The sequence below is a fragment of the Promicromonospora sp. NPDC023987 genome (assembly GCF_040639055.1).
GTDB lineage: Bacteria > Actinomycetota > Actinomycetes > Actinomycetales > Cellulomonadaceae > Promicromonospora.
The window spans coordinates 1-55530 of sequence record NZ_JBEZZF010000015.1 but is presented as its reverse complement, the minus strand read 5'-3'; the positions used below and the strand labels follow the sequence as shown (position 1 = coordinate 55530).

Here is a 55530-nt window from a genome sequence, read left to right as displayed (position 1 = left end):
CCGGGGGCGTGGTCGTGGCCGCGAGACTTCCACTCGACGCTCGTGATCCCGCCGTCGGCCCGGAAGTGCGCGACGGCCTCGTCGACCAGGGCACGCACCCGCGCGTCGTCGGCGCCGTCGAGGTCCCGGTACGTGACGAAACCACGGCCGCCCAGAAAGGTCACCAGCCGCAGCGGTCCGAGCCGGGCGACGGAGATGGCGCTCGGGGTCTCGGCGTCGGTGCGGAGCTGGTCGTCGTACGCCTGCAGCAGGCGGGAGGTGTCGGTCATAGGCACACCGTCCGTTGCCGGGCCGTGGCCCGGCAACGGAATATCGGTCAGCTCTTGGCCGGCGCGCCGCCCTCGGTCACGGCCGGCACGCCGTTCCCCGGTGTGGCGGGGGTGTCGTCCGTGTCCTCCTCGGTGGCCGAGGCCGACGTGGAGAGCTCGAACGGCTCGCCGTCGTGCTTCTCGACACCGGTGTCCACCGTCTCGCGGAGCACCTGGACGGCCAGCTCGCCCTTGAGGACGAGCGGGTCGCGCGAGAGGTCCTTCCAGAGCGCGACGCAGAGCACGAGCATCACCACGACGAACGGCAGCGCCGAGACGATGGTGATGTTCTTGAGCCCGTTCAAGGCGCTGGCCGGGTCACTACCACCGGCCAGCAGCATCGCGGCGGCGACGGCTCCGGTGCTCACACCCCAGAACACCACGGCCTTCCTGCTGGGGTGCTCGGCGCCGTTCTCGGACAGCCCGCCCATGATGATGGAGGCGGAGTCGGCGCCGGTGACGAAGAAGATCGCCACGAGCACGACCGCGAGGCCCATCAGGACGAGCCCGACCCAGCTCGGCACCGACAGCGCGCCGAGCGTCTGGAACAGGATGAGGTCGAAGTTGATGTCCGCACCGGCCTCGCCGATGGCGGCGAGCGCCGTATCGGCGTCCCCCGCCTGCTCGGCGCGTTCCTGCAGGCCGATGGCGCCGCCGCCGAAGATGGCGAACCACACCGTCGAGACGATGGAGGGCACCAGCAGCACGCCGACGACGAACTGTCGCACGGTGCGCCCGCGCGAGATGCGCGCGATGAACGGACCGACGAACGGGGTCCAGGACACCCACCAGGCCCAGTAGAAGATCGTCCAGGTACCCATCCAGTCGGACAGGGACTGGTCGCCGGAGGCCGCGGTCCGCGAGGCCATCTCGGGCAGGTCGCCGACGAAGGCGCCCAGCGAGGCGGGCAGCACGTTCAGGATGAACAGGGTGGGTCCGCCGATGAACACGATGATCGCGAGCACCAGGGCGAGCCACATGTTGGCGTTGGACAGCCACTGGATGCCGCGCTCGATGCCGGAGACCGCCGAGATGACGAACAGGGCGGTCAGGATCGCGATGACGACCACGAGGCCTGCGGTGCCGATGTCACCGAGGAAACCGGAGTGCTGGAGACCGCCACCGATCTGCAGCGCGCCGAGGCCCAGCGAGCAGGCGGAGCCGAAAAGCGTCGCGAGGATCGCCAGGATGTTGATGACCCGCCCGCCGACGCCGTTGACGGCCTTGCGCCCGAACAGCGACGTGAACATCGAGCTGAAGAGCTGGGCGCGGCCCAGGCGGTAGGTGCCGTAGGCCATGCCGAGGCCCACGATCGCGTACATGGCCCAGGGGTACAGCGTCCAGTGGAACAGGGTGGTACCCATGGCGGTGGCGGCGGCCTCGGGGGTAGAGCCCTCGACCGTCCCTGGCGGCGGAGCCATGTAGAAGTACAGCGGCTCGCCCACGCCGTAGAACATGAGGCCGATGCCCATGCCGGTCGCGAACATCATCGCGATCCAGGAGGAGGTCTTGTACTGCGGCTTCTCGCCGTCCTGACCGAGCGTGATCTTGCCGAACTTGCCCATCGCGACGACGAGCACGAACACGGTGAACACCGTGGCGGCGATCACGAAGAGCCAGCCGAAGTTCTGCAGCACGCCGGCGAGGGCGGCGTCGGACACCGAGCCGAGCGTCTCGGGGCTCGCGAAGCCCCACGCGATGAACGCGACGGCGATCAGGCCGGCGACGCCGAAGACGATCCTGTCGGTGCCGACTCGTTGCCCGGCGGGGCCCAGTGCGGCACGCTCGACACGGTGTGCGGCGCGCTGGACCTGGCCCAGCAGGGACTTTGTGGATTCTGAAGTACTCATCACAACGGCACCCCGTCCGCCCGGCTCACCGAGCTGTCCCACCGGGGTGCCAGAACTCCTTTACATATGATGCGGCGAATACAGAGCGCTTCACGTTAGCATCACGTCTCATTTTCACCCCGGTGAGGTCCTGACATCACCCCGGAGGTCTTGACCCCAACGCGGGCAGAGGCGCCGTCCGCACCGCGACGGCGCCTCCTTCCACCGAAGTGCTCAGCCCTTGAGCCCGCTGTGCGCGAGTCCCTGGACGAACTGCTTCTGCGCCACGAGGAACACGGCGAGGACGGGCAGCACCGTCAGCGTGGTAGCGGCGAGCTGCACGTTCCACATCGGGCCGCCGTAGGCATCGACGTACTGCGTCAGCGCCTGCGGCAGCGTGAAGTTCTCCTTGCTGGACAGGTAGACGATGGGCTCGAGGTAGAGGTTCCAGGACTTGAGGAACGTGAAGATGGCGACGGCACCGAGCGCCGACCGCGAGAGCGGGAGGGCGATGCGCCAGAAGGTTCCCCAGCGCCCGAGCCCGTCGATCCGGCCCGCCTCCTCGAGCTCCACGGGGAGCGCCAGGAAGAACTGCCGCATGATGAACACGGCCAGCACGGCGGGCGACCCGAGCATCGGGATGACGATCAGCGGCCAGTGCGTGTCGATGAGCCCGAGGCTGTTGACGATCCGGAACAGCGGGACGATCGTCACCTCCGACGGCACGAGCAGCCCCACCAGCACCAGGACGAACAGCGCGTTGGCGCCCGGGAACCGGATCCGCGCGAACGCGTAGCCCGCCATGGCGGCCACGAGCATAGTGCCGATCGTGACCAGGGCCGCGATGTACAGGGAGTTCCAGTACTGCTGCGCGAACGGCTGCAGCGCGAACACCTGGCCGTACGCGTCGAGCGACGGGTCCTGCGGCCAGATCGTCGGCACCCGGCGCAGGATCTCGCTCATCGGCTTGAGGCTGGACGTCGCCATCCACCAGGTCGGGAAGACGAACGGCACGCTCAGCAGGACGAGGAGCAGGACGAGGAGCCACTGCTTCCAGCGTCGGCGGGCTCGGGCGCCGGCCCGGCGGGACTGGGGCGGCGTCACGGCGGTCCGCCGCGGGTCGCCGGGTGGCCCCGCCGGAGCGTTCGGCTCCGGCGGGCCCGACGTCGTCACGGGTATCACGTCAGACTTCATGGAAGACCCACCTCTTGCGCGACTGCCACTGCAGGAGCGTCAGTGCGAGGACGATGACGAACAGGAGCACCGCGAGCGCGCTGGCGTACCCGAAGTCGTTGAACTGGAACGCCTGCTGGTACAGGTAGTAGACGAGCACGGTCGTCGAGCTGCCGGGCCCGCCGCCCGTGAGGACGTCGATCTGTGCGAAGACCTCGAGCGAGCCGACGATCGTGATGATCGAGACGAGCAGGACGGTCGGGCTGATCATCGGCAGGGTGATCGACCGGAAGCGCCGCCACGCGCCGGCCCCGTCCAGCCGGGCCGCCTCCTGCAGTTCCTCGGGCACGCCCTGGAGCGCCGCGAGGAACAGGATCATGTTGAGCCCGACGTTCTTGAAGACCTGGACGACGATCACCGACACCATGGCCGTGGTCGGGTGCCGCAGCCAGTTCGGCCCGTCGATGCCGAGCACCGCGAGGAACCCGTTGATGCCGCCGTCGGCCTGCAGCAGGAAGCTCCACACGATCGTCCACGCGACCAGTGACACGACGACGGGCGAGAAGAAGAACGTCCGGAACGTGGTGGTGCCGGGCAGCCGCTGGTTGAGCAGTACGGCGAGCAGCAGCGCCAGCGCGATGTTCAGGACGACGAGCCCGATCGAGAACCACAGGCTCGCCAGGAGCGCGTCCGTGAGCCCGGGGTCCGCCGCCAGGCGCTGGTAGTTGTCCGCCCCGGCGAACGTGAAGGTGCCCGCGAGGACGTTCCAGTCGTGCAGGGAGTACCAGACCACCATGCCGAGCGGCAGGATGACGAAGGCGAGGGCACCCAGCACCACGGGCGCCACCATGGCGTACCCGACGAGCCAGTCACGGCGCACTGCCGCTGACACGGTTGCCACGGTCACTCCTCCAGCAGCGGACCGATCGCCGAGCAGGTGTCCGTGAGGACCGCCTCGACGTCGGCGTCCGCCGTCCACAGCGCGTCGAGCTCCGCGCGCACGGTCTGCGACAGCTTGGCGAAGTTCTTGTGCGCCGGCTTCGTCACGGCGTCCTCGACGCCCTCGACGACCACTGCCTGCAGCTGCTCCTCGCTCAGGCTCGGGTTGGCCGCCGCGAGGGTCTCCGCGTTCAGGAGGGACTCGCGGGGCGGCGGGAAGTAGGCGGCGAGCTGCTCGGCGTTCTCCGGGCTGGTGAAGTGCGCGAGGAAGTCGGCGGCGACGTCGGGGTGCTCGCCGGCGGCGAAGACGCCGATCCCGGCCTGGCCGATGACGTTCTGCTGACCGGCGGGGCCGGCAGGCAGCGGCACGACGTCCCAGTCGAACGACCCGTCGAGCGACGACGCCCGGCTGATCTGGGTGATAGTCATCGCGGCGTCACCGGCGAAGAAGTCGGCGGTCGTGCCAGGACCGGGCATCGCCCCGTCCTGGAAAGCGGCGTCGTGGATCCATGTCATGGCCTCGACCATCTCGGGCTCGGCCAGCGTGCACTGCGTGCCGTCCTCGCTCCAGGGTGCCGCGCCCCAGCCGGACCACACCGTGGCCAGGTTCTCCCATGCCTGGTAGTCGAAGTCCCGCACCACCAGCCCCTGCTTCCCGGTGTCCTCGGCGGTGGCCGCCGAGATGTCCCGGGCCGCGTCGTAGGTCCAGTCGCCGGACTCGACCAGGTCGGCCGGGTCGGGCTGGCCGGCGGCGGAGAGCTGCTCGGTGTTGACGAACATCGCGAACGGGCTGTTGGAGAACGGATAGGCGTACAGGCCCTCGCCCTCCTCCCAGAGCTCGAGCGAGCTGGGCACGATGTCGTCCAGCTCGTAGCCCTCGGTGCTCTCCAGCAGTGGACGCAGGTCGACGAGCGCCCCGCTCGAGACGAACTCCGGGGCGTTGCTCTCGAAGATCCAGGCCAGGTCCGGGGCGTTGCCGCCGGCGAGCTGGGTGGTCAGCGCAGTCGTGTAGTCCTCGAACGGGATGGTCTCGAACGTCACGCTGGAGACCAGCTCGGGGTTCTCTGCCACATAGTCGTCGGCGATGTCCTGGAACAGGCCGAGCTGTGTCTCGTCTGCGGTCCAGACGGTCATCCGCAGGTCGACGGGCTCGGACGGCGCGTCGGGCTCCCCGACGGGAGCGTCGGTTCCTCCGCCGCACGAGGTGAGGGCGAGTGCCGCCCCGAGGGCGGCCGCGACTCCCGCGGCCCGCCGGGGGTTGTGCTGTGCAGACATCAGTTCTCCTTTGGACTGATCGGCGACGGAGTGTCGCCGGGGATGTCAGTACGGGTAGACGCCGTCCGGCCAGCGCAGCTCGACGCCCGCGGCGACCAGCTCGGCCTGGTAGTCGGCGAGCAGGTCGGGCTTGGCCTGGACCGCGTGGGGGGTACGGCCGGTGGCGAGGCAGTGCGCAGCGAGATGGCCGGCGGCCTCTCCGACGTTCCACTCGACCGGGTGCAGGCGATAGCACCCGTTGGTGATGTGGGTGGTGCCGATGTTCTTGTTGCCCGCGAGCAGGTTGGTCGTCCGCTGCGGCAGCAGGGCACCGAGCGGGATCTCGAACGGCGTCGACGGCACGTCGATGTACGTGTCCCCGCCCGTGGACGGGTGCAGGTCGATCCGGTACATGCCCACGCCGACGGAGTCCTCGTACCGGGTGGCGCCCCGGTCGCCGCGCACGGCGTAGGAGACGTCGTTCTCCGTGACCGTCGTCACCGCCCGGATCCGCCGGGACTCGCGGTGGTAGGCGGCCTGGGCCAGCCCGTCCGCGCTGCCCATGACGTCGGGCCGGAGCCGCAGTCCGGGGAAGCCCGTGCCGCCGTCGGCCCGCGGTGCCTCGGTCTGCATCCAGTAGAGCATCGACAGGCTGAGCTGCCTGGCGTCGGCGATCCGGGCCTCCTCCACCTCGCGCGGCACGTCGAGGACGTGGTCGAGGAAGTAGTCGATGCTCGGCCAGTTCACCAGGCACAGGTCACCGGCGTAGAACCCCGGCGCGTGGAGCTCGCGCGCGGCGATGCGCCGGAACAGCCACAGGTTGCCGTCACCGGCGTTCTTCGACTGGTCGGCGTCGACGGCCAGCGGGTCGTCGCCCGGGTTGGGCGTGAACGACCGCTCGTCGAGCGCGAGGGTGCGCGGGTTGGGCGCGGTCCACGAGAGCATCCGCTCGCCGCCCCACGCGGCGGGCGCGTACGAGCGCCAGAAGTCGTAGCGGTCCGGCCTGTCGATCGTGTACTCCCCGTCGACGTGCTCGACGGCGAAGCACACGCTCAGGGCCTGGACGTTGTCCGGCTGTGCCTCGTCCGGGGCGCTGGGCTCGCCGGTCAGGAGCGCCGACTCGAACCCCGTGACGTACTCCGTGCCGGTCAGCGGCAGCAGCTCGCCCGTCTCGGTGGCGTCGATCGTGTACGCGGCGCTCACCGTCGTGTCGGGCCGCCCGACGACGGAGGTGAGCGTCACCGACGTCACCCGGTCGCCGTCCGTGGTCGCAGCGGTCGGGCGGACCCGCTCCAGGAGCTGGATGCGGCCGGCCGAGCGGTACGGGGCAAGCATCTCCTCCAGCACCCCGACGGCGACCCTTGGCTCGTGGCACAGCTTCGAGACCCACCCGGCGCCCGGGTTGAGCTCCGGCCACGCCCGCGCCGCGGCGGTCAGCGGGTAGCGACGGCGGTAGACGTCCCGGATCCCGTCGCGCAGCGCGCGGTAGCGGGCGGTCACGCCGAACTGCTCCACCCAGGGGTGCTCGTCGGGCGGCACCGCCTGCGAGGTCAGCTGCCCCCCGATCCAGGGGTGCTCCTCGGTGAGGACGACGCGGGCGCCCCGGTCGGCGGCCGCGAGCGCCGCGGCGATGCCGCCGAGCCCAGCGCCCACCACGAGGACGTCGGTCTGCAGGTCTTGATGGGTCACGCGGGGTCCGTCCTGTTGTCGGTCTCTGGTCGGGAGTCGCGGGGTGGTGCGGCGGTGCCGCCCTCCACGTCCGGGCACACGAGGATCTGGTGGAGCTCGACGTCGGCCGCCGCGGCGGTGCGGCCGGTCTCGCGGTCCCGCTTGGGGCTGTCGTCGGCGACGAGGCGGGAGAGCAGGTACAGCGCTCGGGCGCCCATCTCCTCGCGGGGCACGGAGAACCCCGACCAGGGTCGGCCGCCGCGGCGTGGGTGGTGCGGCTGTCCGAGCAGCAGCACCGAGACGTCGTCGGGCACCCGCCTGCCGCGGCGCTCGAGCTCGTCGGCGAGCTCCTCCGGGTGGTTCTCGGGGGCCACGACCACCGCGGTGAAGCGCTGGTCGACGATCTCGGCCGCCGTGGCGGCGACGTCGTCGAGCTCGACGAACCGGGTGGTGAGCCCCTGCGCCTTCATCGCGCTGCGGTACCCGTCGACGCGGTCGAGCGTGGGCTGGTCGGTGCCGCGCATCCCGACGTAGCCGATGCGGCGGTGTCCGAGGGCGACGAGGCGGTCGATCTGGCGCACGGTTCCACCGACGTAGTCGGCGCCCACGTACGGCAGCCGGCCGCCGTCGCTGCCCCGCTTGCCGATGAAGACGAACGGGTAGTTGGTGTCGAGCAGGTGCTGCAGCTCGCCCCGGTGCTCGTGCTGCCCGAGCAGGAGGCAGCCGTCGGCCACGCCGAGCCGCTGCCAGCCCTCGCGGGTGAGCCTGCGGCGCCCGTCCTGCACGGGGGCGCTGGTGAAGAGCAGCAGGTCGACGCCGAGCCGTTCGGCGGCGTGCTCGATGCCGACCAGGAACGGGCCGTAGAAGTCGCGGCTGGCGCGCGGGAACGTCGCCTCGTAGGTGAACACGCCGAGGATCTGGGCGAGGCCTCCGCCCGCGAGCCGTTGCGCCGCCGGGTTCGCCGTGTAACCGGTGATCCGGATCGCGTCGAGCACGCGCTGGCGGGTCTCCTCGCTGATGCGGACGCCAGCGGGCGTGCTGCCGTTGAGCACGAACGAGACGGTGGCCTGGCTGACGCCGGCCATCGCGGCGACGTCCGTCTGGGTAATGCGGCGACGTGGCACGGCTCCTCCTTGAACCCTGGTCCGACCCGGCGGCTGATGTCAGGAGTGTCACGGGTCGCCGACGAACCGGTCAATCGGATGATGCGCATTATTAGCAGGTGCTCCGCCCGGACCCGGTGGTCCGGAACGACCCGTCTGCGCCGTCGCCCGGGGCGCGGTGGGACGCATTATCAACCGCGTCGTTGGTGGATCTGATTACCTCCCTTGACCCCCGGTGGGACCCGCCCGAAGGCTGGCGCCGTCATGACACCGCGACAAAGGAGTACGCATCATGGCTTTCCTCACGGCGCGCCGCGCCCTGGCCGGCGCGGCCCTTGCCGTCATCACCGGGCTGGTGCCCGGCGTGACCCACGCGGCGCCCGCACCGCACCCCGCTGACGGAGCTCCGGCTGCCGAGCTGCCGGTCTTCACGCAGACGGGCGAGATCGTCGACCCGTTCGACCAGTCACTCCCGCACAACCCCAACCAGGAGTTCATCTTCCCGTCGGTGTTCCACGCCGGTGCGCACCTGGAGGACCCGCTCGGTGAGTGGTACGTCTACTACGCGCCGCACGACGACCCGGGCGGCATCAACCTGATGTACGCCGACTCGCTCGACGGCCCGTGGACCCAGCACGAGGCCAGCCCGGTGGTCGCCAACCAGTGGGAGGACATCTACGACGTCCCCCACGTCTCGTCGCCCGACGCCGTGTGGAACGCCGCGGAGGACCGGATGTACCTGTACTTCCACGGCGACAACACGGTGACCAGGTACGCGACCTCGACCGACGGGGTGACGTTCGCCTACGGCGGCGAGGCGGTCACGACGGAGATGGTCGACGCGGCGCAGCCCGGCCGGCACGCCACCGAGACGTCGTACGCGCGGGTCTTCCGCAACCCGGACCGCTCGTCGGCCCAGCGGTGGGGAATGCTGTTCATGACCAACTACGACACCAACGTGCGGCACATCAACCTGGCCTGGTCGCGGGACGGACAGGACTGGCAGGTCGAGCCGGAGCCGATCGTGACGCCCGGTCCGGTGGAGGGCACGAACGTGTCGGCCGCGGACCTGTGGAAGTGGAAGGGGCAGCACTACATCGTGTACGGCGCGACCGTCGGCACGATCCTCGCCCGGCCGGTCGACCGGACGTTCACCGAGGTGGGCGAGCCGGAGCCGCTCTTCATCCCCCAGCCCGCCCCGCCGGAGGCGGGGCGCGCGACCTCGCCGCAGATCGTCAGGGCGGACGGGACGCTGCACCTGATCTACGAGCACGGGGAGCGTTCGCACACCACCATCGCGCACGCCGTCCTAGACCCGGACGGGGTGCGGGACCCGCTGAACACCCGGCCCGAGGACCCGATGTACGCGCAGTGCACGGGCGCCGGTTCGGACGAGCTCGACGGCGCCGCGCTGGACCGGTCCCTCTGGTCGACGGCGGTCCGCGGCGACCTGGACCGCTCGGTGGTGGCGGACGGCGCCTGGCGCATCCCCACCTACCCGGGCAACTCGACGTCGGCGCCGCTCCTCCTGCAGCCGGTACCTGACGCACCGTGGGAGGTGACCACGCAGGTCACGCTCGACCCGCAGGTCAACTTCCAGCAGGCGGGTCTGATCGTCCGGCGCGACGACGCCAACTCGGTCCGGATCGACATCTCGCACGTGGACGCCGGCAAGCGGTTCGACTTCGTGTGGCGCAACAACGGCGTGGACCGGAACAACGCGTGGACGGCGGAGGACTCGGCACTGGCCCCACCCGGGACCGGTGACACCGTATGGTTGCGGATCACCCACCACGGCGCGTGGCTGACCGCCTCGTACAGCATCGACGGCGCGACGTTCGTCAACCTGGGCCGCGCCACGCCCGCCGACCAGCTCGCCGCGACCGACGTCGGGCCGTTCGCCTACCGGGGCCCGTCGGCCACGCCGGAGCTGACCGCCGCGTTCGACTGGGTCCGGTTCACCCCGGACGAGGAGGAGCTGGCCGCCTGCTCGTGACGGGATCCGGTGGCGGCGTCGGACCTGCTCCTGTCCGACGCCGCTACCGGCCGTGCTCAGTGGGCGCAGAGGCAGAACGGGTGGCCCGCCGGGTCCGCGTAGACCCGCCAGTTGGCGCCCGGGTGCAGCTGGTCGGTGCGCTCCAGCACTGTCGCGCCGAGCTCCAGCACCCGCTTCTCGTCCGCCTCGATGTCGTCGACGTCGAAGTCGAGGTGCAGCTGCTGCGGCGACTCCTGTCCGGGCCATTGCGGCGCGCGGTAGCCCTCCACTCGCTGGAAGGCCAGCGGTGTGCCCTCGAATCCGCGCACCTCTACCCAGTCCGGGTCTTCGGCGTCCAGCTCGACCTGCCCGCCCAGCAGCTCCGCGTAGAACTCCGCGAGCCGAACCGGGTCCGGGCAGTCCACCGCGAGCGCCTGCAGCTTGCGAATCATCGTCGGTCCTCCTCGCTGTCGGTCCGACGAGTCTCCCCGGAGGCCGGCTCACGCGCGAGGCAAATTTCCCGGCGGGGCTTGCTGCTGTGAGCGGATCCGTACCCCTCGGCCGTCAGCGGAGGGCTACGGTCCGAGGCATGGAACTGATCTTCGTCCACGGTGCCCTGGTCCGCGACGGGCAGTGGTGGTGGCGGCCCACCGCGGACCTGCTCCACGAGCGCACCGGCATCCCGAGCCGCTCCGTCGCGCTGCCGTCCTGCGGCGAGACCACCCCGGACCAGGTCACCGGCGGGCTGGCCGCCGACGCGGCGGCGCTGCGCGCGGAGCTCGACGGCGTGGGCTCGGCGATCGTCGTCGGGCACTCCTACGGCGGCACCGTCATCGCAGAGGCCGGTGCGCATCCCGCGGTCGAGCACCTGCTCTACGTCTCGTCGTACCTGCCCGACGTCGGCCAGTCGCAGGGCGCGATCATGAGCGGCGAGAGCGACCCGGTCTCGATCGGTGACAACGGTGACGGCACGCTGAGCGTGTCCGGCTACGACGCGACGTCGTTCGGCGAGCGATTCCTGCAGGACGCCGACGCGACGACGCGGCAGCAGGCGTGGGAGCGCGTGACCGCGCAGTCGGCCGCGGCGTTCATGACGCCGACCAGCGCCGACGGCTGGGTGGGGATCGACTCGACGTACCTCGTGTGCGGGCAGGACCGCAGCACGTCGGTCGAGCTGCAGCGCTTCCACGCGGGCCGGGCGACGCGGTCGGTCGAGCTGCCGACGGGGCACCACCCGTTCATCACTCGTCCTGACCTGGTCGTCGAGCAGGTGGAGGCTCTGCTGGGGCGCTGACCTCAGCGTCCCTCGTCGTTCTCCGGGTCGAGGCTGGCCCAGACGTCGGCGAGGTTGCGCAGCTGGTCGTCGTCGAGCCGGTCGAAGAAGAGGGAGCGCAGGTCTCCGTACTGCTGACGCCACGCCTTGCGCATGATCTTTCGACCCTCGGGCGTGAGGACCGCCTCGAAGCCCCGACCGTCGCTGGACGACCGCCGCCGCTCGATCAGCCCACGAGCCTCAAGCCGGTCCGCGAGCCGGGTGAACCCGCCACTGGTCATCACGCGGCGCTGCGCCAGCTCCGACATCCGCATGCCCTCGGGCCCCGCCTCCGCCAGCAGGGCCAGCACGCTGTACTCGGTCATGCTCACGTGCAGCGGCGCCAGCCCTGCCTCGACCTCGCGCCAGATCCGGTCGTGGGTGAGCAGGAACCCCCGCCACGCCTGATCTTCTAGCTCGCTCAGCCTCTCGGTCGCCATGTGCGGCACGGTAGCCGCATCCCGCCGGTCCGACCAACAGATGCCTGCCTGCACAAGCATCTGGATCGGAATACCTGCGTGCGCAGATAAGTTGTTGCGGTCACGAACCACGAGACGTCCGGTCACCGGAGGCAGACCGCCCCCGCCGGCCGAGAGGGAGCTGAGATGGCATTCGAGATCGGGATCATGACGTTCGGCGAGATCACGGAGGACCCGGCCACGGGTGCCCTGCCGTCACCGGCCCAGCGGGTCCGGGAGACGATCGAGCAGGCGAAGGTCGCCGACGAGGTAGGGCTGGACCTCTTCGGCGTCGGCGAGCACCACCGCACCGACTTCGTCGGGTCGGCGCCCACCATCCTGCTGGCAGCCGCGGCCGAGCACACCAAGAACATCAAGCTGACCAGCTCCGTCACCGTGCTCAGCTCAGAGGACCCGGTGCGCGTGTGGGAGCAGTTCGCCACGATCGACCTGCTCTCCGAGGGCCGGGCCGAGATCATCGCTGGACGCGGCTCGTACACCGAGTCGTTCCCCCTGTTCGGGTACGACCTGCGGAACTACGCCGAGCTGTTCCGCGAGAAGCTCGACCTGCTGCTCAAGATCCGCGACCAGAACCCGCTCACCTGGCAGGGGCGCCTCCGCGCACCCTTGGTCGACGCGGACATCGCGCCCCGCGCCTACGGCGACACCATCCCGATCTGGGTCGGCGTCGGCGGGTCGCCGGCGTCGGCCGTCAGCACCGGCCGCCTCGGTCTGCCGATGGCGATGGCCCTGCTGCTGGGGCCGGTCAACTTCCACCTGGAAACCATCGAGCTCTACCGGGAGGCCGCCGAACAGGCCGGGCACGACGCCGCGGCGCTGCCCGTCAGCATCGTCGCCGGCGGGCTGGTCGGCCGGACCAGCCAGGAGGCGCGAGACGGCATGTACCCCTACTTCGCGAAGGGCATGCTGGACAACAACCACCAGCGCGGCGCCGGCTTTCTCATCCCCCGCACCGCGTTCGACGCGCAGGCGTCACCACAGGGTGGGCTGCTCGTCGGCAGCCCCCAGGAGGTGATCGACAAGCTGCTCGCCTACAACGAGGTGTACGGCCTTGGCCGCGCGATCATCCAGATGGGCTTCGGCGGGATGCCGCAGACCGAGCACCTCAAGGCCATCGAACGGCTCGGCACCGAGGTAGCACCGGTGGTGCGACGCGAGGTGGCGGCTCGCGAGAAGAGCGCGGCATGAGCGCCTCCAGCCTGGTCGACGTCGGCGTCGGGCCCGCCGGGGCGTCCTCCGGCGGCCGGGCGCTGCGCGTCGTCGTCGTCAACGGGAGCCCGAGCGTGCAGTCCAAGACGGTAGGGCTCGTCGACGTCGTCCTCGACACGCTGCGCACGATGCTGCCGATCGAGGCGTCCCGGATCGACGTCTACCGCCTCGGCCCCGGGTTCACCCAGGCGACCGAGCGCGAGGAGGTCACGCCCGACGTCGAGGCCACGATCCGGCGCGTCGAGGGAGCCGACCTCCTCGTGGCGGCGGCGCCGGTGTTCCGCGGCTCCTACCCGGGGATGTTCAAGCACTTCTTCGACCTCGTGGACCAGTACGCGCTCACCAACAAGCCCGTCCTGCTGGCCGCCACGGGCGGGACGGACCGTCACGCCCTCGTCCTGGAGCACGCTCTGCGGCCTCTGTTCGCGTTCTTCCAGGCGCTCACCGTTCCCGTGGCGTTCTACGCGTCCGCCGGCGACTTCGACGGCACCACGCTGCTCAATCCCCGCGTCTACGGCCGCATCGAGGTAGGGCTGACCGACGTGGTGGACCTGCTCCGGGCCCGCGCGACGGGGGCCCAGGAACCCCGACCCTGACGCACCCGGGCCGGGGTGACGGGCAGCAGCGCCTCTACGCTGACCGCATGGATGCGCTCGCACGCCTGCTCGACGCCCCACGCGGCCGCGACGCCTACCTCCTGCGCGCGAGCCTGACGCCGCCCTGGTCGGTTCGACTGGCCGACGAGTCGCCGCTCGGACTGATCGCGGTCGTGCGCGGCTCAGCCTGGGTCGAGGGCGACGAAGGCGCCCCGCTCGAGCTCACCGCGGGTGATGTCGCGGTCGCGCGAGGGCCGGCCCCGGTCGTGGTGTCGCACGAGCTGGGCGCCAGGCCCGACGTCGTGATCCTGCCCGGCATGCGCGTCGAGAGCCCGGACGGCCGCGACGTCGACGACGAGTGGTCGCTCGGCCTGCGGGCGTGGGGCAATGATCTCGACGGCCCCACCGTCATGCTCATGGGCTGCTACCAGGTGCGCGGTGAGGTCACGCAGCGCCTCGTCGGCGCGCTCCCGCCCGTCATCCACGTGCGTGGCGTCGACGTCGACACCCCGTTCATCAGCATCCTGGCCGACGAGATCGTGCGGGATGCGCCCGCCCAGTCAGCCGTGCTCGATCGCCTCTTCGACGTGCTGCTGGTCGCAGTTCTGCGCGCCTGGGTCACCCACGAGGCACCGGAACGCGCCGGGCTCTACGGCGCGCAGAGCGACCCGATCGTCGGGCACGCCCTGCGGCTGCTGCACGACGATCCCGCGTACCCGTGGACGATCGCCGAGCTCGCCGCCCGCGTGCGCGTGTCGCGGGCGGCGCTCGCCAAGCGTTTCTCGAAGCTCGTGGGCGAGCCGCCCATGACCTACCTGAGCGGGTGGCGCCTCGCGCTCGCGGCCGACCGTCTCCTGCAACCAGGCGTGACGATCGAGGCGGTCGCCCACGAGGTCGGCTACAGCAGCGGCTTCGCGCTCAGCACCGCGTTCAAGCGCGAGCGGGGCGTGAACCCGAAGGAGCACCGGGCGCGATCACCCGCGCCATAGGGCGTCGACCGGCGCGCGCAGCCCGGTGAGCCGCTCGGTGCCCCATGCTGATCTCCCATTTCGGCGGCGGCCCGCTTCGCCACGACGGTCACCTCGCCTCGTAGGCCAACGCCGGGGTCTGCCCGAGCCAGGCGTTGTCGGTGAGCTGCGAGACAACGAAGTCGGCGACGTCCGCGCGCGCGATCTTGAGCGATGTCTTTGCGTCACGGGGCCCGAAGCCGAGCAGGTACTCCCCGGTGCGCGGGCCGTCGACGAAGGCGGCGGGTCGCGCGATCGTCCAGTCCAGGCCGCTGTCGCGGGTCACCCGCTCCTGCTCGACGTGGTCGACATAGGCCTTGCGCAGCAGGAACCCGAACATCACCCGCTTCCACAAGAAGTCGAGGTTCTCCCAGCTGTCCCCCACGCCGAGCGTCGACTGCACGATGAGCCGGCGCACGCCGACCTGTCGCATCGCCGCGACGATGGTCGCGGTGCCCCTCGATCGCACGGCGCCCTTCGACCCGTTGCCGAGCGTGACGACGACCGCGTCGTGCCCCTCGATCGCGGGCGCGACGTCCCCGATCTCGAAGACGCTGCCCTCGACGGCGGTGAGTCGTGCCTGCTCCTCGGCGACCGATGCCGTGTTTCGAGTGAACACCGTCACCTCGTGACCGCGCTCGAGTGCCTGCTCGACCACGAGCCTTCCGATGCTGCCGGTTCCTCCGAAGACGATGATCTTCATGACGACCTCCCTGGGTGTGTGTCGCGTCTTGTCCCAGTTCAGTCGCTCGATCACGAGCGTGCCATAGCGTCTCGTCTCGAATCCATGTGCGAGCATCTATCCCGGTCCGACGTCGTATCGTCGGTACCTGACCAGAGCACAACGAAGGGTCCCGGCAACGATCGCGGTCATCGAGCGCTCCCGCGGCGGCCGTTCGAGGACAGCCACTTTTCGCACCTGCGCACCATTTCGGCCTGGCCGACCTCGAACCTGAGATCGGGGTCTTGGCACCGAGGGTGCCAGACGCGGCCCAACTCATCGCGCACAAGGTCCAGACCGTGCAAGGTCTGCGCACCAGACTCAGCCTGCCGCGTGGACGGCAACGTGCCCTCGACCCACGGACTGACGAACTGACACGCCACTGTCCGGTCGATCTCGCCCGCAAGCAGGAGCCGCATCACGAGCTCCACCATGTCCTCAGTGAGCAGCAGCTGGTCTGGCAGCAGGCTCATCTCCCCTCGGCCCCTCGTCGATCGTACCGATTCAGCCCTCCGTGAGCCCCGACGCGGATTGAGCGGTGAACGGCACGGCCCGGACGGCGATCAGCGCCACCCAGAGCACGAGTGACTCAGCGCCCGAGCGATGAGACAGTCAGCTCACTAAGTAGGCATCAAGCCGCTCCCAGTACGCGCGAGCCGCAGGGTTGCGCTTAGCTGCCGGGTATCGGTCACCGATCCACGTCGTGCTCTCGCGAATGAATGCCTCGACGTGCTCGATGAATGTAACCGTCCCAATGCGGCCGACAGTCTCAACGTAGGCGAATGAGAACAGCAGATCGTCGCCATCCCGCCGAATCTGGATGGTCTCACTGATGTCTGGAACACTCAGTTCAAACTCGGACGCCCCTTCAGCAACCCGCCGGACTACAGCATCGAGGCGCAAACACCACTCGACCAGCCCACGCCATCCCAGATCACTCGGAGACGTGCTGAAGTCTTCCCCAGGAAGCCGCAGGATCGCGTCCCCCATGAAAGCCCCCTGGAGGATGTCCGTACTATGGGCATGCTCGAGGTCGATCCGGTCCTCTTTGCGGTATCCAAAGTGGGGATGGTCTCTGATGACGAAGCCAATCTCAATCTCGGCTAGTTGATCGGCCACATTCCCCCCAATCGCCCATCGGGAGTCATCCAGACCTCGACCCCGCCCTCACCAGCCGAGCCTGCTCCCCGCCAGTTCAGGATGTGCTGGTGGTTTCCGGACTCGTCAAACTTCCCGGTCATGTTCGACGAGTCAAGCCTTTCTACCAAACCACCGAAGATCTCGTCCTCACCGAGGTCGTCGGCGAACTTGGTACCGGTCGCGGGCGTGCCAGCACCATGCCGGGAGGATTCCGTAAACGACCCGCCGTCGTGTTCACAACGTCCCAGCCCAATACACCTCGTGGTTTCAACGTCAGCCCGCCTCGCCCCTACCGGCCCATTCCTCCCAAGCTCGAAGTTCGGTGACCATGGCCAACACAAGTTCGCTGGGAGGAAGCGCTTCGAGCCCACGTCGAATCGACAACATCGTCGAAGCGTCGCCCCAGATCATAAACCATTCGGTCGGATCAACAACTCTCGGACGCAAATTATATGGCGCCGCCTCAGCGATCGAAGCCAGGCATTGCGCGCCGGCCAAACTGTCGTCCCCTTGAACTGTCACCGACCAGTACCGCAAGCCGATCCGAAACTCCGACCGATCAAGATTCTTTGCCGACGCGGCCACTCTGTCGATCCACAACTCAATGTCGGCTACAAGGTTCTCACTGTGGCGATCTCCGGCGCACCTCAACCCTTCGGCTACGCGGGCCACCGCATCACGGCGTAGATAGGTATGGCAGGAGAAATGAGGACCGCTGACGTCGGGCATCCACCCATCAGTAACTTCAGGAAATCGCCGGTCAACTTCGAGAGCTAGTCGCTCGGCAACTCCGCGACCGAGACCCGGCAGATCAACCGTCCAGCCAAACGTCGAACTCAAGTACGAGTCTTCATTCCACGACATAGTCACGGACCCACAATTGTAAGGAGCGCATCAGTTGTGGCGGTCCGAGTGTCCTTGTGAGCAAGGTCCGCGACCGGTCGCCGGTCGAGGCGACCGGCAAGATCGACGTGTCGGTGAACGACGTCGTGCCGGGATCGACCGGGGCGACCATCGTGGACGGACCGGGCTCGAAGCCCGGGGTCATCGACCGGTGAACCTGGAACTCGGAGACCTCACCGTCCCCGCCCGGCTCCCAGACCAGGTCCGCACCGGTGGCGTGCACCGCCGTCGGGGCGTCGACCGCGGGCGCGGCGTCCGCGGTCGCAGGCTCGACGTCCCAGGACTCGGCCTGGAGCTCGGGCAGGTCGCCACGGCTAGGAGCGGGCTCCAGATCCGGGGCGTCGTCGGTGAACCAGCCGGCGACCGTGTCCCACACGCCCTCGTTCTCCGAGACCGGCGCCCCCGTCGTGGGATCCACCTTCTCGACAGCGGTGGCTCCGTCATCGACGTCCGCGGTCGCGGGCGGCGCGGACACCAGCATGGTGGCGACCAGCGCCACCGTCGCAGAAGCAGCTACGGGCAAACGCAGCCAGGTATGACGCGCGGACGAAACTACGAGCACGGTGAGCTCCAGGATCGGACCAGACGGACTCGCAGAGCACAGCGCATGTCCAGGTTGTCCCACAAGAGCGATTCCGAATCTCGCAATCGCTCGGGTGAAATCGCGCCGAAATCATGGACAAACGAGCCAACGGGACCGGTTCAGCCGTTACGTTTTCATCCGCCCGAGGCGTCGCGGCCTCGACCAACGCAGGGGGAACTGTCGTGCTGCAGATCGAACCCGTCGTGACCGTGATCATCATCGCCAAACAGGAGTCGTTCAAGGGTGCCGCCGCTGCCCTCAAACGGTCCCAGGCCACCGTCTCCCGGCACGTCGAGCACGTTGAGACCGAGCTGGGCCAGAGACTCTTCAAACGCAACCATGGCGCCCCAGGCGTGCACCTGACCCCCTGGGGAACCCGGTTCGTGTTCTGGGCACGCGCGTTCCTCACCGTTCTGACGATGATCTACCGGCTCGCAGGGAAGGCCGAACCCACGCTCGAGCTCCTGCGCGACCAGGCGCGCATCGACGTCTGGGAAATCCGACCGCTCATCCTCGGCGCCAAGAACATGGACCAGGAGAGCGCCGCCTGACCCCTCGCGGGCACCCCAACGCTGGTCCGCTTCGAGAACGCGATCTGGCATGCTCCGGGACGCCAAACCATGCCAGATCGCGTTCTCAAAGCGGACTGAACAGGGCTCTGAGCACTCGGTCATTACTCGCCAGATATCGGCGTATAGTCGCAGCAGGAGCTGACCTTGGTTCCCCAATGAACGGGAATCCCGATGGCCGACGTCACTCACCCGCCCCTTGCTGTCCCGACAGTGCCGTCGAGCAGTTCCTCACCGAGCACCGACCTGCTCACTCTCGGGCTGCTCGCAGACTCCTCGATGGAGAACGAGCGGCGCCTGCCGATCCACCCCCATCATCTGGACCGGGTCGACGCGGACGTGCGCGCACGGATGATCGTCGAGCGTGGCTACGGCTCCGACTTCCAGCTGGAACCCGGGTACCTCGAGTCGCGCGTGGGCCGGGTCGCGGAGCGCTCCGAGGTGCTCGAGTCAGCTGACGTGCTGCTGCTGCCCAAGCCGCAAGCGGCGGACGTGGCGGCGATACCCGAGGGCCGCGTCCTGTGGGGCTGGCCGCATTGCGTGCAGGATTCCGGCATGACGCAGACGGCCATCGACAGGCGGCTCACGCTGATCGCCTTCGAGGCGATGAACCACTGGACCGGGCGGGGTGACTTCAACCTGCACGTGTTCCACAAGAACAACGAGCTCGCCGGCTACTGCTCCGTACTGCATGCGCTGGGCCTGGTCGGCTCGACCGGTGACTACGGCCCCCGGCTCAGCGCGGTCGTCATCGGCTTCGGCGCGACGGCGCGCGGTGCCGTGACCGCGCTCAAGGCCCACGGGATCCACGACATCCAGGTCCTCACGCAGCGTGGTGCCGCGGCGGTCGGCTCGCCGATCCACACCGCACACATCACCCAGCTCAACACCGACGGCGGCGCGACCCACCTCAGCGAGGTCCACACAGAGGCCGGCGACGTCCTGCTCCCTGACTTCCTGGCCTCGCACGACATCGTCGTCAACTGCACGCTCCAGGACGTCGCCGAACCGTTGACCTACCTGCGGACCGAGGACCTGGAGCGGTTCGCCTCGGGAAGCCTGATCATCGACGTCTCGTGCGACCAGGGGATGGGTTTCGAGTGGGCGCGGCCCACCACGTTCGACGAGCCGATGTTCACCGTCGGCCAAGGGGTCCACTACTACGCCGTCGACCACAGCCCGTCGTACCTGTGGAACTCGGCGACCTGGGAGATCAGCGAGGCGCTCCTGCCGTTCCTACGGCCGGTCATGGAGGGTCCTGCCGCATGGGCGAAGGACCTGACCGTCTCCCGCGCGATCGAGATCCACGACGGCGTGATCCAGAACCCGAGCATCCTGAGCTTTCAGGATCGCGGGCAGGTCTATCCGCACACCCGGACTGCTTAGGGCGCACCTGCTGGGTCGGGCGCGGCGGGCGCGGCGGGCGAGTCCTGGCTGAACGTGTTCAGCCAGCGGCCGTCGCGCCGGCACCAGAGCGAGCTGATGAACATCGTCTCTTCCTCATGACTGCCCGGCCGCTGGTACTCAGCGCGATAGCAGAGCAGCACCACGTCCGCGGCGACGTCGATCAGTCGCGCGTCCGTGATGGAGTACGACGCGACGGTCGGCCCCTCGGACAGTTCCTCGGCATGCTCTGCCCTGGTCGCGAAGCCGGTCGGATACACCCCGACGAAGTCCGCGGACAGCAGCGCGCGGTCGGCACCCGCATCGCCACTGACGAGTGCGTCCCAGACCCCGGACTCGAGGTCGATGAAGAACTGCGTGTCGTGATCGCACATCCGGTCACTATCGCATCAGCGGCGAGGGCCTGAACCGGCCTCGAGCGGTTCAGGCGCCGAGCACCCGCACGCAGCAGTGCCCCGGGCGCGGCGCCAGGACCGCTCGGGCCGGCGACTGCCCGCTCCCTTCGAGCAGACCTTGCACCAGGTGCAGGTTGAGGCCGCACACCACTTCGGTGTGCCGGCGAGCGACCTGGTGGAACGGACAGTTGCGGAGCTCGACGTCGCCGTCCGCGGTCGTCGCGGGCTCGTAACCGCACGCTCGCAGCGCCACCGACAGATCCGGATCGCTCGCCGCTCGCCCGGCCGCGTGAGCCGCCGCCGTCATCGCCTGGCGCACCGCACCTGAGTCGTCGGCGCTCATCGCCTCGGCGAGCACGCCGGCCAGCAGCCCGTAGTCGCGTGGCGGCACGCTGACGGAGAGCTCTTGCTGCGCGCGGACGTACCGCTTGGCCGGCCTGCCAGCGCCCGGACCGCCGCGCCCGGCGGGGCGCGCGTAGCTGGTGACCAGCAGGCCCGCATCCGCCAGCTTGTCCAGGTGGTAGGCCGCCAGGGTGCGGCTGATTCCCACGACGGTCGCGGCGTCCTCCCGGGCCACGGGCTCGTCCCGGGTCTCCACGTACTCGTACAGCCGACGCCGCACGGGGTCGTTCAGGCTGCTCAGCCTGCCGATCGGGTCCTGGTCGCGCTCCTCGTCGTCGTCCACCTCAACAATCTAACACCAGCACATCTTGACAAAAGAGGCTTACGTCGGCAGTCTCTAAAAACAAACTTCACTAGCGATACAAGGAGACCGACGATGAATGCTCCAGCCCTGCGCTCCGCGCACACGAGCAGCTCGGGCAACGTCTGGCAGCGAGTCCGCACCGACCCCGCCTACAGCGCGTTCCTGCTGATGCGCATCGGGTTCACCGTGCTGCCGATCTGGATGGGCGTCGACAAGTTCGTGGGCGGCCTCACCGACTGGCCGCAATACCTCGCACCGTGGACGGTCGAGCTGCTGCCGTTCTCCGCACAGACCGCGATGTATGTCGTCGGCGTGATCGAGATCGTCGCTGGCCTCGCGGTCGCGATCAAGCCCCGGTACGCGGCCTATGTCGTCGCGATCTGGCTGGCCGGCATCATCCTCAACCTGCTGACCTGGTCCGGGTTCTACGACGTCGCGCTGCGCGACTTCGGGCTGCTCCTCGCCGCACTCACCCTGGCGCGGCTGGCTGCCGTCTACGACCCGGCGTGGTTCGGCACCTCGTCCGGCGGGGGTGCCCGTTGAGCGAGCTCTCCCTGAACACCGAGGCGGGCCTGCCCGCGGAAACCCCCGTGAGCAGGCCAGGCGCCTTGCACGTGGTCACCGACAGCACCGGAGTCGACCTGGACGCCGCCGAGCGGGCCGCGCGGCAGTTCATGCTGGCGCTCGGCATCGAGCTCGACGACGAAGCGATGCGGGAGACACCGGCCCGGATGGCCCGCGGTTACGCCGAGCTGCTCACGGCCCGCCCCTTCCGGCTGACCACGTTCGCCAACGACGAGGGCTACGACGAGCTGGTCCTGGCGCGTGACATCCCGGTCCAGTCGGTGTGCGAGCACCACCTGCTGCCCTTCGTGGGCGTGGCCCACATCGGCTACCTGCCGGGCCGGCGCATCCTCGGCCTGTCGAAGCTTGCCCGGGTCGCCGAGCACTTCGCCCGTCGTCCCCAGGTGCAGGAACGGCTCACCAAGCAGATCGCGGACTGGCTCGGCGAGCAGCTCGACCCGAAGGGTGTCGGCGTGGTCATCGAGGCAGAGCACAGCTGCATGACCCTGCGAGGTGTGCAGGCAACCGGGTCGAGGACTGTCACGTCCACCCTGCTCGGGACGTTGCGCTCAGATCCGGCGTCCCGCCAGGAGTTCCTCGCTCTCACGGGGGTGCACCGGTAGCGCGGACGGGCCTCGCCGCGAAGGGTCGTCTCGGCGCGCGTGCCGCAGTCCTAAGCCCCCGTCCGGGAGCTCGCGGACCGGAGCAAGCCCTCCAGGTCCCGTTCGCCGTCACGGGTCTGAGCACCGGCAGCCAGCCCGGCACGGATCAGCCGCTCGGCTTCGGGGCGTCCGATCTGACTCATCCAGGCATCGTTCTCCCGCAGCAGGCCATTACCGAGATCCTCCGGCGGGATCGCACGCTTGGCTGCCGCGATGACACCGGGCGGCAGGGCCGCGATGTGACGCGCAAGGCGGTCGACGAAGGCATCGAGCTCGTCGGCAGGCAGCGCCCGGTTGACCCAGCCGTACCGCTCGGCAGTCTCGGCATCGAAGAGCTCGACGCCGAGAACCGCTTCCAGGGCACGATGCCGCCCGACCCTCCCGGTCACGTACTGCGTTCCACCTCCGCCCGGGACGATTCCCATCAGCGCCTCGATCTGACCGATCCCGGCCCGTCCTATCGCAGCGAACGTCATATCGGCCGCTGACACGAACTCGGCGCCGCCGCCCCGCGCGATCCCGGCGAGCTTGACGATGGTCACCTGGGGCTGGTGCCGTAGCAGCTCCCCCAGCCCCTGGAACACGTTCACACCGTCCGACAGGCCGTCGGCGAGCCCGTCGAACGCATCCGGCGCGTCGACGAGCGACATGTCGACGTGAGCGATGAAGAACTCGGGGTCGGCGCTCTCGAACAGGATCACCCGCACCGAGTCGTCGTCACGCAGCGCAGCCAGCAGGTGACGCAGGTCTGTCATCAAGGCGGCGTCGAGGACGTTGACGGGCGGGTTGTCCACGGCGACACGAACGATGCCGGCCTCGCGGGCGATGCGGAGCGTGGCATAGGCGTCATGGTGCATGGCGAACTCCCAATCGGTATTCGGTATACATCTAGGTTCCTGATGCATACTTAATCTCGCGGTGGCGCGCGCCGACGTCAATAACGCACTTCGGGGATCGCAGGGATCATGGAGGATACCGATATGGCTACTGACGAGACCGAGTTGAACGCCAGGACGAGGATCGTCTTCAGCTCCGACTGCCCCAGCCGCCCGATCCTCGACCAGATCGCTGACAAGTGGTCGATGATGGTGATGGCGGTGCTCGAGGAGCCCACCCGCTTCAACGAGCTCAAGCGCCGCCTCGAGGGTGTGACCCAGCGGGTCCTGACCCAGACCCTGCGCCGGCTGGAGCGCAACGGGATGATCGTGCGTCGCGTGCTACCCACTGCGCCGGTCGGGGTCGAGTACTCCCTGACGCCGCTCGGCGAATCCCTGCGGGAGCCGTTCGGGTACCTGTACGACTGGACGGTCGACAACGCCGACGAGATCCTGGAGCGGCAGTCGGACTACGACCGAGGGGCCGGTCGCTCCGGGACATGAACCGCACAACTCGCTCGACGGTGCCGGAGCAGGCCTGCAAGAGTTCCACCATGGAGAGCGAAAACACGGAACTGTCCCCGGCGAACGGCGCCGACGCCGCCCTCGCCGGGATCGCTGACGATCGGCGTGCGCTCGTCCGCGAGGTCGCACGGACCAGCCCGTGGTACTACCCGGCCGTCTCCCTCCTCGCCGCAATCGTGGTCTGGGCCCCGGCGATCGGCTCTCCGGTGCCGTTCACGGTCGTGGTGGCTCTGTGCGCGCTGGGGCTCATGATGCTCGACTCCCTCCGCGAGCGGACGAGCGGCGTCACCATGCCACGTCCGGCCGGTCGCCGAGGGTGGGCCATCCTGATCGCAGTGGGGGCGGTCTTCATCGCGCTCATCGCCGCATCCTTCGCCCTCGTGGTCGCGGGCCGGAGCGAGCTCTCCCTCGTGTGCGCCGCGGTGGCCTTCGTGGCGATGTTCGTGCTCGCGTGGTTGTACGACGCGAGCTTCATCGCGCAGCAGCAGGCCTCGTGACGTCCTTCGAGCACCTCCCGAAAGTCCGCGCCGACTACGACGCGATGGCACAGGCCTACGCCGCGTTCATCGGAGACGCGTTCACCGGCAGCCCTCTGAACCATGTGCTGGTCCAGACCTTCGCCGACCTGGTCCTGCGGGCCGGCGGCGGGCCCGTGGCCGACGTCGGCTGCGGGCCCGGACACGTGACCGCCTACCTGCGAGACCGCGGCGTCGACGCCTTCGGCATCGACCTCTCACCCCAGCTGCTAGCAGCAGCCCGCGCAGCCAACCCGGGCCTCCGGTTCGACGTCGGTGACATGGGCGCGCTCGACGTCGCGACCGGCAGCCTCGCCGGGGTGCTGGCGAACTACTCAACCATCCACACCCCGCCCGACGTGCTGCCCGCAGTACTCGGCGAGCTCAGCCGCGTCCTTGCGCCCCGCGGTTATCTACTGGTGTCGTTCCAGGCGCTGGCCGATGCCGAGGGAGCGGCCGAGGCCTTCGCCCACAAGGTCTCCCCCGCCTGGCGGTACTCGGCCGACCACGTGGTCAGCCTGCTGGGGCAGACCGGTATCGACGAGGTCGCCCGCCTGACGATCTCGCCGCGCGAGGACTCCGTGCGCGGCTTCCCACAGGCGCACGTCCTGACGCGCAAGGCGGCTGACTGAGGCTCATCCGGTCAACGATCCGCGACTTCTCCACCTGCTGAGAAGGTCATCGAATTCGTTGCGGAGGAGGTCCGCTTCGGCCTGGTCAAGGTAGCCGGCAAATTCGGGGTACTGCCGGACCAGGGTCAGGATCTGGTGGGCGGTGATCCGCTGATCCGTCCGTGCGACGTCCACACCTGCCTCATCGCAATAGGCGGCAATCGCGTAGTCGCGGGGTATGGCAGCTCCCGTCGGGACGGCGCGGGTGAACGTGAAGGCGAGATCCGCTGCCGACGGTCCGACCCGCGCGGACTGCCAGTCCACGAGCATGAGCTGCCTGTCCGCAGTCAGGACGTTTCCGATATGGCAGTCGCCATGGACGAACGACACCGGCCCGGAGCGTGCTACTTCCTCCAACGGTTCAAGGTCGTTGAGGACGGTGCGGATTCGTTCAGGATCCCCGGGGCCGTGCCACAGCCGCTCCGCGAAAGACTTAAGACCTCCCTGCGGCTCGGCGGGCATCGAGTGCTCTCGGGGAAAGATGGCCGGCACCGGGTGCACGTCCCGGTGCAGGCCTCCCAGGACCTTCGCGAACGCGCTCCACTCAGCTGCGCTCCACTCCGGGGCGGGAGGCGCAGGATCGTGCCGTGCGAGGGCGATGGCTATCCACGTCGTAGTGCGGTGGTGAGCGATCAGACATGGTGTCGGGATCGCATGTTCGGGAGCGATCTCCGTATAGACCGCCAGCTCACGGTAGGCCTGATCGCGCGCCGCGTCGGAGTCGAGGACGCTCATCTTCACGATCGCCGGTGCGCCGTCGTCGGCGACTGCCCGGGTGAGCGTCGATCCCGACATTCCTTCGGTAGGGGCGTCAGCGCTGTCGGCGGCATGAAGCCCCAGCATCCGGAGCACATGGTCTGGGTGAATGGGGCTCATGTCAGCGAGGCTATGGGCGTCCGGCACCGAGGTCTATGACGCGACTATGAACTGGGTCCACTGGTGGAACCATCAGCGCCCTGCAACAGGCCCTGGACGAATCAGCTACATCCGCGTCGTGCGCCACTCACGCAGCGCGAGTGCGAACGCCGCACAGACGACTACGAACGACACCAGGCACAGCACGACTGCAAACCCGGCGAACGCGTCGATCTGCGTGGCCGTGATCAAAGCAACGGCGAGCATCATCAGCCCGACGACGGGCCTGCCACGCATCCTCCGAACGCGTACCGCGCCGTCTTGCCGATCAGTCATCAGGACAGCCCTCTGCTCGGGTTGGTACTCGTGCGATGTCGACCATAGATGCAATCACCGACACCCGTCGATGTTGCGATGGGCCGACCATGCAGACAGATGCTGCGACGGACGCTCCGGGTAACGGTCAGATTCAGCGCTGGAACGGCCCGCAGGGTCGAGATCACCTGTGATGTGCCCTTCTGCTCAGACGTTGAAGCGGAACTCCACCAAGTTCCGGCACAGCGCAACCTCTGAGGCGTGGTTCGAGCGCAGGCTGTCATCCACGGCACTCGACGTACGTCGCGGGTCGCGTGGAGTTCCTCGACCCCACTCTTGAGAAGCTTGAGCCGGCTCCCCCGCACAGCGACTGCAGTACGGTCCTCCCATGCCAGCCTCCAGGAACGCCCTCCTCACCACCGCAGCTGATGGTGTTGGGTTCGTTTCCGTAGCTCTTGGCGGCTGCCTGACCTTCGCGCCGCTCGCCGGCGGCCGATGGCTGGCTTGACAGGCAGCGACGTCCAACGTCGACGCCCCACCATGGCGATGTGCGCCCTGTCCGTCGCCGACGCAGGGATTGCCATGGAGCTCCGTGCAGAACGTCGCTCCGCTTGAGCAGGTTCCTGACGTTGAAGCGAAATGCGAGTCGATGGGTCGCCCCACCGTGCCTCGTTGTGATGGTCGGGTCGATGCTGGTGGGGCACGCGTTCCGATCGCGGGCTGCGACCGGACCGCCCCTGGTCACTCCACGGTGATCGAGACGGTCTGCCAGCCCGAGGCGCCGTTGGGAGCCGGCGGCGCCTTGGTCTCGGTCTGGACCTGTCCGTCCGAGTCCGTGGCGCGCACCGCGAGGCTGTGGTAGCCGGCCTCCAGATCGATCGACGTGTGCCACTGGCGCCAGGTGTCCGGCCCCACTGTCTCGGCGAGCTCGGCGGTGACCCAGTCCCCGCCGTCGGCCCGGACCTCGACCTTGCTGATGCCGGTGTGCTGCGCCCAGGCGACGCCCGCGACGGTGACGGCGCCTGCGGACGGGGGCGCGGACAAGCGCGGCACGTCGATGCGCGACGCGATCTTGATCGGCCCCAGTGCGGACCAGCCGCGCGGCGTCCAGTAGCCCTCGTCGGCGTCGAAGGTAGTCACTTCCAGCGAGGTGACCCACTTGGTGGCCGAGACGTACCCGTACAGGCCGGGCACCACCAGCCGCGCGGGGAAGCCGTGCTCCTCGGGCAGCGGCTCGCCGTTCATACCGATCGCCAGCAGGCACTCGCGGTCCGGGTCCTGGAGCACATCCAGCGGCGTGCCCGCGGTGAAGCCGTCGTCGCTCGTGGAGAGCACCATGTCGGCACCCGCGCGGGGCTTCGCGCGCTCCAGCAGCGCGCGGATCGGGTAGCCGAGCCAGAGAGCGTTGCCGACCAGGTCGCCGCCCACCGCGTTGCTCACGCACGAGAGAGTGACGTAGTGCTCCTCCATCGGCAGCTCCATGAGCTCGTCCCAGGTGAGCGTGAAGGGCTCGTCCACCAGACCACGGACCTCCAGCGACCAGTCCTGCGGGTTCACCTGCGGCACGATCAGCGCGGTGTCGATGCGGTAGAAGTCCGAGTTCGGGGTGACGTACGGCGCCAGGTCGTCAAGCTTCAGGTCTGCCCCGGCGGGTACCGGCGGCGCCGGCGTGCGCGCGGTGGGCAGGCGGAGCTTCTCCCGCACGGCGCTGACCGCGGTCGAGCCCATCGACAGCACGCGCGAGCCTGCCAGCGCGAGCACCGCGACACCCACGGTGATGCCCGATACGGCCAGGAAGCCACGCCGGTTCACGGCGCCGCCCGGCGTATCGCTCGCCGAGACCTCGCTCCGCCCCGGCGCAGGCAGTAGCCGCGCCACGGCGGCACGCAGCAGGAGCACCGCGGCGCCCAGCCCGATGGCGCTGGGCAGCGCCCACAGCGGCGTCGCGCTCGGGCGCAGCAGCGCCACCACGACCCCGACGACGCCGACGACTCCCATCAGCACCGCGCCCGCCGGCGGGCGGCGCAGCTCCAGCCAGCCCGCGAGTGCCGCCCCCAGGGCCAGCACCACACCCATCGTGGCGAGCAGCACGGCCTTGTCGTTGGTGCCGAACCACTCCACGGCAACATCCTTGAGCCATGGCGGAACGGCGTCGACCACGGCGGCGCCGCCTGCGAACAGCGTGCTGGCACCGGGTGCGACGACCGCGGCGACGAGCTCCGCGACGGCCAGCCCGGCACCTCCGGCGAGCACGCCCGCGAGGGCGGCCCAGCCCGCGCCGCCCGGAGAGCGCTCGCCCGACGGTGCCGCGGGGCCCTCAGTTGCCTGTGTCATGCGCTGAGCGTGAGCTCGTTGCTCTTTGCCGTGCCGGCCGGCCGGCGCAGCTACCAATGGCAGGCTCGCCGGGGGCGCTGCGGCAGCGAAGAGAGCGATTCTTGACGTACGCATAACCGATCCTCCTTTGTACTGGCGGCAAGCCGCCGCCTGAGTAGCACCTAGAAGGTTCGGAGCGGTAGACAATCAGGATGGGTCAGTGCGAATTGCCCAGCTTCGCGCGCTGACCCTACGGCCTGTCTTGTGAATGGCCTGGCCACAGGGCCGGTGGGCTGGTCGGCTCGGAATAGAAGGACCACGCGGCCCATCGGCTGCGTCACTGAGCGCTGCTCGACCGACTGGGGCACTCCTCCGCTATGGCAGTCACCTCGGGGGTACTACTTCTTACCCTGAGCCTCGGACGATCCGGCTACACGTTGAACCGGAACTCCACCGAGTTCCGCAGCCGATCAACCTCTGAGGTCAGGCCAACCCGAAGCTCGTCGTGGCCCGAGCCAAGAGCCGTCACCGGATCGCGCCAGCGCTCAGCCGGGTACAGCCAGACCGGCTTCCCGACGATTTCCGCGGGCTCCCACTCGTAGCGCGGCCAGACGTGAGCATGAAGGAACGCATCGGTGTTGCCAAGGATCTCGATGTTGACGCGGCGGTATCCACTGTCACGTGCAGAGCACACACTCCCGACCGCCGTGGCGACCAGGTCGACGTCGGCGAGATACCGCACACGCTCCGGGCGAGGCAGGTCAGAAAGCCGATCGACCCCGGGGAACTTGGTGATCACCAACGCATACCCCGGCAAGAACTGAACGTCTCCGATCACCGCGAACGAAGCGTCAAGTTCGGCCAGCACGGTGGGGTTCCGCCCATCGATCGCGGCCTGCACCCGATCGCCCCGCCAGTCCACCATGTCGCCTCCATCGATCGTGGCGGCCGTGAGGCTCAGTCCTCGCGCGCCGTTCTACACAACGACGCCATCGCCGGGATCGACGGGCCATCCTGCACGAGCGGGAGCCACGAACTCGTCGCCATGCCGGACAGCAGCACCTCCGCTACCCTGAGATTAGTCCCAAGTTTGGGACTACCAATCTTGGGACTTTCGCTCTCAGGCCATTGACTCACATCTATGGAGGGCACTTGTCGTTCGTCGGCCGCACGCGCGAACTCGCGATACTCCACAAGCACCTGAACCGGATCCAACGCGGAAGCCGCCTCGACCGCGGTACCGCAATGATGATCCGTGGCAGGCGCCGTGTCGGCAAGTCCAGGCTTGCCGGCGAGTTCGTTCGCCGTGCTGGCCTACCTTTCGTCCACTTCCAGGCCTCACGCAACTCTCCGCCCGCCGAAGACCTGCACCACCTCCGTGACGTGATTGCTGCCTCCACCCTCCCCAACGCCGCTCGCGCCCAAGATCTCGACCCTACGACTCTGTCGGCAGCCTTCCAGATCCTCGCTCTCACCCTGCCCGACGACGCTCCGTCGATCGTCGTGATCGACGAACTTCCGTGGCTGCTAGAAGGATTCCCGGGCGGCGCGGGCGAACTGCAACGCGCATGGGACATGGAACTATCGCGCAAGCCTGTGCTTCTGCTACTTCTCGGCAGCGACCTTTCGATGATGGAGAGCCTCACCCACCACGATCAGCCGTTCCACGGACGAGCCACCGAATTGGTGCTCTGCGCGCTCAACCCCCGCGACGTCGCCGAACTGACCGGAACTTCTGGAGTCGACGCGTTCGACGCTCACCTGGTCACGGGAGGCCAGCCTCTCGTCGCTGAGTCCTGGGAACCGGGAATGAACCTCGACGATTTCCTCCGTGCCGAACTCGAGGACTCCACCACGCCACTCGTGGTGAACGGTCAGCGCATCCTGGAGTCGGAGTTCAGCGAGACCTCCCTGTCCCGGCGAGTTCTGACAGCGATCGGCGGCCGTGGTGAGCGCACGTTCACTTCCGTCCAACAGGCGGCCGCCAATGTCGAAGCGATCCCATCGACATCCCTGACCCGGACACTGAGCATGCTCCGCGAGAAGCGCGTGGTGGCCCTCGACGAGCCTCTCTCGATGAAGCGCGCAACCAAGGACCGCCGCTACCGGATAGCTGACCCCGCACTGCGCTTCTGGCTCGCGTTCGTCGAACCCCACCTCGGCGAAATCGACGCCGGACGAGGGGACATCGCCTACACGCGAATCGTCAATGGGTACTCGGCCTGGCGCGGACGCGCCATCGAGCCGGCCGTCCGAGAAGCTGTCTGGCGACTCATGCCCACAAGCCCATGGCCCGGGGCGAAAGCCGTCGGAAACTGGTGGCCCCGAAACAACAACCCCGAGATCGACCTCGTTGGGGCCGACGACCGACCCGCCAGCACCATCTACTTCGTCGGAACGATCAAATGGCGCACTGACAGACCCATAACCTCTCGTGAAGCCGCTCAGCTCGTCGCGGACGCCGCATCCGTCCCCGGCGCGCCGACCGACGTCGCTACTGTCGGCGTCTGCCCTGGAGGCATGGTCGACGGCGCACCGCTCGACGTCATCTGGACAGCAGACGACCTCCTCCAAGCCTGGCAATGAGCCGAGATTGCACCGGGCCTTTGCTTACGCCGTGAACTGTGCGGATGCATCCTGCATCAGACGTTGAAGCGGAACTCCACCACGTCGCCGTCCTGCATGACGTAGTCCTTGCCCTCGATGCGGGCCTTGCCCGCCGCCTTCACCGCAGCGACCGAGCCCGCCTCGACCATGTCGTCGTAGGAGATGACCTCCGCCTTGATGAAGCCGCGCTCGAAGTCGGTGTGGATCACGCCGGCGGCCTGCGGTGCGGTCCAGCCCTTGTGGATCGTCCAGGCACGCGCTTCCTTGGGGCCGGCCGTGAGGTAGGTCTGCAGCCCGAGCGTCTCGAAGCCGACCTTCGCGAGCTGGTCCAGACCGGACTCCGGCTGGCCGGACTCCGCGAGCATCTCGGCGGCCTCGTCCGGCTCGAGCTCCACGAGCTCGGACTCGAACTTCGCGTCCAGGAAGATCGCCTGGGCCGGCGCGATCACCTTGCGCAACGCTTCCTGGGAGGCGGTGTCCGCGAGACCGGCGTCGTCGGTGTTGAAGACGTAGATGAACGGCTTGGCCGTCATCAGCTGCAGGCTGGCGATCTCCGCCAGGTCCAGACCGGCGTCCGCGGCGCCCTGGTACAGGGTCACGCCCTTGTCCAGGATCTCCTGCGCCAGCTTGGCGGCCGCGTAGAGGACGGGGTCGCCGCGCTTGATCTTGACCTCCTTCTCCATCCTCGGCAGGGCCTTCTCGAGGGTCTGGAGGTCGGCGAGGATCAGCTCGGTGGAGATCGTCTCGATGTCGCCGAGGGCGTCGGACGAACCGTCCACCCGCACGACGTCGGGGTCATCGAACACACGCGTGACCTGGCAGATCGCGTCCGCCTCGCGGATGTTGGCGAGGAACTTGTTGCCCAGGCCCTCACCCTCGGACGCGCCCTTGACGATGCCAGCGATGTCCACGAACGACACCGTGGCCGGCAGGATCTTCTGGCTCCCGAAGATCTCAGCGAGCTTGTTGAGCCGATCGTCGGGCAGCGAGACCACTCCGACGTTGGGCTCGATCGTCGCGAACGGGTAGTTCGCAGCGAGCACCTGGTTGCGGGTCAGAGCGTTGAAGAGGGTGGACTTGCCGACGTTGGGCAGGCCGACGATGCCGATAGTAAGAGCCACGTCGCGAAATTCTACGTGCCGAGCGCCAATCGCCGTCAGCCAGGTCGTGCCCGACGCCGATGGCGGTCCCTCTCCGGTCTGCCGGCGCAGGTCTACCGGGCGCTGCGCCGGCGCTCCAGCTCGTCGAGATCACGCTCGGCGAACCGGTGATGTTCCCACGCCTCGTTAACGATCACGCCCAGGCAGCGCCACACGGGGAGGGTGCGCGACTCCGCTTCCCACGGCGGCAGCCGGCGGGCCGGCGCCTCGAACTCCGCCTGCGTGAGGGAGTCGTACTGCGCACGCACCTGGGCGACGCGGTCGTCATAGGTCGCCTGCACCTCGTGGAACGACGGCGTGGCCGCCATGTCGACGCCGAGGGCGCCCACCTCGTCGTCGTACTCGGAGAACGGGAGGCCGATCGGGCTGAACGCGCCGTCGAGGCCCTGGACACCGTGGCGCACCCAGCCGTCGACGGCGAACACCAGGTGGCGCATCGTCTGGGCGAGCGACCATTCGCCGTCGACCTGCTCGTCCACGGTTCCGGCGGGCATAGCCGCGACCCGGTCGAACGTGGCGGACCACGTCCGGGCTGCCGCTTCGAACGACTCTCGCTGTTCAGCCAGGACCTGGGACCGAGCCAGCGCTCGGCCCGGATACTGGCGGTTCAGCTCGGCCTCGATCAGCGGCAGCACCTCGACTCCGTTGACCTTGAGCCCGCCGATCACTCCGTCGATGTCCGCGCCGGTCAAGTCGACTCCCCGCAGCACGGCACCCGGCAGGTACGACTGCTCGAACACCGCACCTTCTAGGTCGGCGAAGTGGAACCGGGCACCGGTCAGGTCCGCCGCGACGAACTCGGCATGCTGCAGGTCGTCGTCGGCCGTGAAGCGAGTCATGTCCCCAGGCTAGGTCGAACCACTGACACGGCCGCTGAACAGGGTCGACACCACCTCGGACGTCACGGGAACGACTGCACCTGCTGGAGCAGCTCCGGCAGCCGCCTGTCGTACACGCGAGCGCCGAACCGCACGGCCAGCACCAGGATCACGACGCCGTACAGGACCCCGACCACGACGGTGACAGCGCCCCACACCACGCTGCCCAGCACGATCGCGGTGATGCCAACGGCAAGGACCGGCAGCGACAGTCCCAGGGTGATGACGAACCCGAGCCCCTGCGACACGAACGTGGCCATAGCGGCACCCTGCGGGGACTTCAGCGGGCTCTCCCCCGGCTTGGCGACCGGATAGACGAGCCGTGCGGAGGCCGCGCAGGAGACACCGGTGCTGACCAGCAGCAGGCCGAGCGCCAGACCGAGCAGGGGCAGCGTCAGGTGCCACGAGTCGGCGATCCAGACCGACACCAGCACCGTGGCTGCGCTGACCAAGGGACCCATCGCCAGCATGGGGATCGCCCGGCCCCACCGGTCGGCGCGGCCGTCGACGCCCGACGAGACGTGCAGGGCGAACGCCGTGTTGTCGTAGCCGATGTCGTTGGAGATGCTGAAGCCGAGGATCCAGCCGACGAACGGCCCGGTCGCAAGGAGCATGAAGAAGCTGCCGGTGCTCTGGCCCGCGAAGTACATGATGACCGGCAGCAACGGGATGATGGCTATCGAGCCGGAGTAGCGCGGGTCGCGCAGCCAGTAGGTGGCGGTGCGCGCCGCGACGGCCCAGGTCGGGGAGAACGGCACGCGGCCGAACGGCCCTAGCCCCTTCGCCTTGCCGCCGCTGCCGTCCCCGACGGGCGGTCGCACCAGGGAGCGCGCCAACGCCCGGTCCCAGACCAGCCAGGCCAGCCCGATCGTGGCGAGCGCGACGGCGAGCCGCCCCGCCAGGCCCGCCCAGTCACCCGCGTGCGCAGCACCACCGAGCGACCAGGCCGCGCCGAACGGTGTCCAGCCGACGAAGCTCGCCACCTGCTCGAACAGCGGCAGCAGCTGCTCGCCCGTACCGGCTCCGCCGCCGTCCGCCGGATCTCCCTGCACCGAAACCTCGACACCGTTCGTGAGCCAGCCGACGAGCGGTCCGATCATCATGGCGAGCATCAGGGCGGCGATCGTCACGACCTCGCGGTACCGCCGTGACTCCAGCACGGGAGCGAGCAGCGTGGTGATCGCCCGGGAACCGAGGACGCAGGTGGCGATGCCGAGAACCGCACCGACGAGGGAGACGAGGAGTACGCCGGGCTCGAGCACCCAGGCGAGGGAGACCCCCAGGGCGAGGAGCACCGTGGCGATTCCGGGCACCGACACCAGGCCGGCCACCGCCAGCCCCGCGAGGAGCGTGCGCCGGGGGATCGCGAACGTCGAGAAGCGGTGCGGGTCCAGGGTCGCGTCCACACCGAACGCGAAGATCGGGATCAGCCACCAGCCCACGACGGTCAGGACGCCGCCGAGGGTGATCGCGACCGCCACCCAGTCCGGGTTCCCTGCGACTCCCGCGAAGATCGTCGCGACCACCAGCAGGCCCACGGTTCCGAGGGCGTACAGGGTGGCAACGATCATGCCGATGGTCTGCCAGACGCTCCGGCGGAACGTGTTCCCCATCAGCGTCAGCTTGAGGGTCAGGAACCGCGCAACCATGAGAGCCCTTCCGAGTGCTGGCGACCGCCGACGAGGTCGACGAACCGGTCTTCCAGGCTCTGCTCGCCGCGCACCTCGTCCACCGTGCCGGCCGCGAGCACCTGACCCGCCGCTATCACCGCCACGTGGTCGCACATGCGCTGCACCAGGTCCATGACATGGCTCGAGACGATCACTGTCCCGCCGCCCGCCACGTAGCTCTTGAGGATGTCGCGGATGTTCGCTGCACTCACCGGGTCCACGGCCTCGAACGGCTCGTCCAGCACCAGGGTCCTGGGCGCGTGGATCATGGCACTGCCCAGCGCGATCTTCTTCGTCATGCCCGCCGAGTAGTCCACCACGAACGTGTCCGCGTCCGCGACCAGGTCGAACGTCTGCAGGAGGTCGTTCGTGCGGTCCACCACCGTGTCCTTGTCCATCCCGCGCAGCATGCCGGCGTAGGTGAGGAGCTGACGCCCGGTCAGACGATCGAACAGGCGCACGCCGTCGGGCAGCACGCCCAGCGTGGCCTTGGCCTCGTCGGGCCGTGCCCACAGGTCCACGCCCTGTACCCAGGCCGTGCCGAAGTCGGGCCGCAGCAGTCCCGTCGCCATCGAGAGCATGGTCGTCTTGCCTGCCCCGTTCGGGCCGACCAGGCCGTAGAAGGAGCCGGCAGGCACGTCCAGGCTGACGCCGGACACGGCGATCTTCTGCCCGAACCGCTTCCAGAGACCGCGCACGCTCAGTGCGGCCGACGGGTCGTGCGGGGGCAGCTCCTGGGCACCCTGGGTCCCTGGGCTGCCCGGGGGGTTCGGGTCGACTGGGGTCGTCATGGCACCCAACGTAGTCGTGCCGTCCGACACGACGGATCCGCCGCGTGGATGAGTGCGGGTGATAGTGCGTCCTCCTGCGGTCGGAGATCTCCGTCCTGGCTCATACCAGGCGATTTCGAACGCGCGGGGTGTCGTCGTGCCGGAGTGTCAGTGGCGCATGGCAGCCTGTCGCACATGGACATCGTCGCAACGATTCTGCTGGCCCTCGGCGCTCTCGTCGTCGGCGTGCTGCTGGGGTGGCTCGGTCACGCACAGCGCGTTGCGCCCGCGCTCCGCGAGGCCGACCTGGAGACCGTGCGCCTGCGCATCCAGGCCGAGTCGGCCGCCCAGCAGATCGCCGCCGCACAGGAACGGGCGGACGAGCAGATCGTCGCGGCCCGGGAACGCGCTACCGAGCAGATCGCCGCCGCGCGTACCGAGCAGGAGGTCGTGCGCCGCCAGTTCCAGGCTCTGGCGGGCGATGCGCTCGACGCCAACAGCAAGCGTTTCCTCGAGCTCGCGGAGGAGCGGCTCAAGCGGTCGGCGTCGGACGGTGAGCAGGCGCTCGCGAAGCGCGAGGAGGCCGTGAAGTCGCTCGTGGACCCGCTGACCAAGGCCGTGGAGCTGGTGCGAAGCGAGGTGCTCCATGCGGAGAAGGCCCGGATCGAGGGCCAGGGTGCGCTCGTGGAGCAGATGCGCAACGTCGCGGAGGTGTCGGCCGACCTGCGCAACGGCACTGCTGACCTGGTCACGGCGCTGCGCTCGTCGCAGACGCGCGGCGCGTGGGGCGAGCTGCAGCTGCGCAAGGTCGTCGAGTCGGCGGGCATGATCAACCGCGTCGACTTCACCGAGCAGGCACAGGTCACCACCGACGACGGCACGCTCCGCCCGGACATGGTCATCAACCTCGCCGGCGGCAAGCGCGTCGTCGTGGACTCCAAGGTCGCGTTCCTCGGCTTCCTGGAGGCGCAGCAGTCCGACGACGCCGCGTACCGCGAGCAGCGCCTCGACGCGCACGTGCGGCACATGCGCAAGCACGTGGACGACCTGGCCGGCAAGAAGTACTGGAACCAGTTCGAACCCGCGCCGGAGTTCGTCGTGATGTTCGTGCCGGCGGAGGCGTTCTTGTCGGCGGCCCTGGAGCGCGCCCCGGAGCTGCTGGAGTACGCGGCGCAGAAGAACGTCATCATCGCCACGCCCACCACGATGCTCGCCCTGCTGCGCACCGTCGCGTACGCCTGGCGGCAGGAGGCACTGGCGGAGAACGCGCAGAAGGTGCTCACGGTCGGCAAGGAGCTGTACGCGCGGCTCGTCACCATGACGGGGCACGTCACCCGGACGGGCCGCGCGCTGGAGTCCGCGACGAAGAGCTACAACCAGATGATCGGTTCGCTGGAGCGCAACGTGCTCACGTCGGCCCGGCGAATGGTCGAGCTCGACGTGGTCGACGCGCGGGACGCGATCGAGGAGATGCGGGGCATCGAAGAGGTGCCGCGTCCCATCACCAAGCCCGAGCTGCTGGCAGCGGAGGAGGGCGGCGTCGTCGCGATCGACCGCGCGCAGGACAACGACGGCGTGCTGGTGCAGCAGCTGGAGGTCACCGAGCTCGCGGTGCAGGACAAGCGCGCGCTGGAAGCAGTCGAGCAGACCGAGGGCGACGCAGAGAACGACGCGGCAGCAGGCTGAGCCCCGGCCCCGGCCCTGGGGTACGGGGCACGGGGCACGGGGCACGGATGATCGGCAAAACGTCAGGTGATCGGCAACTCGGGTTGCCGATCACCTGACGTTTTACCGACCACACGGCCCAGCGGCCACCGCCACGCGGTCCAGCGGCCACCGGCCACCGGCGCAACCAAGCGCCTCGCGACGCCGCGCGGGCGCGCCTCAGGCCTGCGGCAGCTCCGTGCGGGCCTCACGGCGCGGGCGCTTGGGCTCCTCACCGGCGGCCTTGAGCCCGGCACGCAGCTCGCGCGGCAGCGAGAACATGAGGTCCTCGGTAGCGGTCCGGACCTCGTCGACGGTGCCGAAGCCGTGGCCGGCGAGGTGCGCGAGGACGTCCTCCACCAGGATCTCCGGCACCGAGGCACCCGAGGTCACGCCCACCGTGGTGACGCCCTCCAGCCACTCGTCCTTGATCTCGGTCTTGCGGTCCACGCGGTAGGAGGCGGTGGCGCCGGCCTGGAGCGCCACCTCGACCAGCCGCACCGAGTTGGACGAGTTCGCCGAGCCCACCACGATGACGAGGTCGCACTCCGGCGCCAGCTTCTTCACCGCCACCTGGCGGTTCTGCGTGGCGTAGCAGATGTCGTCGCTGGGCGGGTCCTGCAGGGTCGGGAACTTCTGGCGCAGCCGCCGCACGGTCTCCATGGTCTCGTCCACCGAGAGCGTGGTCTGCGAGATCCACACGACCTTGTCGGGGTCGCGCACCACTACCTGGTCGACGTCGTCCGGCGAGTTCACGATCTGCACGTGCTCGGGCGCTTCGCCGGCCGTGCCCTCGACCTCCTCGTGACCGGTGTGCCCGATCAGCAGGATGTCGTAGTCGTCCTTCGCGAACCGCACCGCTTCCTTGTGCACCTTGGTGACCAGGGGGCAGGTCGCGTCGATGGTTTCGAGGCTGCGGGCCACGGCGGAGGCGCGCACGGCCGGGGACACGCCGTGCGCCGAGAAGACGAGCCGGCCGCCCTCCGGCACCTCGTCGGTCTCGTTGACGAAGATTGCACCACGCTCCCGCAGCGTCTCCACCACGTGCTTGTTGTGGACGATCTCCTTGCGCACATAGACAGGTGTGCCGTATGTCTCCAGCGCCTTCTCGACGGCGATGACGGCACGGTCGACGCCGGCGCAATATCCGCGGGGCGCAGCCAGCAGGACGCGCTTGGTCTGGGTCTCAGCAGGACGCTCAGGGCTCGTGACAGTCACACCTGCAGTCTAGGGGCGGTGTGCGGAGGGCTTGTGTCGGTGGTGGGTGGCAGGGTTGGACACGTGACGGAACCAACCCAGCGGCCGCTGACCACCGAGCTCCCCCGGAAGGCACTCGACACCACTCCCACCAGCCCGTGGCCGGTTCGTGTGCTCTCGGAGAAGATCAAGGGCTACATCGACAAGATGCCGCCGGTCTGGGTCGAGGGCCAGGTGGTGCAGTTCAACCAGCGCCCCGGCTCCGGCATGCAGTGGCTGACACTCCGTGACACCGAGGCGGACGCCTCCCTGCCCGTGACGATCTTCTCGCGCGTCCTCAGCACCCTGGCGCAGCCACCGAGCGAGGGCGACCGCGTAGTGGTGCACGCCAAGCCCGTGTTCTGGACCAAACGCGGCACGCTGCAGATGCAGGCGAACGAGATCAAGGCAGTCGGCGTCGGTGAGCTGCTCGCCCGGATCGAGGCCCTGAAGAAGGTCCTCGCCGCGGAGGGTCTGTTCGATATCTCACGCAAGCGGAAGCTCCCGTTCCTGCCCGCCGTGGTGGGGCTGGTGTGCGGCCGCGAGTCCAAGGCGGAGCACGACGTCGTGGTGAACGCCCGCGCCCGCTGGCCCCAGGTCCGGTTCGAGATCCGTGAGGTGGCGGTGCAGGGCGTCAACGCGGTGCGCGAGGTGTCGAACGCGATCGCCGAGCTCGACCACGACCCCAGCGTCGACGTCATCGTCGTCGCCCGCGGCGGCGGCTCGGTCGAAGACCTGCTCCCCTTCAGCAACGAGTCGATGGTGCGTGCGGTGGCCCAGGCCAGCACGCCCCTGGTCAGCGCCATCGGTCACGAGACCGACGCGCCGCTGCTCGACCTCGTCGCCGACTACCGCGCCTCCACACCGACCGACGCCGCCAAGCGGATCGTGCCCGACGTCTCCGAGGAGCGCCTGCGGCTCACCCAGGCCCGCAGCCGGATGCGCGGGGCCGTGACGGCGATGCTCGACCGCGAGCAGCACGGTCTCGACGGCGTCCGCTCGCGCCCGGTCCTCGCCGTGCCGCAGACCATGCTGGAGTCCCGTGAGCGCGACATCGTCCAGTCGCTCCGCCACAGCCGCAATGCGCTGAACGCGCTGCTCCTGCGGGCGACCGGCGAGGTCGGGCGGCTCGGCGCCCAGGTGCGGGCGCTGTCCCCGGCGTCGACGCTGGAGCGCGGCTACGCCGTCGTGCAGCGTGCGGACGGCCACGTGGTGCGGCGGCCCGACGATGTCGAGGTCGGCGCGGGGGTGCACGTGCGCCTCGCGGAGGGTGCGCTGGACGCCAAGGTGACCGCGAGAAACTCCTAGGACGAGCGTCGCAGTAGAGGCCAGAACCTGTCCCCTTCACCTGGCAGTGTGGGCGTCATGGCAGAGGACAGCGCACTCACACCGTTCCGCATCGAGATCCCGCAGGCCGACGTCGACGAGCTGCGCGACCGGCTCGCGCGGACCCGCAGCCCGCTCCCCGTACCCGGCCGCGACGACCGTACGGACTTCAACCGCGGCATCCCGCAGACCTACCTGGCAGAGCTCGCCGAGTACTGGCGCGACGGGTTCGACTGGCGCGCGCAGGAAGCGGCCCTCAACGAGTACGAGCAGCTCACGACCGTCGTCGACGGCCAGACGTTCCACGTCGTGCACGTCCGCTCGGCCAACCCCGACGCCACCCCGCTGATCCTGAGCCACGGCTGGCCGGGCTCGTTCGTCGAGTACCAGCGGCTCGTCCCGCTGCTGACGGACAAGTTCCACGTGGTCATCCCGTCGCTGCCGGGGTTCGGGTTCTCCACGCCGCTGTCGGATACCGGCTGGGAGGTGGCCCGCACCACCGAGGCCTACGCCGAGATCATGACCCGGCTCGGCTACGAGCGGTTCGCCGCCCACGGCACCGACATCGGCGCGGGCACCACCGGCCGGCTCGCCGCGCTCTACCCGGAACGGGTCATCGGCACCCACGTGGGCAGCGACGGCAGGATGCTCGGTATGGTGGGCGACAAGTTCCCGTACCCCGAAGGGTTGTCCGAGGACGAGGTCGCGGAGATCGAGAAGATCCGCGCCGAGGACGCCGCCGAGCGGGGCTACTTCGAGATGCAGAACCACCGTCCCGACACGATCGGCGCCGCCCTGACCGACTCGCCCGTCGGCCAGCTCGCGTGGATCGCCGAGAAGTTCCAGACGTGGACCAACGGTGCGCACCAGACCCCCGGCGAGGCGGTCGACCGCGACCAGCTCCTCACCAACGTCAGCCTGTACTGGTTCACCCGCAGCGGCGCGTCGAGCGCACAGTTCTACTACGAGGCCGAGCACGCGGGCCTCGACTGGGCCGGGTCCGCAGACGTACCGGCCGCGTGGGCGGTGTTCGACACGCACCCCCTCATGCGGCGCACGATGGACCCGTGGAACGCGGCCAGCCACTGGAGCGAGTTCACCGAGGGCGGCCACTTCCCCGCGATGGAGGAGCCCGAGCTGCTGGCGAACGACATCCGCGCGTTCTTCCGCGACCTCGCCTGACATTCGCGGGCTCGCCCGACCCACCCGGACCCGCGGGACCCCGCTCAGACCCGGCGGGCCACGAACACCCATTCGAGGCCTGGCCGGTCCGGCGCGTCCAGCACCTCGTCGACCTGGAACCCGGCGGCGGCCAGCGACGCCTCGAACTCGTCCCGCTCGCGGAACCGCAGGGTCGAGACCGAGGTGACCACGTCGCCGTCGGGCAGCATGCCGGGCGGGAAGCGGTAGGAGTGCCGGAAGGTGACCAGCGGGAGCGCGACCTCCAACAGGTCGGTCCACATCTCGACGGGTCCGACGCCGGGGATGTCACGGCTCGCCGACTTGTTCTCGTGGGTCCATCCGAGCCACGCCTGCCGTGCAGGCACCCGGGTCTCGAACACGAGGCGACCGCCGGGACGGAGCGCGCCCCGCACCGCCGCGAGCGCCCGCGCCCAGTCGGCGTCGGTGCCGAAGACCTGGGCGACGTTGCCGGTCATGGTCGCCAGGTCCACGGCGAGGCCGAGCCCCGCGACGGCCTCGGCGCCGCCCTCGACCCAGGTGACGGCACCGGCACCGGGCTTGGCCCGGGCGACCTCGAGCGACGCGGCGGCGGGATCGAGGCCTGTGACGTGCAGGCCGCGGCCGGCCAGCAGGAGGGCGAGCACCCCGGTCCCGCAGCCGACGTCGAGCACGGTGCGTGCGTCGAAGCGTTCGGCGAGCCCGAGGTACAGGTCGAGGTCGCCGCGGTCGTCGTCGAAGGCGTCGTAGAGGCGCGCCAGGCGAGGGTCGACGAAGATCGGGTCGGGTGTGGTCATGCCGGAATGCTCACATGACCCAGGGGTGAGCCCAAGGACATTCGCGGCGTACAGACACGCTCGACGTTGCGTATCCGCAAGGATTCCCGTCCGGCGCTGCGACACGCGCGGAGGTCCGATCGACTGGATGCCATGACGATTCACCTGGAGCGACCGCCCAGTGCGCCGGCTGGCGCGCTGGCCGCAACCCCACACCTTTTTTCGGTATGCATACCGCAGTATGCTGATCTCATGGTCGAGAGCACACGGATCACAGTCACGCTGCCAAGTGACCAAGTCGAAGCAATGCGCGCACTCACCGACAACATCTCTGCCTTCGTCGCAGCAGCGGTCGGACACCAGGTGCGCGGCATGCTGCTGGACGAGGACCTGCGTCGGTTCGAGGCGGACCATGGGACGTTCACCGAGGAGGAGCTCGCCGAAGCACGCGCCGAGCTCGAGACCGCAGTGCGCACGGGGCGCGGCGGGGAGCACTCGTGAACGTCCAGTCCGTCGTCCTCGACGCACAGGCCCTCACACTCATGATCGAGGGCGACCGCAAGTTCTTGGCCAAGATCCGAGTCGCGCGCGACGCAGGAGCCTCTGTAGTGCTCAGCGCGAACACGATCGTGGAGGTTGGCCACGGCAAGCTCGACAAGCCGCGCTTCGACTGGGCCCTGTCTCGCGTCCGAGTCGAGGAAGTTTCTGGCGAGACCGCACGCAGCGCTGCGCTGCTCCTGAAGAACGCCAAGATGCGAGGGCACAAGCACGCGATCGACGCAACGGTCGTAGAGACGGCGATTCGTCAGCCCGGGACCACCGTGATCTACACGTCTGATCCGGACGACCTGCAGCGCCTGGGGGACGGTTTGGTCCGCACCATCCGGGTCTGACCACGGCGCCCTACTCGTGCGGACGACGTAGATTCAGTTCTCATGACAGGTGATGTGGGCGCCACGGTCGACACCTCGCTCGACGACGCGGCCGCCGTGTTCGCCACAGTGCGCCGCCGGCTGTTCGGTATCGCATACCGGATGCTCGGCTCCAGCGCCGAGGCCGAGGACGTGGTGCAGGAGACGTGGGTGCGGTGGCAGACGACGGACCGGTCGGTGGTCGTCAACCCGCAGGCGTTCCTCACGACGGCGGCCACGCGCCTGGCGATCAACGTGCTGCAGAGCGCACGGTCGCGGCGCGAGACGTACATCGGGCCGTGGCTGCCCGAGCCGGTGGACACGAGCGAGGACCCGACGCTCGGCGCCGAGCGTGCCGAGGCTCTGGACGTGGCCGTGCTGGCCCTGCTGGAGCGGCTCACGCCCACCGAGCGGGCGGCGTACGTGCTGCGCGAGGCGTTCGACTACGGGTATCCCGAGATCGCCCGGATCGTCGGGGTGTCGCCGACCGCCACCCGGCAGCTGGTGAGCCGGGCGCGCAAGCATCTTGCCGCGGAGCCGCGGAACACGGTGAGCCCCACCGAGCGCCGCGCGCTCCTCGAGGCGTTTCTCGCCGCCGCCCGGGTGGGCGACATCGAGCGGCTCGAGCGGCTGTTCGCCGAGAACGTCACGAGCCGGGCCGACAGCAACGGGACCGCGAAGCACGTCGCGCGGGTCGCGGTCACCGGCCCGTCCAAGGTGGCGCGGGTCCTGTCCTCGTTCGCCGAGATCTTCTGGGCGGGCATCACCACGCGGCCGATCGAGGTCAACGGCGAGGAGGGCATGGCGATGGAGCGGGACGGAGAGTTGATCGGCGTCCTGGCCGTCACCGCCTCCTCGGACGGCCTGCACGAGCTCATGTGGCAGCTGAACCCGGACAAGATCGACCCGTTCCGGCGGGCCCGAGCTGGTCGGGCCGCGCCGGAGGGGCCGGACGGTTCCGCTACGCCTGGGCCTTCCGCCACTGCTGGTAGCTGACCTCGCCGAGCTGGGCCGCACCGTGCGGCACGAGCTCGCCGTCCTGGAGCGGCGCGCCGAAGTACGTGGCGCTCGGGTCCGTGCGGACCGCACGCGGGTCGTCCTTCGACTCCAGGTACGTGCGCACGATCTCGTCGAAGCCGAAGGTCTCCGGCCCGGCGATCTCGATGGTCGCGTTCAGCGGCGTGCCGACGGCGGTCCGGGTCACGAAGCGGGCGACGTCGGCCGAGGCGATCGGCTGGAAGCGGACCGGAGCGATGTGCACGACGCCGTCGGCCTCCGCGGTGTCGGCGATCGAGCCGAGGAACTCGAGGAACTGCGTGGACCGGACGATCGACCAGCCGGAGCCGGACGCCTTGACGAGGTCTTCCTGCACGATCTTGGCGCGCATGTACCCGGCGTCGACCAGCTCGGCGCCGACTATCGAGAGGATCACGTGGTGCTGCACGCCGGCCGCCGCCTCGGCGTCGAGCAGGTTCTTCGTCGAGGTCCGGAAGAAGTGCGTGACGTCCTCCTCCGCGAACGAGGGTGAGTTGCTGAGGTCGACCACCACCTGGGCGCCCTCGAGCGCCTCCGCCAGGCCCTCCCCGGTCAGGGTGTTCACGCCGGTCCGCGGTGCGGCGGCCACGGCTTCGTGCCCGTGCTGCTCGAGGTTGTGCACCACTTGGCTGCCGACGAGGCCGGTGCCGCCGATGACCACGATCTTCATGGTGTGCTCCTTGGTTGTCGTGTCGTTCTACCGACGAGCCGAACGGCTCGTCATGAGTTCGACCGGGCACACGGCCGACCTGTGACGGGCCGGCTCATCGTCCGGACCGGTACGGTTCGCTCGTGACGACCATCCGACACGTCCTCTTCGACGCCGACGGTGTGCTCCAGGAGTTCCCTGGCGGCTTCTACCACGAGGCCGAGCAGCTCCTCGGCGACCGCACCCGCGAGATCCTTGCCGTCGCGTCCGCGCGGGAGCACCCGCTCCTCTCGGGCACCGACGACTTCCTGCCGGTCCTCGCCGGGGTCCTGCGGGAGTTCGACGTCGACGTGCCGGCCGCCGACCTGTACGCGGCGGTGTGGCAGAACATCGAGCCCTCAGCGGTCTCGCTCGACCTGGTCCAGCGGTTGCGCGACGCCGACTACGGCGTCCACCTCGGGACCAACCAGGTCCGGCGTCGGGCCGACCACATGCGGGCCACGCTGCCCTACGACGAGCTGTTCGACGTGAAGCTCTACTCCTGCGACCTGGGCGTGGCCAAGCCGGATCCCGCGTTCTTCCAGAAGGCCGCGACCCGTATCGGGGCCGATCCCGCCGCGATCCTGTTCATCGACGACCACTCCCCGAACGTCGAGGGCGCCCGGTCGATGGGCATGCCGGCGGTGCACTGGCGCATCCCCGAGGGGCACGACGTGCTGCTGGAGCTGCTCGCGGAGCACGGCGTCGCGCCTGCCGGGCACGACGCCTGAGCCGGCCCGGACGCGCCTACCGCTCGCGCTCGACCCTGCGCTCGTCCCACACGGGCTCTGCGGTCTCGCGCACCACGCCGTCGGACCCGAAGACGAGGTAGCGGTCGAACGAACGCGCGAACCAGCGGTCGTGCGTCACGGCCAGCACCGTCCCGTCGAACGACTCCAGGCCCTCCTGCAGCGCCTCGGCCGACTCGAGGTCGAGGTTGTCGGTGGGCTCGTCGAGCAGCAGCGCCGTCGAGCCGGCGAGCTCGAGCAGGAGGATCTGGAACCGGGCCTGCTGACCGCCGGACAACCGGTCGAAGGGCCGGTCCGCCGCCTCGGTGAGCTCGTAGCGCCGCAGCCGCGACATCGCCATGCCCTTGTTCTGCGCGTGGTCCTCCCACAGGATGTCGAGCAGCGTGCGGCCGAACAGCTCCGGGTGCGCGTGCGTCTGCGCGAAGTGCCCGGCGGCCACTCTCGCCCCGAGCTTCCACGAGCCCGTGTGGGCGACGTCCCCGCCGGCGAGCAGCCGCAGGAAGTGGGACTTGCCCGACCCGTTCGACCCCAGCACCGCGACCCGCTCGCCGTAGAAGACCTCCAGGTCGAACGGCTTCATGAGCCCGGTGAGCTCGAGCCCCACGCAGGTCACGGCGCGCAGGCCGGTGCGCCCGCCGCGCAGCTTCATCGAGATGTCCTGCTCGCGCGGGGGCTCCGGCGGGGGCCCGGCCTCCTCGTACTTCCGCAGCCGCGTCTGCGCCGCCCGGTACCTCGACGCCATGTCGGGGCTGCTCGCCGCCTGGTTCCGCAGCGTCAGGACCAGCTTCTTGAGCTGCGCGTGCTTCTCGTCCCAGCGGCGGCGCAGCTCCTCGAACCGCGCGAACCGCTCACGGCGCGCGTCATGGAACGTGGCGAACCCGCCGCCGTGCACCCAGGCGTCGGCGCCGGCCGGGCTCGGTTCCAGCGACACGATCCGGTCCGCCGCGCGCGACAGCAGCTCCCGGTCGTGCGACACGAACAGGATGGTCTTCTTGGTGGCCTTGAGCTGCGCCTCCAGCCAGCGCTTGCCCGGAACGTCCAGGTAGTTGTCCGGCTCGTCGAGCAGCAGCACCTCGTCCGTGCCGCGCAGCAGCGCCTCCAGCACGAGCCGCTTCTGCTCGCCGCCCGACATGGTCCGCACCTCGCGGAACTGTGCCCTGTCGTAGGGCAGGCCGAGCGCGGCCATCGTGCAGACGTCCCACAGGGTCTCGGCCTCGTACCCGCGAACCTCCGCCCAGTCCGACAGCGCCTGCGCGTAGGCCATCTGGGCGGCCTCGTCGTCGACGGTCAGCATCGCGTGCTCCGCCTCGTCGACGGCGCGCGCCACCTCGCGCAGGCGGGGTGCGGACACGGACACCAGCAGGTCACGCACGGTCGTCTCGTCACGCACCGAGCCGACGAACTGCCGCATCACGCCGAGCCCGCCGCTCACCGCCACGGAGCCCCCGTGCGGGGTCAGCTCACCGGTGATGATGCGCAGCAAGGTGGTCTTGCCCGCGCCGTTCGGCCCCACGATCGCCGTCGCGCTGCCCTCACCCACCCGGAACGAGACGTCGCCCAGGAGGGTCCGGCCATCCGGCAGGTGGTATTCGGCGTGCGCTACTTCGAGATGGCCCATGGGTCACCATGGTCCGACGTCGGACCGGCCAGGACCAAACTGTTTCGCGGAACCGACGCCGGGGAACCAGCTCTCGGACGCGCGGCGACCTACCTGTGGACGGAGTCCGCAGATGTCGGTGGCGTGCTGTTGACTGTTCCCGTGAGTACAGATGCTGTGACTGATGCCGGCACCGATCCGGCGAAGGACGCCCCTGACGTTGCGACTCTCAGCTACGAGCGGGCGCGCGACGAGCTCGTGCAGGTAGTCAGCCGTCTGGAGACCGGTGGGGAGCCGCTGGAGGCGTCGCTCGCGCTCTGGGAGCGCGGCGAGGCCCTGGCTGCTCGCTGCCAGGAGTGGCTCGACGGCGCCCGCGAGCGCCTCGCCGCCGCGCAGAACGGGTCTGCCGAGTCGCCGGAGGGCGCCGAGTGAGCGCGTACGTCCTCGCCGTTGGCGAGGCTCTGGTGGACGAGGTGCGTCGCCCGGACGGGTCCGCCGCCGAGCATCCCGGTGGCAGCATCGCCAACGTGGCGCTCACGCTGGGCCGCCTGGACCGGGAGGTCCGGCTCGCGACCTGGCTCGGCGCCGACGCGCGGGGCGATCTGGTGCGCGACTGGCTCGCCGAGTCGGGCGTCGAGCTCGTACAGGGCAGCGACGGTGCGGAGCGCACCAGCGTCGCGGTGGCCACGCTGGACGACGGCGGCTCTGCCACCTACGACTTCGACCTGACCTGGCAGGTGCCGGCCCAGGCGATGCCGGGCGGGGCCACCAGCGCCGAGGCGAGCGCCCAGGTCGGCGGCAGCGACGCGCTCGCCGTGCACACCGGCTCGATCGCGGCGCTGCTCGAGCCGGGTGCCGGGCAGGTGCGGCAGGTCCTCGAGTCCGCGAGGACGACGTCGACCACCACGTACGACCCGAACGCACGCCCCGCGATCATGGGCTCCGCCGACGAGGTACGCCCGCGCGTCGAAGCGCTGGTGGACCTGTCCGACGTGGTCAAGGTGAGCGACGAGGACCTGGCCTGGCTCTACCCGGGTTCGGACCCGGTGGCGGTCGCGCGCGACTGGCAGCGCGGCACGCCCGCGCTCGTGGTGGTCACCTTCGGCGGCAAGGGCGCCGTAGCGGTGTCCGACGCCGGTGTGGTCGAGGCCGTGGCCCCCCAGGTCGAGGTGGTCGACACCGTGGGGGCCGGTGACTCGTTCATGGGCGCCCTGATCGACGGGCTGTGGGAGCACGAGCTGCTGGGCGCCGACCGGCGGGACGCGCTGAACGCCGTCGACCCGGCGACCGTCCAGCAGATCGTCGACCGCTGCTGCACCGTCGCAGCCATCACCGTGTCCCGTGCGGGAGCCAACCCGCCCAGCCGAATGGAGATCGCATGAGCCCGGACCGGGTTCCTACCCAGCTCACACCGCGGGAGGCCTGGGCGCAGCTCCGCGCCGGTAACGACCGGTTCGTCGCCGGCACGCCCGCGCACCCGTCCCAGAACGCCGACCGGCGCCGCGAGCTGCGGGCCACGCAGCACCCGCACACGGTGATCTTCGGCTGCTCGGACTCGCGGGTCGCCGCCGAGATCATCTTCGACCAGGGTCTTGGTGACATGTTCGTGGTCCGCACCGCCGGGCACGTCGTGGACACCACGGTGATCGGCTCGATCGAGTACGGGGTCGACCTGCTCGGCGCGCCCCTCGTCGTCGTGCTGGGCCACGACTCGTGCGGCGCCGTGGCCGCTGCCGCGCACACCCTCGCGACGGGCGAGCAGCCGGGCGGGTTCGTGCGCGCGGTGGTGGACCGGGTGCTCCCCTCGATCGTCAGCATCACCTCGGGCGACCCGGCCAAGACGATGGAGGCGCTGGCGGACCAGGACGTGCTGCGCCGCGAGCACGTGAAGCACACCGTCGGGATGCTGCACAGCTACTCGGCCGGCCTGGCCCGAGCGGTCGAGGAGGGCCGGTGCGCGGTGGTCGGCCTCGAGTACGACCTCGACGACGGCAGCGCGCGCATGGTCAACGTGATCGGGGACATCGGCGAGGTGCCGGCGCCCGCGTGACGGGAGTCACGCGCTCGGGTGCGTCGGCGGGGCGAGGCTGCGGCACGATAGATCCATGACTGCTGACACCGTCGTCCCTTCGCACTCTCCCGAGTCCGGCGACACGACCGAATACCGCATCGAGCACGACACCATGGGTGAGGTCCGTGTCCCGGCGAACGCCCTGTACCGCGCGCAGACGCAGCGGGCCGTCGAGAACTTCCCCATCTCCGGCACCCCGCTCGAGCGTGCGCACATCGAGGCCCTGGCGCGGGTGAAGAAGGCCGCCGCCACCGCGAACGCTGAGCTCGGCGTGCTCGACCAGGACATCGCCGCCGCCATCGTCGCCGCCGCAGACGAGGTCGCCTCGGGCAAGCACGACAGCCACTTCCCGATCGACGTCTTCCAGACCGGCTCGGGCACGTCGTCGAACATGAACACCAACGAGGTCCTCGCGACGCTCGCCACCGCCGCGCTCGGCCGGGACGTGCACCCGAACGACCACGTGAACGCGTCGCAGTCGTCGAACGACGTGTTCCCGACCTCTGTGCACGTCGCCGCGACGTCCGGTGTCGTGAACGACCTGATCCCCGCGCTGACCCACCTGGCGGAGGCGCTCCAGGCGAAGTCCGACGAGTATGCGACGGTGGTGAAGTCCGGCCGCACGCACCTCATGGACGCCACCCCGGTCACGCTCGGCCAGGAGTTCGGCGGGTACGCCGCGGCGATCCGCTACGGCGTCGAGCGGCTCCAGGCCGCGCTCCCCCGCGCCGCCGAGGTCCCGCTCGGCGGCACGGCCGTCGGCACCGGCATCAACACGCCGGCCGGATTCCCGCAGCGCGTCATCGCGCTGCTCGCCGAGGACACCGGCCTGCCGCTGACCGAGGCTCGTGACCACTTCGAGGCGCAGTCCGCCCGGGACGGCCTGGTCGAGCTGTCCGGTGCGCTGCGGACCATCGCGGTCTCCGTGACGAAGATCTGCAACGACCTGCGCTGGATGGGCTCCGGTCCCAACACGGGCCTCGGCGAGATCGCCCTGCCGGACCTGCAGCCGGGCTCCTCGATCATGCCCGGCAAGGTCAACCCGGTCATCCCTGAGGCTGTGCTCATGGTGTGCGCGCGCGTCATTGGCAACGACGCCACGGTGGCGTGGGCCGGCGCGACCGGGAGCTTCGAGCTCAACGTGCAGATCCCGGTGATCGCGCAGGGCGTGCTCGAGTCGATCCGGCTGCTGTCGAACTCCTCGCGCGTGCTGGCCGACAAGACCGTCACCGGCATCACCGCGAACGTCGAGCGTGCTCGCGCGCTCGCCGAGTCGTCGCCGTCGATCGTGACTCCGCTGAACCGGGTGATCGGCTACGAGGCCGCCGCGAAGGTCGCCAAGACCGCCGTCAAGGAGGGCATCACGGTGCGTCAGGCCGTGCTCGACCTGGGCTTCGTCGAGCGGGGTGAGCTCACCGAGGAGCAGCTAGACACCGCGCTGGACGTGCTGTCGATGACCCGTCCGCCGCAGGCCTGATCAAACCGCGGGCCTGACCAAACCGCTGGTCGAGCAAAACCGCTGGCCAAGCTTGTCGAGACCCGGGTCTCGACAAGCTCGACCAGCGACACGAGCTCGACCAGCGACGGCCGTGGACGGGTCAGGAGACGGGAGCCTCGGCGGCCGGGGCGGCCTCCTTGTCGGCGTCGCTCGACAGGAGGATGAACGCCGCGGCGGCGACACCGACCGTCGCGACGGTGGCGACCGTCGCGGCGATCGCCACCTGGGTCGCGACGGTGGCCACGCCCCACTCGCTGCCTGCGATCTCCTCGGCCCGCTCCTCGGCGGCCTTGCGCTGCTCCTTGCCGACCAGACCGGACACCAGGCCGGACCCGTGCAGCAGGGAGATCAGGGTGGCGGTGCGCTCGTCGGGCTCGGCACCCTCGAGGAGGACCTTCGTGAGGTTGGCGCGCAGCGCGACCTCGTGGCTCGAGTCAGCGGCGGGCCAGCGGGTGATCGGGAGCATCCGGAAGAGCCTGGACTCCTCCTTCTCGAGGATCCCGCGCTCGGCGAGGGCCGCCAGCAGGTTGTCCTCCGCCTTGTCGGAGATGGCCTCGACGATCTTCCGCGCCGGCGCCTCGGGGGTGTCGAGCACGGCCTGCAGGGCGGCGTCGAGGGCCACGTGGCCGGTCGGGGCGTTGTCGGTGACGAGGATCGTGGTGTCCCCGGCCTTCTCGCGCTCCTCCTTGGTCGCGCCGGCCTCCGGCGCACCTCGCATGAGGGTCTTGTTCGCGGCAGCGAGGTCGGCCAGGAGCGCGCCCGCGAGGCGAACACCCAGGTTGTCGACGTTGGCGGTCTTGCCCGTCTCGTCATCGACGGCGAGCAGCAGGAAGTCTTCAGCAATCAGCATGGGGCGATGCTATATCCGACAAGGGAGACACACCCCAATTGAGACGCGCGCTGAGAAAGCGGAGTGTCGGCAACAACTCTTCTTTGGTTAGGCTTACCTAATTCTGCTACTGTCTGCTGTGCACGCACGAGTGGCGCGCCGCCGGACTGCGGGGCTGGGGGGTTCCGTCCGGCGGCACGCCTCTCCCGTGCCAGGAGTTCACGCACGTGCCAGAAGCTCAGGCCACCGAAGGTGACCTGAGCTTCTGACATGTCGGGGTCCGGGTACGCCGGCGGGCCGGTCAGACCTCCAGACGCTCCAGCATGTCGGTCACCAGCGCCGCGACCGGAGAGCGCTCCGACCGGGTCAGGGTGACGTGCGCGAAGAGCGGGTGGCCCTTGAGCGCCTCGATGACCGCGGCGACGCCGTCGTGCCGCCCGACCCGCAGGTTGTCGCGCTGCGCGACGTCGTGGGTGAGCACCACGCGCGAGCTCTGGCCGATCCGCGACAGCACCGTCAGCAGGACGTTCCGCTCGAGCGACTGAGCCTCGTCCACGATGACGAACGAGTCGTGCAGCGACCGCCCGCGGATGTGGGTGAGCGGCAGCACCTCGAGCATGTCGCGCTCGATGACCTCGTCCACCACGGCGGGCGAGACCAGCGCACCGAGCGTGTCGTAGACGGCCTGCGACCACGGGTTCATCTTCTCGGACTCGGAGCCGGGCAGGTAGCCCAGCTCCTGCCCGCCCACCGCGTACAGCGGCCGGAACACGACCACCTTGCGGTGCTGCTGCCGCTCCAGCACCGACTCCAGGCCGGCGCACAGGGCGAGCGCCGACTTACCGGTGCCGGCCCTGCCACCGAGCGAGACGATCCCGATCTCCTGGTCCAGCAGCAGGTCGATCGCCACGCGCTGCTCGGCCGAGCGGCCGTGGACCCCGAACACGTCCTGGTCACCACGGACCAGCCGCACGCGCTTGTCCGCCGTCACCCGCCCGAGCGCGGAACCGCCCGGCGAGTGCACCACCATGCCCGTGTGCACCAGCAGCGGAGAGGCCGCCTCGACGGTCGCCGGGTCAAGGCTCGCGATCTCGACCGCGTCGTTCTCCCAGAGTGAGCCCATCTGCTCGTCGGAGAGGTCGATCTCGCGCATGCCGGTCCAGCCCGAGTCCACCGCGAGCTCGGCCCGGTACTCCTCGGCAGGCAGGCCGACGGCGGACGCCTTCACCCGCATCGGGAGGTCCTTGGAGACCACCGTGACGCTGTTGCCCTCGGCCGCGAGGTTGGCGGCCACCGCGAGGATCCGGGTGTCGTTGTCGCCGAGCCGGAAGCCGGCCGGCAGGACCGTCGGGTCCACGTGGTTGAGCTCCACCCGCAGAGTTCCGTCCGTGTCCCCCACGGGAACCGGTGAGTCGAGGCGGCCGTGCTGAACCCGCAGCCCGTCCAGCATCCGCAGGGCGCTCCGGGCGAAGTACCCGAGCTCGGGGTGGTGCCGCTTGGCCTCCAGCTCCGTGATCACGACGATCGGGAGTACGACGTCGTGCTCCGCGAACCGCAACATCGCCTTCGGATCACTCAACAGCACAGACGTGTCGATGACGAAGGTCCTGCGCTCGTCACCGGCTGCGCCGGGAGTGGCGTCGGCACTCTGGTCGGTCGGACGGGTGGTGTGTGCGGAATGGCTCACTGCGGTTCTCCCTCCGGCGCCGAAACGCCGTGACAGTCACGTCGCTACCTGGCGGGCACCGCCTGTCGGCGGAACCGACCCGGACGAACCGGGACTGGTGGATGGGCCGGGTGACCGACTCGGTACGCCGCGGCGTGGCGCAGAGCCGGGACCGGCCCTTCTCCACGGAGCGAGCACTCCATAGGTTGGCCTCCCGAAGGGGCGACTGGGTGCCGTCCCTCACAGTGGAAACTACGCGCACTGCCATCCCCTGACCAGACCCTCGCCCCGGCGGGTCGCAAGTTGTCACGAACTGTTCACACGCTGGCAATGGGTTGACCTTGGCACCAAGGAATAGCAAAACTCGCCGGGAGGCGCGCCGTAACGGCAGGATGGGACGCATGGCTTCCTTCGCTGTCCTCCTCCGCGCCGTCAACGTCGGACCGAGCCTGCGCGTGACGTCCGCCGACCTGCTGGCCGCCGCCGAGGCCGCCGGGCTCGGAGCCGCCCGCACGCTCCTGAACAGCGGCAACCTCGTGGTCGCGGCAGGCACCTCCGGCGCCACCGAGGCCGCCGACGTCGCGCGCCTCGTGCAGGACCGGCTCGGCGAGTCCATCGGCCAGGACGTCTCCGCCGTCGGACTGAGCGCCGCAGAGCTCGACGCGATAGCCGCGGCGAACCCCTTCCCCGGCGCCGCACGGGACCATCCGTCGCACCTCCAGGTGCACGTGCCGTTCGGCGACCTGGACGAGGCCGGCATCGCCCGGCTCGACCTGGCCAACGCCGGCCGGGAGATGCTCGCGACCGGCGCAGGGGTCCTGTACGTGCACTACGTGGACGGGATCGGCCGGTCGAAGCTCACGCCGAAGGCCGTCGACCAGGCGGTCGGCGCGCCGACCACTGCCCGGAACTGGAACACGATCACCAAGCTGCGGACGGCGTGTGCCGGGCTCGCCTCGAGATAGCCCTGTCGAGGCACCTGGCGGGGCGGATCGTGACCCAGGTCTCACCGTCCGCACTCCCAGACGCGGCTCAGGCAAGGCCGTGGCAGGGTGGCACGGCAGGTAGGGTAAAACTCAGGTGTGCCGGGAAGTCTGGTCGGCGTGGACCGGGTCGACCGGTCCTTCTCTGACGACCCGCAAAGCCGAGAGGACACGCGTTGAACCCTGACGCCACCGCACCCACCCGAACCCAGCGTCTCCGGACCTGGGCCGCCCGAGAGACCACGGGCGGTGCACTCCTCATCGGGGCGGCGTTCCTCGCCCTGCTGTGGGCCAACTCCCCCTGGCGGGAGGCCTACCAGGCGCTGTCCGAGACCGTGATCGGGCCGGCCGCGCTCGGACCGCTGCCGGTGCACCTCGACCTGTCCCTCAGCACCTGGGCCGCCGACGGGTTGCTCGCGATCTTCTTCTTCGTGGTGGGCGTTGAGCTCAAGCAGGAGTTCGTCGCCGGAAGCCTGCGCAACCCGAAGGAAGCCGGCGTCCCGATGATCGCGGCGGTCGGCGGCATGGCCGTTCCCGCCCTGGTCTACGTCGGCGTCGTCCTGGCGCTCGGCGACCCCAGCGCCCTGCACGGCTGGGCCATCCCCAGCGCAACCGACATCGCGTTCGCGGTCGGGGTCCTCGCGATCTTCGGGCGAGGCCTACCGATAGCGATCCGGACCTTCCTGCTCACGCTCGCCGTGGTGGACGACCTGCTCGCGATCATCGTCATCGCGATCTTCTACACCAGCGAGATCCACTGGCTGGCACTGCTGGGCACGCTCGTCTGCGTCGCGCTGTTCCTGTGGCACGTCCGGTCCCGCAAGCCCCACTGGTTCGTCCTGCTGCCGCTCGCCGCCGTGGCCTGGGCCCTGATGCACGCGTCCGGCGTGCACGCGACCATCGCGGGCGTGCTGCTCGGCTTCACCGTGCCGGCGCTCGCCCTGCACGGCGAGGCGAAGTCGCGCACCACCCAGTACGAGCACCGGATCAAGCCGCTGTCGTCCGGTATCGCACTGCCCGTGTTCGCGTTCTTCGCCGCGGGCGTCTCCCTGGTGGACGGCGACGGGCCCGGTGCCGTGATCGGCCAGCCGGTCGTCGCGGCGATCGCCGCCGGTCTCATCCTGGGCAAGCTCCTCGGCGTGCTCGGGACCACGGCACTGCTCACCCGGCTCACACCGCTGCGCCTGCCCGACGGTATCGGCGTGCGTGACCTGCTGCCCGTCGGGTTCCTGGCCGGCATCGGGTTCACCGTGTCGCTGCTGATCAGCGAGCTGTCCTTCGGCGACTCGGAGCACACCGACGGGGCCAAGATCGCGATCCTCGGCGCTTCGGTGCTCGCCGCGATCCTCGGCGCGATCTCGCTGCGCTGGGACGCCCGCCGCGCCCGCTCGTCCGACATGAACCTCGACGGCCGGGCCGACGAGGTCCGCGAGTACATCGGCGACGCCAAGGACCGCGAGAGCTGACCCTGCGCCGGCCGGGCTGGTCGAGACCAGGCCGATCCCCCGCTGGTCGAGCCCCGCGGGGGGGGGGGGGGGGGTGCGGGGGGGGGGGCGGGGGGGGGACGGCGCGCGGGGGCGGGAGGGACGGCAATAACCAGTTCTCGCCGGGGGGGCGCTGCAGGACAGT

General features: G+C 69.6%; 57 protein-coding genes (1 of these 57 only partly in view). 26 read left to right on the top strand and 31 right to left on the bottom strand.

Annotated features, from left to right (window positions below):
* The 7 genes from AB0F40_RS09700 to AB0F40_RS09670 form a co-directional block, all read right to left on the bottom strand.
* On the bottom strand, window positions 1–269 hold the start of the coding sequence (locus AB0F40_RS09700; protein WP_357466102.1) for a GNAT family N-acetyltransferase. It extends 520 nt beyond the left edge of the window; 269 of the gene's 789 nt are visible here — the first part of the coding sequence; its start codon is at window positions 267–269; its stop codon lies off the left edge, out of view.
* A 47-nt stretch (window positions 270–316) separates the two neighbouring features.
* Window positions 317–2158 carry a BCCT family transporter gene (locus AB0F40_RS09695; RefSeq protein WP_357466100.1) on the bottom strand — a complete coding sequence of 614 codons (1842 nt, stop codon included), beginning with the start codon at window positions 2156–2158 and terminating at the stop codon, window positions 317–319.
* Window positions 2159–2371: 213 nt separating this feature from the next.
* On the bottom strand, window positions 2372–3331 hold the full coding sequence (locus AB0F40_RS09690) for a carbohydrate ABC transporter permease (protein WP_357466098.1): 960 nt from the start codon (window positions 3329–3331) through the stop codon (window positions 2372–2374).
* The gene (locus tag AB0F40_RS09685) at window positions 3321–4211 is read right to left on the bottom strand and encodes a sugar ABC transporter permease (RefSeq protein ID WP_357466096.1); all 891 of its coding nucleotides are present in this window, start codon (window positions 4209–4211) and stop codon (window positions 3321–3323) included. Before AB0F40_RS09685 ends, AB0F40_RS09690 begins: the two co-directional genes overlap by 11 nt.
* Before the next feature lie 2 nt (window positions 4212–4213).
* Window positions 4214–5524: a sugar ABC transporter substrate-binding protein gene (locus AB0F40_RS09680; RefSeq protein ID WP_357466094.1), complete on the bottom strand. Its 1311-nt coding sequence runs from the start codon at window positions 5522–5524 to the stop codon at window positions 4214–4216.
* 45 nt (window positions 5525–5569) lie between these two features.
* Window positions 5570–7192, bottom strand: a complete 1623-nt coding sequence (locus AB0F40_RS09675) for an FAD-dependent oxidoreductase (RefSeq protein WP_357466092.1) — start codon at window positions 7190–7192, stop codon at window positions 5570–5572.
* Entirely contained in the window at window positions 7189–8295 is a 1107-nt protein-coding gene (locus tag AB0F40_RS09670; protein WP_357466090.1) for a LacI family DNA-binding transcriptional regulator, read from the bottom strand. The genes AB0F40_RS09675 and AB0F40_RS09670 overlap by 4 nt, the downstream gene beginning before the upstream one ends.
* 271 nt (window positions 8296–8566) lie before the next feature.
* On the opposite strand from AB0F40_RS09670, the gene AB0F40_RS09665 reads away from it, so the two are divergent.
* The gene (locus AB0F40_RS09665; RefSeq protein WP_357466088.1) at window positions 8567–10270 is read left to right on the top strand and encodes a DUF1349 domain-containing protein; all 1704 of its coding nucleotides are present in this window, start codon (window positions 8567–8569) and stop codon (window positions 10268–10270) included.
* Between the two features lie 56 nt (window positions 10271–10326).
* Here AB0F40_RS09665 and AB0F40_RS09660 read toward each other — a convergent pair whose 3' ends face one another.
* Complete coding sequence (locus tag AB0F40_RS09660) at window positions 10327–10701, bottom strand: VOC family protein (RefSeq protein WP_357466086.1); 375 nt, start codon at window positions 10699–10701, stop codon at window positions 10327–10329.
* A 137-nt stretch (window positions 10702–10838) separates the two neighbouring features.
* On the opposite strand from AB0F40_RS09660, the gene AB0F40_RS09655 reads away from it, so the two are divergent.
* Entirely contained in the window at window positions 10839–11543 is a 705-nt protein-coding gene (locus AB0F40_RS09655) for an alpha/beta hydrolase (protein ID WP_357466084.1), read from the top strand.
* Between the two features lie 2 nt (window positions 11544–11545).
* Here the strand turns inward: AB0F40_RS09655 and AB0F40_RS09650 are convergent, their stop codons facing one another.
* Window positions 11546–12001, bottom strand: a complete 456-nt coding sequence (locus tag AB0F40_RS09650; protein ID WP_357466082.1) for a MarR family transcriptional regulator — start codon at window positions 11999–12001, stop codon at window positions 11546–11548.
* A gap of 165 nt (window positions 12002–12166) precedes the next feature.
* Between AB0F40_RS09650 and AB0F40_RS09645 the strand changes: the two genes are divergently transcribed.
* From AB0F40_RS09645 to AB0F40_RS09635, 3 genes are read left to right on the top strand one after another with little or no spacing between them, the layout of a single operon-like run.
* Entirely contained in the window at window positions 12167–13228 is a 1062-nt protein-coding gene (locus AB0F40_RS09645; protein ID WP_357466080.1) for an LLM class flavin-dependent oxidoreductase, read from the top strand.
* Complete coding sequence (locus AB0F40_RS09640; protein ID WP_357466078.1) at window positions 13225–13845, top strand: NAD(P)H-dependent oxidoreductase; 621 nt, start codon at window positions 13225–13227, stop codon at window positions 13843–13845. Before AB0F40_RS09645 ends, AB0F40_RS09640 begins: the two co-directional genes overlap by 4 nt.
* 47 nt (window positions 13846–13892) lie before the next feature.
* On the top strand, window positions 13893–14834 hold the full coding sequence (locus AB0F40_RS09635; protein WP_357466076.1) for an AraC family transcriptional regulator: 942 nt from the start codon (window positions 13893–13895) through the stop codon (window positions 14832–14834).
* A gap of 88 nt (window positions 14835–14922) precedes the next feature.
* On the opposite strand, the gene AB0F40_RS09630 is transcribed toward AB0F40_RS09635, so the two are convergent.
* From AB0F40_RS09630 to AB0F40_RS09610, 5 genes are all read right to left on the bottom strand, one after another.
* The gene (locus AB0F40_RS09630) at window positions 14923–15555 is read right to left on the bottom strand and encodes an SDR family oxidoreductase (RefSeq protein ID WP_357466074.1); all 633 of its coding nucleotides are present in this window, start codon (window positions 15553–15555) and stop codon (window positions 14923–14925) included.
* A gap of 167 nt (window positions 15556–15722) precedes the next feature.
* On the bottom strand, window positions 15723–16046 hold the full coding sequence (locus tag AB0F40_RS09625) for a hypothetical protein (RefSeq protein ID WP_357466072.1): 324 nt from the start codon (window positions 16044–16046) through the stop codon (window positions 15723–15725).
* 139 nt (window positions 16047–16185) lie between these two features.
* Window positions 16186–16692: a hypothetical protein gene (locus AB0F40_RS09620; RefSeq protein ID WP_357466070.1), complete on the bottom strand. Its 507-nt coding sequence runs from the start codon at window positions 16690–16692 to the stop codon at window positions 16186–16188.
* Between the two features lie 294 nt (window positions 16693–16986).
* Window positions 16987–17583 (bottom strand): hypothetical protein, encoded by a 597-nt coding sequence (locus AB0F40_RS09615; RefSeq protein WP_357466068.1) that lies wholly within the window; start codon window positions 17581–17583, stop codon window positions 16987–16989.
* Window positions 17564–18139, bottom strand: a complete 576-nt coding sequence (locus tag AB0F40_RS09610) for a hypothetical protein (protein ID WP_357466066.1) — start codon at window positions 18137–18139, stop codon at window positions 17564–17566. The genes AB0F40_RS09615 and AB0F40_RS09610 overlap by 20 nt, the downstream gene beginning before the upstream one ends.
* A 242-nt stretch (window positions 18140–18381) precedes the next feature.
* Between AB0F40_RS09610 and AB0F40_RS09605 the strand changes: the two genes are divergently transcribed.
* Together AB0F40_RS09605 and AB0F40_RS09600 are read left to right on the top strand one after the other, a co-directional pair.
* The gene (locus tag AB0F40_RS09605) at window positions 18382–18750 is read left to right on the top strand and encodes a LysR family transcriptional regulator (RefSeq protein WP_357466064.1); all 369 of its coding nucleotides are present in this window, start codon (window positions 18382–18384) and stop codon (window positions 18748–18750) included.
* A gap of 297 nt (window positions 18751–19047) precedes the next feature.
* Window positions 19048–20154, top strand: a complete 1107-nt coding sequence (locus tag AB0F40_RS09600) for a N(5)-(carboxyethyl)ornithine synthase (protein WP_357466184.1) — start codon at window positions 19048–19050, stop codon at window positions 20152–20154.
* Here the strand turns inward: AB0F40_RS09600 and AB0F40_RS09595 are convergent.
* The gene (locus AB0F40_RS09595) at window positions 20151–20546 is read right to left on the bottom strand and encodes a nuclear transport factor 2 family protein (RefSeq protein ID WP_357466062.1); all 396 of its coding nucleotides are present in this window, start codon (window positions 20544–20546) and stop codon (window positions 20151–20153) included. The two genes, AB0F40_RS09600 and AB0F40_RS09595, sit on opposite strands and share 4 nt — an antisense overlap.
* Window positions 20547–20595: 49 nt before the next feature.
* Window positions 20596–21252 carry a helix-turn-helix domain-containing protein gene (locus AB0F40_RS09590; protein WP_357466060.1) on the bottom strand — a complete coding sequence of 219 codons (657 nt, stop codon included), beginning with the start codon at window positions 21250–21252 and terminating at the stop codon, window positions 20596–20598.
* A gap of 93 nt (window positions 21253–21345) precedes the next feature.
* Here AB0F40_RS09590 and AB0F40_RS09585 point away from each other — a divergent pair, with 93 nt between their 5' ends.
* Both AB0F40_RS09585 and folE read left to right on the top strand, forming a co-directional pair.
* Complete coding sequence (locus AB0F40_RS09585) at window positions 21346–21816, top strand: DoxX family protein (RefSeq protein ID WP_357466058.1); 471 nt, start codon at window positions 21346–21348, stop codon at window positions 21814–21816.
* Between the two features lie 47 nt (window positions 21817–21863).
* Window positions 21864–22460 carry a GTP cyclohydrolase I FolE gene (gene folE, locus AB0F40_RS09580; RefSeq protein WP_357466182.1) on the top strand — a complete coding sequence of 199 codons (597 nt, stop codon included), beginning with the start codon at window positions 21864–21866 and terminating at the stop codon, window positions 22458–22460.
* Window positions 22461–22510: 50 nt separating this feature from the next.
* Here folE and AB0F40_RS09575 read toward each other — a convergent pair whose 3' ends face one another.
* Window positions 22511–23437 carry an enoyl-CoA hydratase/isomerase family protein gene (locus AB0F40_RS09575; protein ID WP_357466056.1) on the bottom strand — a complete coding sequence of 309 codons (927 nt, stop codon included), beginning with the start codon at window positions 23435–23437 and terminating at the stop codon, window positions 22511–22513.
* A gap of 42 nt (window positions 23438–23479) precedes the next feature.
* Between AB0F40_RS09575 and AB0F40_RS09570 the strand changes: the two genes are divergently transcribed.
* From AB0F40_RS09570 to AB0F40_RS09560, 3 genes are read left to right on the top strand one after another with little or no spacing between them, the layout of a single operon-like run.
* Entirely contained in the window at window positions 23480–23878 is a 399-nt protein-coding gene (locus AB0F40_RS09570) for a helix-turn-helix domain-containing protein (protein ID WP_357466054.1), read from the top strand.
* Between the two features lie 50 nt (window positions 23879–23928).
* A complete protein-coding gene (locus AB0F40_RS09565; RefSeq protein ID WP_357466052.1) occupies window positions 23929–24396 on the top strand; it encodes a hypothetical protein in 468 nt (155 codons plus the stop codon).
* The gene (locus AB0F40_RS09560) at window positions 24393–25046 is read left to right on the top strand and encodes a methyltransferase domain-containing protein (RefSeq protein ID WP_357466050.1); all 654 of its coding nucleotides are present in this window, start codon (window positions 24393–24395) and stop codon (window positions 25044–25046) included. Before AB0F40_RS09565 ends, AB0F40_RS09560 begins: the two co-directional genes overlap by 4 nt.
* A gap of 3 nt (window positions 25047–25049) precedes the next feature.
* Here the strand turns inward: AB0F40_RS09560 and AB0F40_RS09555 are convergent, their stop codons facing one another.
* The 4 genes from AB0F40_RS09555 to AB0F40_RS09540 form a co-directional block, all read right to left on the bottom strand.
* Window positions 25050–25961, bottom strand: coding sequence for an aminoglycoside phosphotransferase family protein (locus AB0F40_RS09555; RefSeq protein WP_357466048.1), 912 nt, complete (start codon window positions 25959–25961; stop codon window positions 25050–25052).
* 105 nt (window positions 25962–26066) lie between these two features.
* A complete protein-coding gene (locus AB0F40_RS09550) occupies window positions 26067–26276 on the bottom strand; it encodes a hypothetical protein (protein ID WP_357466046.1) in 210 nt (69 codons plus the stop codon).
* A gap of 720 nt (window positions 26277–26996) precedes the next feature.
* Entirely contained in the window at window positions 26997–28589 is a 1593-nt protein-coding gene (locus AB0F40_RS09545; protein WP_357466044.1) for a molybdopterin-dependent oxidoreductase, read from the bottom strand.
* Window positions 28590–28998: 409 nt separating this feature from the next.
* Window positions 28999–29493 (bottom strand): HIT domain-containing protein, encoded by a 495-nt coding sequence (locus tag AB0F40_RS09540; protein ID WP_357466042.1) that lies wholly within the window; start codon window positions 29491–29493, stop codon window positions 28999–29001.
* A 227-nt stretch (window positions 29494–29720) separates the two neighbouring features.
* On the opposite strand from AB0F40_RS09540, the gene AB0F40_RS09535 reads away from it, so the two are divergent.
* The gene (locus AB0F40_RS09535) at window positions 29721–31154 is read left to right on the top strand and encodes a DUF234 domain-containing protein (protein WP_357466040.1); all 1434 of its coding nucleotides are present in this window, start codon (window positions 29721–29723) and stop codon (window positions 31152–31154) included.
* 56 nt (window positions 31155–31210) lie between these two features.
* Here the strand turns inward: AB0F40_RS09535 and ychF are convergent, their stop codons facing one another.
* The 4 genes from ychF to AB0F40_RS09515 all read right to left on the bottom strand — a co-directional run bounded on the left by ychF (window position 31211) and on the right by AB0F40_RS09515 (window position 35674).
* Window positions 31211–32296 (bottom strand): redox-regulated ATPase YchF, encoded by a 1086-nt coding sequence (ychF, locus tag AB0F40_RS09530; protein WP_357466038.1) that lies wholly within the window; start codon window positions 32294–32296, stop codon window positions 31211–31213.
* 92 nt (window positions 32297–32388) lie between these two features.
* Window positions 32389–33174 (bottom strand): DinB family protein, encoded by a 786-nt coding sequence (locus tag AB0F40_RS09525; RefSeq protein WP_357466036.1) that lies wholly within the window; start codon window positions 33172–33174, stop codon window positions 32389–32391.
* Between the two features lie 62 nt (window positions 33175–33236).
* Entirely contained in the window at window positions 33237–34862 is a 1626-nt protein-coding gene (locus AB0F40_RS09520; protein WP_357466034.1) for a hypothetical protein, read from the bottom strand.
* Window positions 34844–35674 carry an ABC transporter ATP-binding protein gene (locus tag AB0F40_RS09515; RefSeq protein WP_357466032.1) on the bottom strand — a complete coding sequence of 277 codons (831 nt, stop codon included), beginning with the start codon at window positions 35672–35674 and terminating at the stop codon, window positions 34844–34846. The genes AB0F40_RS09520 and AB0F40_RS09515 overlap by 19 nt, the downstream gene beginning before the upstream one ends.
* Window positions 35675–35848: 174 nt before the next feature.
* Between AB0F40_RS09515 and AB0F40_RS09510 the strand changes: the two genes are divergently transcribed.
* Window positions 35849–37339 carry a DNA recombination protein RmuC gene (locus tag AB0F40_RS09510; protein WP_357466030.1) on the top strand — a complete coding sequence of 497 codons (1491 nt, stop codon included), beginning with the start codon at window positions 35849–35851 and terminating at the stop codon, window positions 37337–37339.
* A 198-nt stretch (window positions 37340–37537) separates the two neighbouring features.
* On the opposite strand, the gene AB0F40_RS09505 is transcribed toward AB0F40_RS09510, so the two are convergent.
* Window positions 37538–38575, bottom strand: a complete 1038-nt coding sequence (locus AB0F40_RS09505; RefSeq protein ID WP_357466028.1) for a 4-hydroxy-3-methylbut-2-enyl diphosphate reductase — start codon at window positions 38573–38575, stop codon at window positions 37538–37540.
* Window positions 38576–38638: 63 nt separating this feature from the next.
* Here AB0F40_RS09505 and xseA point away from each other — a divergent pair, with 63 nt between their 5' ends.
* Entirely contained in the window at window positions 38639–39901 is a 1263-nt protein-coding gene (xseA, locus tag AB0F40_RS09500; protein WP_357466026.1) for an exodeoxyribonuclease VII large subunit, read from the top strand.
* A 57-nt stretch (window positions 39902–39958) separates the two neighbouring features.
* On the top strand, window positions 39959–41101 hold the full coding sequence (locus AB0F40_RS09495; RefSeq protein ID WP_357466024.1) for an epoxide hydrolase family protein: 1143 nt from the start codon (window positions 39959–39961) through the stop codon (window positions 41099–41101).
* A 44-nt stretch (window positions 41102–41145) separates the two neighbouring features.
* Here the strand turns inward: AB0F40_RS09495 and AB0F40_RS09490 are convergent, their stop codons facing one another.
* The gene (locus tag AB0F40_RS09490; RefSeq protein ID WP_357466022.1) at window positions 41146–41895 is read right to left on the bottom strand and encodes a class I SAM-dependent methyltransferase; all 750 of its coding nucleotides are present in this window, start codon (window positions 41893–41895) and stop codon (window positions 41146–41148) included.
* A 231-nt stretch (window positions 41896–42126) separates the two neighbouring features.
* On the opposite strand from AB0F40_RS09490, the gene AB0F40_RS09485 reads away from it, so the two are divergent.
* From AB0F40_RS09485 to sigJ, 3 genes are read left to right on the top strand one after another with little or no spacing between them, the layout of a single operon-like run.
* Window positions 42127–42375 carry a hypothetical protein gene (locus AB0F40_RS09485; protein ID WP_357466020.1) on the top strand — a complete coding sequence of 83 codons (249 nt, stop codon included), beginning with the start codon at window positions 42127–42129 and terminating at the stop codon, window positions 42373–42375.
* Complete coding sequence (locus AB0F40_RS09480) at window positions 42372–42767, top strand: hypothetical protein (protein ID WP_357466018.1); 396 nt, start codon at window positions 42372–42374, stop codon at window positions 42765–42767. The genes AB0F40_RS09485 and AB0F40_RS09480 overlap by 4 nt, the downstream gene beginning before the upstream one ends.
* Before the next feature lie 42 nt (window positions 42768–42809).
* Window positions 42810–43781, top strand: coding sequence for an RNA polymerase sigma factor SigJ (sigJ, locus tag AB0F40_RS09475; protein ID WP_357466016.1), 972 nt, complete (start codon window positions 42810–42812; stop codon window positions 43779–43781).
* On the opposite strand, the gene AB0F40_RS09470 is transcribed toward sigJ, so the two are convergent.
* The gene (locus AB0F40_RS09470) at window positions 43747–44490 is read right to left on the bottom strand and encodes an SDR family oxidoreductase (RefSeq protein ID WP_357466014.1); all 744 of its coding nucleotides are present in this window, start codon (window positions 44488–44490) and stop codon (window positions 43747–43749) included. The two genes, sigJ and AB0F40_RS09470, sit on opposite strands and share 35 nt — an antisense overlap.
* A 122-nt stretch (window positions 44491–44612) precedes the next feature.
* Between AB0F40_RS09470 and AB0F40_RS09465 the strand changes: the two genes are divergently transcribed.
* Complete coding sequence (locus tag AB0F40_RS09465; RefSeq protein ID WP_357466012.1) at window positions 44613–45239, top strand: HAD-IA family hydrolase; 627 nt, start codon at window positions 44613–44615, stop codon at window positions 45237–45239.
* A 16-nt stretch (window positions 45240–45255) separates the two neighbouring features.
* On the opposite strand, the gene AB0F40_RS09460 is transcribed toward AB0F40_RS09465, so the two are convergent.
* Window positions 45256–46875 (bottom strand): ATP-binding cassette domain-containing protein, encoded by a 1620-nt coding sequence (locus AB0F40_RS09460; protein ID WP_357466009.1) that lies wholly within the window; start codon window positions 46873–46875, stop codon window positions 45256–45258.
* Between the two features lie 141 nt (window positions 46876–47016).
* Between AB0F40_RS09460 and AB0F40_RS09455 the strand changes: the two genes are divergently transcribed.
* From AB0F40_RS09455 to AB0F40_RS09440, 4 genes are read left to right on the top strand one after another with little or no spacing between them, the layout of a single operon-like run.
* Entirely contained in the window at window positions 47017–47286 is a 270-nt protein-coding gene (locus AB0F40_RS09455) for an exodeoxyribonuclease VII small subunit (protein WP_357466007.1), read from the top strand.
* Window positions 47283–48236 carry a carbohydrate kinase gene (locus AB0F40_RS09450; RefSeq protein WP_357466005.1) on the top strand — a complete coding sequence of 318 codons (954 nt, stop codon included), beginning with the start codon at window positions 47283–47285 and terminating at the stop codon, window positions 48234–48236. The genes AB0F40_RS09455 and AB0F40_RS09450 overlap by 4 nt, the downstream gene beginning before the upstream one ends.
* Entirely contained in the window at window positions 48233–48904 is a 672-nt protein-coding gene (locus AB0F40_RS09445) for a carbonic anhydrase (RefSeq protein WP_357466003.1), read from the top strand. Before AB0F40_RS09450 ends, AB0F40_RS09445 begins: the two co-directional genes overlap by 4 nt.
* 55 nt (window positions 48905–48959) lie before the next feature.
* Entirely contained in the window at window positions 48960–50402 is a 1443-nt protein-coding gene (locus AB0F40_RS09440) for a class II fumarate hydratase (protein WP_357466001.1), read from the top strand.
* A gap of 121 nt (window positions 50403–50523) precedes the next feature.
* Here the strand turns inward: AB0F40_RS09440 and AB0F40_RS09435 are convergent, their stop codons facing one another.
* A complete protein-coding gene (locus AB0F40_RS09435; RefSeq protein WP_357465999.1) occupies window positions 50524–51273 on the bottom strand; it encodes a GPP34 family phosphoprotein in 750 nt (249 codons plus the stop codon).
* Window positions 51274–51553: 280 nt separating this feature from the next.
* Entirely contained in the window at window positions 51554–52849 is a 1296-nt protein-coding gene (locus AB0F40_RS09430; protein WP_357466180.1) for a PhoH family protein, read from the bottom strand.
* A 470-nt stretch (window positions 52850–53319) separates the two neighbouring features.
* On the opposite strand from AB0F40_RS09430, the gene AB0F40_RS09425 reads away from it, so the two are divergent.
* The gene (locus AB0F40_RS09425) at window positions 53320–53883 is read left to right on the top strand and encodes a DUF1697 domain-containing protein (RefSeq protein WP_357465997.1); all 564 of its coding nucleotides are present in this window, start codon (window positions 53320–53322) and stop codon (window positions 53881–53883) included.
* A 194-nt stretch (window positions 53884–54077) separates the two neighbouring features.
* Window positions 54078–55367 carry a Na+/H+ antiporter NhaA gene (gene nhaA / locus AB0F40_RS09420; protein ID WP_357465995.1) on the top strand — a complete coding sequence of 430 codons (1290 nt, stop codon included), beginning with the start codon at window positions 54078–54080 and terminating at the stop codon, window positions 55365–55367.
* Window positions 55368–55530: the final 163 nt, after the last annotated feature.

Bases quoted from the DNA above. Each gene is read 5' to 3' on its own strand.
- AB0F40_RS09550 (WP_357466046.1), bottom strand. From the start codon at position 26,276: ATGACTGATCGGCAAGACGGCGCGGTACGCGTTCGGAGGATGCGTGGC.
- AB0F40_RS09490 (WP_357466022.1), bottom strand. From the start codon at position 41,895: ATGACCACACCCGACCCGATCTTCGTCGACCCTCGCCTGGCGCGCCTC.
- AB0F40_RS09445 (WP_357466003.1), top strand. From the start codon at position 48,233: ATGAGCCCGGACCGGGTTCCTACCCAGCTCACACCGCGGGAGGCCTGG.
- AB0F40_RS09510 (WP_357466030.1), top strand. From the start codon at position 35,849: ATGGACATCGTCGCAACGATTCTGCTGGCCCTCGGCGCTCTCGTCGTC.
- AB0F40_RS09600 (WP_357466184.1), top strand. From the start codon at position 19,048: ATGGAGAACGAGCGGCGCCTGCCGATCCACCCCCATCATCTGGACCGG.
- AB0F40_RS09630 (WP_357466074.1), bottom strand. From the start codon at position 15,555: ATGAAGATCATCGTCTTCGGAGGAACCGGCAGCATCGGAAGGCTCGTG.
- AB0F40_RS09470 (WP_357466014.1), bottom strand. From the start codon at position 44,490: ATGAAGATCGTGGTCATCGGCGGCACCGGCCTCGTCGGCAGCCAAGTG.
- AB0F40_RS09635 (WP_357466076.1), top strand. From the start codon at position 13,893: ATGGATGCGCTCGCACGCCTGCTCGACGCCCCACGCGGCCGCGACGCC.
- AB0F40_RS09545 (WP_357466044.1), bottom strand. From the start codon at position 28,589: ATGACACAGGCAACTGAGGGCCCCGCGGCACCGTCGGGCGAGCGCTCT.
- AB0F40_RS09690 (WP_357466098.1), bottom strand. From the start codon at position 3,331: ATGAAGTCTGACGTGATACCCGTGACGACGTCGGGCCCGCCGGAGCCG.
- AB0F40_RS09460 (WP_357466009.1), bottom strand. From the start codon at position 46,875: ATGGGCCATCTCGAAGTAGCGCACGCCGAATACCACCTGCCGGATGGC.
- sigJ (WP_357466016.1), top strand. From the start codon at position 42,810: ATGACAGGTGATGTGGGCGCCACGGTCGACACCTCGCTCGACGACGCG.
- AB0F40_RS09585 (WP_357466058.1), top strand. From the start codon at position 21,346: ATGAATGCTCCAGCCCTGCGCTCCGCGCACACGAGCAGCTCGGGCAAC.
- AB0F40_RS09495 (WP_357466024.1), top strand. From the start codon at position 39,959: ATGGCAGAGGACAGCGCACTCACACCGTTCCGCATCGAGATCCCGCAG.
- AB0F40_RS09595 (WP_357466062.1), bottom strand. From the start codon at position 20,546: ATGTGCGATCACGACACGCAGTTCTTCATCGACCTCGAGTCCGGGGTC.
- AB0F40_RS09425 (WP_357465997.1), top strand. From the start codon at position 53,320: ATGGCTTCCTTCGCTGTCCTCCTCCGCGCCGTCAACGTCGGACCGAGC.
- AB0F40_RS09515 (WP_357466032.1), bottom strand. From the start codon at position 35,674: ATGACGACCCCAGTCGACCCGAACCCCCCGGGCAGCCCAGGGACCCAG.
- AB0F40_RS09435 (WP_357465999.1), bottom strand. From the start codon at position 51,273: ATGCTGATTGCTGAAGACTTCCTGCTGCTCGCCGTCGATGACGAGACG.
- AB0F40_RS09650 (WP_357466082.1), bottom strand. From the start codon at position 12,001: ATGGCGACCGAGAGGCTGAGCGAGCTAGAAGATCAGGCGTGGCGGGGG.
- AB0F40_RS09645 (WP_357466080.1), top strand. From the start codon at position 12,167: ATGGCATTCGAGATCGGGATCATGACGTTCGGCGAGATCACGGAGGAC.
- AB0F40_RS09660 (WP_357466086.1), bottom strand. From the start codon at position 10,701: ATGATTCGCAAGCTGCAGGCGCTCGCGGTGGACTGCCCGGACCCGGTT.
- AB0F40_RS09555 (WP_357466048.1), bottom strand. From the start codon at position 25,961: ATGAGCCCCATTCACCCAGACCATGTGCTCCGGATGCTGGGGCTTCAT.
- AB0F40_RS09520 (WP_357466034.1), bottom strand. From the start codon at position 34,862: ATGGTTGCGCGGTTCCTGACCCTCAAGCTGACGCTGATGGGGAACACG.
- AB0F40_RS09695 (WP_357466100.1), bottom strand. From the start codon at position 2,158: ATGAGTACTTCAGAATCCACAAAGTCCCTGCTGGGCCAGGTCCAGCGC.
- AB0F40_RS09525 (WP_357466036.1), bottom strand. From the start codon at position 33,174: ATGACTCGCTTCACGGCCGACGACGACCTGCAGCATGCCGAGTTCGTC.
- AB0F40_RS09655 (WP_357466084.1), top strand. From the start codon at position 10,839: ATGGAACTGATCTTCGTCCACGGTGCCCTGGTCCGCGACGGGCAGTGG.
- AB0F40_RS09680 (WP_357466094.1), bottom strand. From the start codon at position 5,524: ATGTCTGCACAGCACAACCCCCGGCGGGCCGCGGGAGTCGCGGCCGCC.
- AB0F40_RS09625 (WP_357466072.1), bottom strand. From the start codon at position 16,046: ATGAGCCTGCTGCCAGACCAGCTGCTGCTCACTGAGGACATGGTGGAG.
- AB0F40_RS09485 (WP_357466020.1), top strand. From the start codon at position 42,127: ATGGTCGAGAGCACACGGATCACAGTCACGCTGCCAAGTGACCAAGTC.
- AB0F40_RS09640 (WP_357466078.1), top strand. From the start codon at position 13,225: ATGAGCGCCTCCAGCCTGGTCGACGTCGGCGTCGGGCCCGCCGGGGCG.
- AB0F40_RS09440 (WP_357466001.1), top strand. From the start codon at position 48,960: ATGACTGCTGACACCGTCGTCCCTTCGCACTCTCCCGAGTCCGGCGAC.
- AB0F40_RS09665 (WP_357466088.1), top strand. From the start codon at position 8,567: ATGGCTTTCCTCACGGCGCGCCGCGCCCTGGCCGGCGCGGCCCTTGCC.
- AB0F40_RS09570 (WP_357466054.1), top strand. From the start codon at position 23,480: ATGGCTACTGACGAGACCGAGTTGAACGCCAGGACGAGGATCGTCTTC.
- AB0F40_RS09540 (WP_357466042.1), bottom strand. From the start codon at position 29,493: ATGGTGGACTGGCGGGGCGATCGGGTGCAGGCCGCGATCGATGGGCGG.
- AB0F40_RS09565 (WP_357466052.1), top strand. From the start codon at position 23,929: ATGGAGAGCGAAAACACGGAACTGTCCCCGGCGAACGGCGCCGACGCC.